Origin of the sequence: Thioclava kandeliae (assembly GCF_040297545.1) — a bacterium.
Taxonomy (GTDB): Bacteria; Pseudomonadota; Alphaproteobacteria; order Rhodobacterales; family Rhodobacteraceae; genus Thioclava; species Thioclava kandeliae.
Window position 1 is genome coordinate 228,247 of sequence record NZ_JAYWLC010000004.1, and the last position, 53,468, is coordinate 281,714.

Consider the following 53,468-nt stretch of genomic DNA (forward strand, 5'->3'; position numbering starts at 1 on the left):
GCATATAGCGACCCTGCCCGACCAAAAGAAGCCCAAAACGACAAAAGCACCCCGTTGGGGTGCTTTCTGACGAGAAGATGGTGGCGCGGTTGACGGGGCTCGAACCCGCGACCCTCGGCGTGACAGGCCGATACTCTAACCAACTGAGCTACAACCGCACAGCATCTTCCAAACTCCAATTCCGAAACAGTGGCGCGGTTGACGGGGCTCGAACCCGCGACCCTCGGCGTGACAGGCCGATACTCTAACCAACTGAGCTACAACCGCACAGCATCTTCCAAACTCCAATTCCGAAACAGTGGCGCGGTTGACGGGGCTCGAACCCGCGACCCTCGGCGTGACAGGCCGATACTCTAACCAACTGAGCTACAACCGCTCTTCATCCCCTCCGGCATCGCCCGGAGCGTGGGGTGGGTAATACGGGCCACTAACGCGCCCGTCAAGCATGGTTTCGCATTCTTTTCAAAAAAACCCAAAAACCCTGCCGCGTATTTTAGGAAACCCTTTAAAACAACGCTTCTTCAATTGGTTGGCATCAGCACAGCGGGGGCAACGGAGCGCCGTTATCAGGGGAATCATATCGCCGGAGGGGCCGTGATCCCCGTGGCTTGCCGCTCCATCCTAGCGCGTTCAGTCGGGAAGCGGGATAAACTCGTCGCGATCCGTCGGCGGGAGCTGGAATCGCCCGTGCATCCAATCGCCCGCGCGCCAGGATTCCTTGGCCGCTTCGATACGTTCCTGCGAAGAGGCCACGAAATTCCACCAGATATAGCGCGGCCCTTCTAGCGTGGCCCCGCCCAGCACCATCAGACGTGCCCCCTCGGCCCCTGCCTTGACCGAGATCCGGTCACCGGGACGGAAGATCAGCATACGTCCCGCCCCATAATGCGCCCCGCCCACATGCACCGAGCCGCGCAGCACATAGACGCCGCGATCCTCGTGATTGTCGGGCAGCGGCAGCGCGGCATGGGGTGTCAGATCGGCATCGGCGTAAAACAGCTCCGACGGCATGGCGAGCGGCGCTTTCGCCCCCCAGGCATCCCCCAGAACCAGCGTCACTTTTTTACCCTCGGCCTCCAGAACCGGCAGCGTCCCTGCCCCCGAATGGGCGAATTCCGCCGCATCATCCTCGGCATCTTTGGGCAGCGCGATCCAGGTCTGGATACCAAACATCGTATCGCCCGTCTCGCGCAGATCCTCGTCGGTGCGCTCGGAATGGGTGATGCCATAACCCGCATTCATCCAGTTCACCTCGCCCGGTTTGATCCATTGATCTGTTCCGAGGGAGTCGCGGTGATGCAGCCGTCCCTGAAGCAGATAGGTTACCGTGCCGAGGCCGATATGCGGGTGCGGGCGGATATCGACGCCCTTCTGCCCCGACAGGAACTCGACAGGCCCGATCTCGTCGAAGAAGATGAACGGCCCCACCATCTGGCGCTTGGCCGAAGGCAGCGCACGGCGCACCTCGAACGACCCCAGATCCCGCGCACGCGGCACGATTTCCATATCAACGAGATCAACGGCATCGCCAATCGGGATATCGGCATCGAGAATCGGGTTCCAGCTCATCTGGGCGCTCCATTTTGGCAATTCGGCTTGGGACGAATGTGCCGCGCAAAGGGGGTGATGAAAACAGGCAGGGGCGCGCAGGGTCTGTGCACGCCCTCGCCCGCGCGGGCCTATTGCACGCCTGCCTGCGCGGCCAGATCGCCCATCATCGCATCTGCCCGCGCTGTGAGGTCTCCCAGATCGACGCGGATCAACTTACCGTTCTCCTTATGGATCTCCCCCGCAATCATCACAAAGGACACATCCTCGGGCTCGGCCGCATGGGTCAGCAGGAAATCGGGCGAGGCGGCAGGACGTGTGTTGAGCCCCTCGGTAGAGATTGCGATCAGATCCGCCGGCCCGCCTTCCGTCAGCGTGCCCACGCCTTCGGGCGCCATGATCGAGCGTGCGCCCTGACGGGTCGCCCAGTCGAACACATCCGCATCGGGCAATGCCTGCTGCTTATGCGCATGACCATCTGCCAGATCGGCGGTCAGGCGCATGACCTCGAACATATTGATCTGCCCCGCCAGCACCGTGTTATCGACCGAGACAGCCATCTCGAGCCCCGCATCCTTCATCATCCCCGGATCAGGCACGCCGTATCCCACCTCCAGCTCGGTCCATGGCGAGATGATCAGCGGGCTACCGCCCTCGGCCAGTTTGCGCAGATCCTCTTCGGGTGCCGAGGTCATATGGACAACATGGATATCCTTCCCCAGCATCTTCTGTTCGGCCAGCGCAGCCACGTTGTGTTTCTCTGCGGCCTCGGGGGCCCCACCCATATGAAAGGTTACCGGCAACCCGAGATCACGCGCCTTGGTGATTTCCTGCGTCCAGATCTCAGGCGTCGAACGGTCCGGCCCGCGCAGCGACACACCGAGCCCGATCAGGCTATCCTCTGGCCAGTCGGACTGCGTCGTCTCCAGATCGGCGAGATCCATCAGAGCGCCCTGCCCCAAAGCCTGCGGATAGCCATAGCTGAACCGTCCGCGCACGCCGGAGGCCGCCATCGCCGCGATCTCGGCATCGGCGAATTCGGGGGCCTTCACGTTATGCGCCCAGTTATTGACATAGGTAATGCCCGAATTGACAGCCAGCGCCATTCCCAGCTCGACCGAGAGCGCCGATGCCTCGGGCGTCCATGCTCCGGAAAGCGGCTTCATCGTGCCCGCGAACCCGCCCTGATCACTGCGCTCATAGCCGCGCGCGATGGTGTTCCACATATGCCAGTGGCTATCGACAAGACCGGGAGTCAGAAGATGGCCGGACAGGTCGATCTCGGTCGCATCGGCTGCCTCTATATCTGCATCGATCCGCGCAATCTTACCGTCTTCAATGAGGATATCCAACGGCGCCGGGGGGGTCCAGCCACCCTGCATCGTGATCACCTGCGCTCCGCTCAGGAGATAGCGGCGGCCGGATGGATCATCGTCTTGCGCGAGGGCCGTCAGTGGCAGGCTCAGGGGAAGGGCCGCGCATCCCGCGACGAGAGAAAGACGTGTCATGGAAATCTCTTTCAGCTAGGAACATCGCATAGAGCTATGCCCCTAACCGCAACGGTCAGCACCTCTCACGCATCCGTGATGTATTAAACGGTGCGCCGTGCATGAAACAGGACCTGCCCGCGCGGCAATTTGCGCGGATCTTCCGTCAGCGTCCATCCTGCATCGCGGGCCATCTCATGCACGCTTGAGGCGCGCATATCATAGGGCGCACGGGTGTAATGGGTGACCACGCCATCGCGCTGCCGGTAATGGGCATCCTCGGCCACCTCATCGGGGCGCAGGAAGACGGTGAACAGGAAGAGTTCGAGATTGGGCAGGCGCTGCAGGTTGCGCAGGCACAGACCCAGCATCTCATGCGGGAGATGCGGAAAGAGCCCGAAAGCGATGGCATGGGTGATCCGCGGAGGAATTTGTGGAAATTCGAACGCTTTATCCTCGACCAGTTGCGCAGGATCGAGCCGGGAGCGGTCCGACAGTTCTCGCTCATGCCCCACCAGCATCAGCTCGCGCGAGGCATCGGTGGCCCAGTAATGCCCCGGTTCGAGATAATTGATCACCTTGCAGCCAAGCCGCAACGGCCCCGCCCCGATATCGAGCAGGTGATGATGCGGCAGGATCCCCGCATCCTCGACGATCTCCATCTGGCGCTCGCCGGTCTCTTCCCAGCGCCCGCCGACGATATCACGATGCATCCCGCGGCCGATCATCTCGTCATAGAAACCGGGGCGGGTATAGGGCGCATGCGCGTGGGACATAAAATCGGGTCTCGCATCAGGGGCGCGCGGGCGCGGGTCAGGGAAAAGCCCGCTCTGCACCCCGTGCAGGAGAAGGCCCGCGCTGACCTAATCGGGCTTTTCCCCTATCGCAAGCATTTTCGCACCCGCAACAGGGGGCCTCCGGCGATCACTCGGCAGGGACGGATTGACCGCCTGCCCGCCGCATCGCCCTGAAAGACTGCCAGCGCGCATTCAGCCAGGCCACCGGCCAGAGCGTCGCCGACATTGCCACCACCAGTATCGCGCGGTCCAGCTGGCTTAGCGCTTCGGTCGGCCCGACCGCCAGCGCAAGTAGCCATAGGCCTATGGCATGCCACGCATAAACCTGCAGGCTATGGCGCCCGAGAAAGACCAGCGGACGCCATGTGAAGAGGCGCCTGAACGCATGGGCCACCGTCCTGAGCACGGCATTGCCGTCGCTCAGACCTGCGGTCAGCAGCCATGTCATGATCCCCAGATCGGCGAGGAAATTGGCAACATAGACCGCATCGAGGATATTGCGCTCCTGCTCGGCTTTGAGACCCATGATGGTCTGGAGCAGATCACATCCCGCAAACAGCCCCGCAAGCATCAGGCAGACCATCGCGACGGGACGCCATCTGGGGTCCTTGAACATGGCCGGATCGAAGCGCCCCAGCGCCATATTGGCGCCGATGGCCAGCCCGCCGAAATAAAGTGCCTGCCATGCGAAGCGGTTGAAGAAAATCCCGAGCCTTACGCCGTCCTCGGTCAGGCCCGAGACATCCCCGAGCTTGCGCCAGAAGAACTCGACCACCCCCGTCTGCGCCCCGCCCCAGAGCGCGAAGCAGATTGCCAGTAACAGCATCGTCCTGCCCTCGCGCACCAGATAGAGAGCTGCAGGCGTGAAGAGGATGAAGACCAGATACATCGGCAGGATATCGGCATAGGTGATCCGGCCCATGAGAAAGACCCCCGCGAGGACATTCCCGAAAGGTGCCTGCGCGAAATATGTGAACATATCCGTCCGTGTGTCGGGGCCCGCGACCCACAGCGCCACAAAAGCCGCCACCAGCACCAGAAGATGGGCGATATAGATCGTTTTGACACGCTTGCGCACCAATGCCCAGAGGCCGCGCTCTCCGCTCTTCACCAGCCGTTTCATGAAGACGAGGCCGATCACCAGCCCCGAGAAAAACACGAAGCCCTGCGCATCCTCGACCCAGCCGAGGCTATGGTGCGAGATGTAATGCAGATCGGAATGGAACACCGCAGCCGAGTGCATCCAGACCATGAAAAAGAGGAAAAAGCCGCGAAAGCCGTCAATTATCTGAAATCTCATTGCAAACATCCTATCTGGAATAAGCAGCGCCACATGCCAGATTAAGAGAAGTTTACAAAAGATAAACAACGATAGGTTGCATAACGGAACCCAGCAAAAATAATGGGCATCCAAAACGCCAGAAACACGATCCGGCGAATAACTGCCCTGAAAACGGGCGGGAGAGAAATGGGAGAAGTGGCGCACCCAAGAGGATTCGAACCTCTGGCCTCTGCCTTCGGAGGGCAGTTCCAGCGTATTTGTTCACGTTAAGAACACTGTTTTCCCCGCATTTTGTTCACGTTCGGAAGCATTCATGCGCACCGTAACCGTTACGCGTAACAGATACAGCGCACCGATCGCGCACAGTAAAAGCCAGGCTGTTGCGGGAAGCGGCACAGCAGGAATCGGCTCATTGAGGTAATCTGCGACCGTATAGCCCAGATCGACAAAGGCCGCGCGCGACGTGACCGACAGATACATGCTCGATGCGATATAGCCCGTAAGCACCTCGCCCGACCCGCAGCCCCATGCCTCGTCCCAGTGCGAATTTGCGGTGCCAGAGCCGCCACCCAACTCGACCGGCACATAGCTTGCGCTCGCATCACATTCTGCACGATACGCCGCCAGCGCCGCCGCGCCCGTGTATTCGCCCGATCCTGCATCATAGAGGCCGTTTGCCGTCCAGAGCGTGCCAAACCCGAGGACATGGGCCATTTCATGCAGCGCGACCCAATAGAGCCGCCCCGATTTCGTCAGGCTCGACAGATAGGACGTGCTGAATTTCATTACTCCGTTTCGGGCATAGAGATAGTTTTCCGACCAATACCCGCCAACAGGCCCCGCCGATGCAATCACCGATGACGACAGCGAGGCCGTTTGCGCATAGATCGACACACCGGTCAACGGCACATCGTCTTGGTATCCGGTGATCACCTCGCCCCAGAAATCGGCGGCGCTTTGCATGATCGCCGACTGCTCGTCGGTATAGCCGTTGAGGTAGAGACTGATCTTGAAATCGGACGTGGTAGCGGCATGAACCGCGCACGACCAAAGGACCGCCAGAGCGGTGAAAAACAGGCGCACGTTGCAGCCTCCAAATTGTCAGGGGGAAGATAGAGATGCCCCGCCCATGACAGGCGGGGCGAGGGTGTTAGGCGACTGTAATTCCACGCGCAGCAAGACGGGATTGGCTGCGAGCGTATACCTCGGCCATTTCTGCCGAAGTCATTGCGCGGTCAAAGACCATCAGCTCGGCCATGTCGATGGCACCGCCCGTTGATGCGTTGAAGAAGACGTTACCCACCGCGATTTTCTTGTAAGGCGATGCGATACGACGCCCCGCTACAGATCGCGTTGCAGAGCCGCCAGCGGAAGATTTGAAGCCCTCCACCGTTGAAGCGTCATAGTTGCTCGACAGCGCGATGAAGAACCATTCTCCCGCCGTGTATGCCTGCTGCACATAGTAATTCGACACATAGGGCGCGCGGATAAGCCCGAGATAGCCGTTTGTCGTGTCGTTGCAGATAAGAGTCCCGCCCTCGTCACTTGTATCGCGAAGAGTGCCAAGAATACACGATTGCAGATCATCAGCGGGGATGCGGATGACCGCTGCAAGGGTCACGTCCTTCGGGTCGTCTAGGTGCGTCAGGAGACCGCTAGCCCCTGTAGTTGGCGAGGTCATATAACCTGCGCTATCTGCCCATTCTGTCGCGGAATACTGGTAAAGCTCACCGCCGGAAAGGCCAACGCGGCTCGTATTGTCCGAACCAAGTAGCCAGTGACCGACGGACTCGACTTCGGCATTGACGGCCCCAGCCACAGGCGTTCCGGTTGCCGTGACAGATACGCCGTCACCGAATGCTGTCACAGGCGTGACGCGGAACGTGTAGGCCGTATCATTGACCAGCCCTGTGACAACGCGGCTCATCCATTTGGTCGAGCTAAATGTTGTCCAAGACGACCCGCCATCGGAGCTATACTCTACGCGGTAGCTATCAATTGTAGCGCCGCCCTGATCCTCAGGATAAAGCCAATGCACCGTTGCCTGACCATCGCCGATGACCACGCCGAGGTTTCGCACGGCCCCAGACTGCGAGACCGCTGCCGCTTGAGCCTCTGCCCACTTCGCATAATAGAGGCTCCCCATCGTGCGCAGCGACTCCCCCGTGAAGTGGATGTTATCGCCCGACGTGGCGAGAGCGCCCGTTTCCGCGACCGCGAGGTAGGGTATTTGCGAGTATAGCTTGCTGATGACCGCCTTGATGCCCGCCGCTTGCTGATACGTGGAATAGCTTACGTCCGCAATTTCACCGGCCACGATTGGCGTTGTCTCGTCAGCGGCGACAATATCAGTCCGCATATTCGCGAACATGGTTTGAATCTGCGTCCGGTAGTTATCGTCTGTGGACCCCTTGTAAACGTCTTCCTCGCCTTGGTGCCAAAGGATGCCTTTAAAGATAAAATCAGGGTTATTCGTCATACAGAGGTTTGCGCGAGCGACAGCCCATTCATACCGCGTATCACCTTTACGCCAGTTGCGCGGATAAAGACCCGTGCCACCATATGCGGCTGGCACGAGCACGATTGTTACGTCAGGATTAGCGGCCTGATACTCGATACAGAATTGACGCGCGAGCGAGATTGACCCTTCAACAACGTGCTGGTGGTCTAGCGGATCAGCCGCTTGAACAAGCGCACCATCTGCCGCCCCAGCGGGGCCGCCATCACGAGCAAATTGCATCACCCCAACCGGATAGTCAGCCCCGCCGTCATCACCAGAAATGCCGACCATATTCGACTGCCCAGCGAGCAAGAAAACATGGGTTTCGCCAGCGGGCTCAGGCGTCACTTCACCGCCGCCCGTGTCACCATCCCCTGCGCCCGCATCCGCGCCGGTGCCGATCACGGCCCGCGCCGCCGCCGCGCTGATGGTGTCGCCGGAGACGGTCGCCGAAGCGGTAATGGCTGCCGTTGCATCCGACTCCGACGCCGGGGCAGTGCCCGTGTAGGTCCAAACGCCACCACCCGACGCCGCCAGCGTGGTGCTGACAGTGGTCGCGCCAACGCTCACGTTGAACGAGGATAGAGACGCGGGCGCGGTTTGGTCGCCTGTGAGCCCGGTCAGGCGCACGGTAACCGTGAACGCAGCCCCTGCTGACAGAGCGACGGGCGAGGTCGATACGAGCAGTACGGGACCACCTGCGCCCATGCCAGGGCGCGGACGAGGGCGTGGGTAGCCGTATGACGGACGGGGAATTCTAGCCATATATTTTCTCCATAGCTCCGCAGCCCAGACAATCTGGGGCGGGGTTTCACTGTTGTTGGGAGGGGTCGTTACTTAATCAGGCCAGACTGGCCCGAAACCTTGGCTTCAGCGAGATCCTGCAGGACGGCAGCCGACGGCCCGAGCTTGGCGATCGCATCGGGCACTGAGGTCTTGGCGTAGGCGACGGCGGCCTGTGTCAGCGCCGTGGTGCCAGCCGCCGCCCCGAGCCGGGATAGCGCGAGCTGAGCGCCGGTCATGAGCGCCGAATGCAGCGCCTCGCGGTGCTTGGCCTCGATCTCGACGCCGAAGCGTTTCTTAACCTCGGCGGCGATCCAACCGACCAGCGCGGTCACGGCCAGAGCCAGCAGTTGCATGATGTAGGGGGCCAGTGCGGCCATGAGTGCGTCAAGCATTGGGTTTTCCTTTCAGGAGAGCGGAGAAGAAGGCTAGCAGGCGCGGCAACCAGCCGGTGGGCGCGGCAGGGGTCTGTGTCGGTGGCGCGATGAGAGTTGGAGCATCTTCCTCCGGCTCTGTCGGTGCCTCTGGCGGCGCTGCAATCTCGGCCTCGGGCACGGAAACTTCCTCCGGCTTCATCAGAGCGAGAGCGTCGGCAGGCAACAGTGTGCGCGCAGCCTTCCAGACAACGTGCTTGTTGGCGTTGACCTTCCAGACAGTGATCGGGTCATCGGGATAGACGCCATCGCGGAATAGCTCTTGCTCCTCCGTGCGCCGGCCAATGATCGAGGCAGGCTTCGACCAGTTCATGATCGCAGCTGCGGCCCCTGCCCGATCGCCTGCGTTCAGTTTCTTCACCCAATCCGCCCGCGCGATGGCGCCGGTGTTGAAGTGGAAGCTGACGGCCGCGTCGAATTCGTGCTGCTCGACCGGCACGGTGATGGCGCGATCGACCTCGGCCTCGAACTTTGCCAGATCCTCGCGGAAGACGCGGAACACCTCGCGCAGCGCCGCGTCAAGATCCGCCGGCATGCCTGCAGGGAGGTCAGCCGGATCCATGCCGCCCGCCGCTTTGGTGTGGCCGACATAGGCGGTCAGGACGCCCACGCCGTCGAAGTATGGCCCGGGCACAATGCCCTCGTGGCCGATCAGGGCGATGATGCCCATATCGGAGGTTTTCATCTGTCGTTTCTCCATAAAAAAGCCCCGCTCTATGGCGGGGCTTAGATGAGGCTAGGTCTTGGGTAGCGTTGGATAGATATTGTTTTGAGAACAAAAAGATCGGATATATAGAACTGAATCACCTAGTTTTTAAATGAAAATGCGATACTTCATATGCTCAACGACCAGATTGCATTTGTTCAACGCTGCATCACCTCAACTCTAATAATTGGCGGCGCATTTGTTCTCACACTGAATATCTTAGGGTGGATCGGGGGTATCGAGCAATTCGTCCGCTTTCATGGTGCAGCGATGATGCCCAGCACTGCTACTTGCATCGCGCTTCTTTTTCTAGGTAGCGCAACAGCCTTATCTGTTCCGGCAAAGAACACTGTTGCGGCAATGTGCTGCTTTGCGGCTACAGCTATAGCTGCCATCAATATGAGCTTACGCACCTATACAGATATAGACCTCGATTCCCTTGTACCCAATCGCATGGCGGGAGATCGCATGTCCGAAGGAACCGTCCTGTGTATTCTAGTCGGCGCAGCTGCAATTTTCTCGCTCGCGTCCACGAAACTGCAAGCGTTTGAATTACATCTAGCTATCGTGATCGTTGGTATTCAACTGGTCATCGCCGTCTTGATTCTTTGCAGCTTTATGCCAGGTACACCAGAATGCCCTCGCATTTTCCAATCAATGTCATTCTACACGGCGGCCTGCTTCGTGATGCTGTTTGCCGCCCTTTTTGTTACATTAGTCATCCTGCCGCTTATGCGCCAAGACTAGATATAAGTTTGAGCAACTTCGAGCTCTGGAGGGCTCAAGTTGGCGTGCCAGAAACATCAGAACGCTTAAGGGGCTCGAGCAGTGCTATACAGCTTCAGGGCAAACCGAAAATCAGTCCTTGTCACTGAAGAGCGGTGATCTAACTTACCTTGTGCTTTCCGTCTTGTTCAAACTATTTCGTAGAGAGCACTAAGGCGCGGCTTGGGTGAGGAGCCGCGCCTTTTTCTTTAAAATCTTACTTACGAAAGCGAGCGATTTACTTTGAAATCCACCTAAGGTGGAGTAGCATTCGCGTGCCGCAAGCCTCACGCGGGAATGTAGAATTGCGGGCTCAATTTTCCTGGGTCCGCAATTCGATAGGCTCAGAGTTTGACATCAAACGTTTTAAGGCTACTATTCGTTTGTCCCCTAAAACGTAATACGCGGCGCAGTCTCCGATCGGCGCCGCGTATTTTTTTTGAAAGTCGGGGAGCTTTCAAAACTTCATCCTTGACTTCCTACTAACCCTAAGTCACTCGGTTGCTCGGCGCGGTTGCCAAAGCCACCACTTGACCGCGCCACTTCAATTCCCTTCCCATTTCCCAGATGCGAATAGGTTCGTCTGCACAGTCTTCTCACCGGGGCATTGGTGATAGGCCCAAAGCTCGTAGCTTTCAGGGATCGCTTTCTCCGCAGACCATTTAATCTCCCAAGGTCCCCATGGTTGAGCACGTCTATTGGGAGGCCTTGAGCCCGGAGGCCTAAGCTCTTCCTCTGGCGAGGTATCCACGACCGTGCGATAACCCTTTCCACCTATAATAACGTAGGCCGCCAGTCCGCGATATTCGCAGCGGCGCTTGATCATATCGCCCATGAGCTGCAGGCCCTCTGGCGTGACGTTCTGGGCCGTCACCGTCACCGCCACAAAGGGCGTCTGGCCGGTGAAGTCACGCCATGCCCGCGAAGACTGTGCCTGTCGGATCCAAGGCTCGGCCACGGCCAGCACCGCTATTGCGGCCAGCACGTAGATCGGCAGGCGGTTTGCGCGGATAGCGCCCTTGATGTGGTCGCTCATTTGCCGCCCCCCAGCTTTTTACGGATCATCTCCTTGATGAACTCACGGTCCTGCACGAGAGCCGTAAGCACATCGAGCACGATCAGACCGAGAGACATGATCGCCACAGCCGCCAGCACCTCGGACCCGCGCACGTAGGGCGCGACCGAAGGAGAGAGGCCCACGGTCAGGAATGCGCTAGCCGCCGTCTTGGCGAGGCGCTTCAGCAAAGGCTCGCGCTCTGCATCACGGGTGGCAACGTAAATCACCATTCCCATCAGCACGGCCCAGTATTCAATAGGTTTGGTGAACATGCGCCCCCGCCCTTAAAATAGGAAACCGCCCCAGGGGGGCGGCTCAATTTCGTCTTAGATTTTTCTCAAGCGTCCGATTTGCTCTTTCCACCTCGGCCAGCCACGACATTCGGCAATGATCAGGCTGCCAGAACACAAGTCGGTTGATGACCCGCGCCCGCCGCTCCCACACGTCATTCGGCTCAGGATTTAAGACGCCCTCGATGTAGGCGCGGGAGCTTGTTGTCTGGCAAGCGTCGCCGCCAAACGCCACGACATTGATGGCGCGGGACAGGAGAGAGAAGAGCATGAATGCAAGCTGGCTAAGCTCCGACAGCATCCGGCCACCCCGCATCCAAGTCGTAGCTTTCACCGGCGTCAATCAGCGCGATCAACTCGGCCTCGCGGTCATAGCAGGCTTGCACATGGGCGCGAACGGCTTGCGCAAATGCTATGATCTGGCTGGCGTCCAGAGTTACGAACTCGCCATCTGCCATCTTCCAGCGCAGGGAATACGAGCTATCGAGCATTGCCGACATCGCCGCGCCAGTGATCCGCGTTTGGCTCACATCATCGGTTAAGACGATTTCGCCGTTGATCGTGGTTCCGGCTGCGACCGCCACAATCCGCCGCGCTTTGACTTCGGCTTTTCGGTCTGCATCGGTTCGCGCATCAACCCACGCCTCGGCTTCGTTATCCCAGACTGCTACATGATCAGGCCGCTCAGGAAGATTATATGCGACGCCATCCTTGATGTATTTGCCGATCACATCGCCCATAACGCCGGAGACAAACGCCCCGTTGGGGGCGTCCTCCTGTGTTGTCGCCCACCGCACCGGCAGGCCGTTTTCGTCTGTTTCTATGTAGAAATCCATCTTTCACCTCATGACCGCGATAGCGTTAAGGGCCGCGTTATTGAAGGCGATGTTGATCGCCTGCACCACGACCGTCCGCGTTCCAGACGGCACCGAATTTTGCGCAATGTTGACAATCACATGGTGATCGTCTTGCGCCATCCGCGAGAAATAGTTCCAGCTCAGATAGTCGGTTTGCTCGCCGTCTACGAAAACCTTGATCGCCGCATTTGCCGAAGACGACGAGAACGAACTTGCCGGATCGGTCATAATCGCCTTGAACGTGCCGATTATGTTGAAGCTCGTCGCCATTCCCGAAAATGTCAGTCGCATGATTTCCGACCAAGTCGAAGTTGCCGCCGTGACACCAATCCCCGTTGATGCAGATTTCGTGATGGCTTGGCTCGCGACATTCAGCGTCCCCACCGAGAGCGTCCCGAGGTTCGCCGTAATCGCCGACAAGCTTGTGACGTAGATTTTATCCGCCGTCACCTGATTTGCGCCGATATGCTTGGTCTGCACCGTGCCATCAAGGATGATACTGGACGCGCTGATTTTCGCGACCGATACCGAGCCGCTAGACCCGTCCGCCGCGACCAGATCAAGGAGCGACACAGACGAGCCCGCCTGCGCCTTGATCAGATAACCAGCCGAAGCATTGCCCTCTAGATCGGTGATTGCATTGCCCTGCGTCGTAAGAAGCGCGGAGGTGCCGCCGCTGTTCGTCTGCAATTGCGTGAGAAGCGTGGCAAGCGCCGTGCCGGACAGAGCCGATATTTTCAGCCCCTTAATGTCCGTAACGTCGCCGCTCACGTCATCAATATTGCCCTGCAACTCTGTCTTCGCGGCACTGATCAGCCCCTTGGTGCCTGCCGTGTTCGTATAGGCATTCAGCGAGGAGGCTTTGATCTGGTTCGACCCGTCCAAGTATACGGCTTCCGCCGACGAAATCTGAGCGGCAGTTGCACTATCGGCTTGCGACGTTGTGTAAAACTGCGAATTGGCCCACGATTTTACCGCAGTATCCGCCGCCTTATACGCCGCCGTCAGATCGGTTTCAGCCGCCGAAACTGCCGCCTTCCCGTCTGATTTTAGCCAATAGCTATTCGTCAGCGTTGCAGCCGTTTCCGCCCGCACGGACTCGGCCTCGGTAATGTCCTCCGTCAGAACATAAGCGACGGAGTAGCTTACTCCCGCCTCCATGACGTTGTGATCGAAGAACACGAACGGCAGATAGTAGGGATAGGCCGTAGAGGTTTCCCATTCGAAAGTTACTGGCGAGGACCATGACCAGTTCGTCGTCGGAGTCAGGCTGACAACCTGAGACCCCAGCGACGTTGCCGCGAAATCTCGGTCGATGCCACGGACTTGGAACCGCAGGGCACTGGCCGAATTGTTGACCGCCTCGCCCTGATGCCTTGCCACAACTGTCGTGCGGAATTTTCTCGTCCGACCGCCGATGACGTAATTTCGCGGCGCAATATGGACGTTGGAGGTTTCAAAGGCCCCATCGACATTCGCGACCAGCCCATAATAAACCGTATTGCCGAACGTCACCGCGTCGAGCAGCCCGCCCTTGGTTGCGGGATCGCCGCTGAGACTATTCGTCCAGTGGAGCCCTTTTTCCTCGAAGCCGGAAACAGTGAGCGGGCTCGCCGCCGCCTGCGCCGTAGCAGTATCCGCCGCGCCGTATTCTGCCGCGAGTGCTTGGCGGAATTGAGACGAAGACGAGTTAGCGTCAGATTTCGCGAGGTAGGTGGCAGAAGCCTCCGACTTTGCTGCGGAAACGGCATCTTGATAGCCGGTTTCTACGCTATCGATGCGTTGACCTAGCGCCCCTTCACGGTTCAACACGATCGCATCTTGCGAGGTGATCGCCGCATTGATTTTCGTTTCGACCGGCCCGCGCCCGAGTTCCGATGCAGAAGCCGACCGCACATGAATGCGGTGAACCTCATAGGTGCAGGCGGCATCAAGAGTTGACGGCCCCCAGTTGGAAATCAGGTATAGCTTGTGACCGTTGAAGTCCTCGCGAGTAACGCCGTCAGGGCGTTTCAGGGACAGAGTGACTGTCTGCACGACGCCAACAGCGGCACTTTCAAAGGCCAGATCTTCCGTTAGAAACGCTTCCGTGCGCTTGTTGCTCCCAACGTCCTGCCACCAGTCGATGAAGAGCTTGCAGCTCGACAAGTCCCCAGAAAGAACCGTTAGATCGACCTCTACCAGATAAGCCTCGGCGCACAGGTCATAGAGCCAATAGGCGGAATCCAGAGCAATGCCCGCGCGATCGGTGGCACTACTCGTCAGGGTCCAAGTCTTGCCGAAATCATGGACCTTGTTCGGCTCACTCGTTGTGGTGCCGGTGTTTGCCGCCGTAGACCACGGCCCCCAACCTTCATCGAGATATGCGTCTTTCAACGCGCCGTTATCCGCGATCAGGGATGCCTCAAGAACGTCAACGCGGCCAGCATAGGCGGCATCAATCTCGTCCTTGGTGTAGACTTTGGAAAATGCCTGCGCGACAGACCCTTCGCCCAGCTCTTCCGGCGTCGGGATGCGAATGTCGAACCTGTGAACCTTCAGGAGCTTCGGGCTTGCGGATACGGTTTCGCTACCGATCCAGAAGCGACACGTCACCTGAGACACGTCCACAGTGCTGACGCCAGAGCGGCGGCCTAGAACCGTGAGGCGCTGCATCCGCCCCGAGGTGCCCTGAATATCCAGCTCGTCATAAGCGGTGTCGAGCTGATAGGTGCGGAAATCTATCGCAGATCCATCGTTCCAGATGAATTGAGCCATGACGCCATCGAGATCCCCGCTTTCGAGCGTGAAATCGACTTCCATCACATACGCGTCCATGTCGTCGGCACCGACCCAGTTGCCGTTAGTGGTATTCAGCGCGAGGTAACAATCCGCATTGCGGGTTTCCGTGACTTCATAGGTAGCGGTGCGGCCCGTGGGATAGACTTCATTCGCGCCCCAAGTCGGCTGCACACCGACGACGTTGAAAGTCCCATCGGACAAATTCGCGTCCAGCACGACAGACCGGATATTACCCGAAGCGCCCGCTTCAACGGTCGCAATCGCGTCGGACAGGCTTTGCGCCGCCTCGTCTTTCGCCGCCTGAATGCCCTGCTGCACACCCGCGATGTTTTCCGCGATGGTGCCGGTAAGATCGACCGTCAGCGCGTCCAGATCATCGCGCACGCCCTGCGCCGCCAATTCTGCCGCCGCTGCATCATCCTTGGCTTGCTGGATCGCCTCGCCCGCTTGCTGCACTTGCGCCATGGCTTCCGCGAGCTCCGGCGTCACATCAGCGCTCGAAAGATAGACTGCGCGCGTGGTGACACTCACCCACTCCGACCATTCAGACTTAGGCGTCAGATCGGAGAGAAGCCGCCCGCGCACCAGATAACCGGTCGCGGGCAGCACGTTGTCATAGGTCCAGATCAGTCCGTCATTGATCGGCAGCGACATATCGACGGACACACTACCCCCGTCAACTGCCAGCTGCATTTGCAGCGCGGTCAGACCAGTGATCTCGTCATCCTGCACCGATAGCTGGATGGCCGGGCGACGGTCTACGCCGTTATTGTCCTGCACAACTACAGGAATGGCTTGGAAGCTATCGATCCCTTGCGCCGCCTTGACCAAATTGACCGGGGGCGTGATGACGTAGGGAAGCTCGAAGTCCGACGACCAGTCATAATCGGACGGGTCGGCCTCGGTCAGCGAGACCTGCACATTGAGCGAGGAGGTGATCGTGATCGCCCCGCCGAGAAACAGCTTGTCCTCATAGCCGTTGCGGGCCGAAGACCACGAGACCGCATCGAGCGGCTCCAATGCCAGGGCATTGGGCGGCATCACAAAGGAAGGGCGGCGAAAGCGCCGGTAATCCTCCAACTGCGCGCGCATGAGACGCTGCACCTGATCGGCATAAGGCACACAAGGGTAGCTCACCGAAGTCGGCAGGTAGCGCCCACCATCCTCGGCCCGCAATTCGACCTGACGGGCCGACCCCTCTTCGGGATACTCCGCCGCGTCCTTCGTCGCCCACTTCTCGCCGGGTTCGGGATAGGTCGCGGTGAGCGCGTTGAACGTGTCGGTCATCGCCGGGAACGGGTTATCCGTCCGGCCCTCGGTGATCACGATGCTCTCGTCGGTGATCGACTGCGCCGCCGTGACCGGCACACTGACCAGCGGCTTGATCCGCCCACCGACTTCGGCAAAGCGCATATTGGCGCCCTGCCCGATCTGCTCGAGGATATCCGCAGGCACCATATCGACCGTGATCTCGGCAGCCGTGCGGAAGCTGGGCTCCGTCGAGCCATCGCTCAGGGTGACGGGCATGTCGCAAGCATTGGCCGCGGCGATCCATGCATCGGCAGGCAAGCGCCATGCGTCGAGGTTCTTGCCACCCCAGACCCATTCCTTGAACGGCTCGGACCCGTTCAGCCCGTGATAATAGATCCCGCGAATGATGTTATAGGCTTGAATCGCGGGGTTCTCGTCACCCGTGCCGGTCCAAGTGGTCGGATCATCCCAGCGCTCATCGCCATAACCGCCATTCGTGCTGTCATTGCGCAGGTCATAAAGGCGCAGCGCGGGCATGACGAAGGTATTGGTCGGAGGTGAGGTCATCGTCTCCGGATCATAGTAATAGCTCAGGATGGCATAGGACTTGCCCGCCCCGATCATTTCCTCGGTCCAGGGGTATTCGCTGGCATCCCCAAAGAGTTCGACCAGACGCGCATCTGCCGCCGTCTGGGTGCCGTCGATATATTTGACCAGCATGCGGTCGCGCGCGCTCGTGCCCGACCCTTCGCGGAAGTTGAGCACCGGATAGCCATAGACCGCACCCGTGCCGCCATAGCCCTCGCCGTCCTTCCACCAGCTACCGCCATTGGCGGGGCTGGCCCAGTCGATCTCGGCCTCTTCGTCATTCACCCACAGGCCCAGCGTTCCGGGCTGCGAGAGCGCCGACAACTCGACCACTTCGACAATCCGGCGCGAGCCCTTATTGGCGACATACTTGCGCTTGCCGCCCGTCGCATAGCGCCCGATCGTGAAGGTGAGCGCGGTATTGTCGCCCAGCTCGATCTCGGTCTTGGTCTCGACACCCTTGGTCGTCTGCTGGCCCGCGATCACGCTGGACAGAAGCGAGAGCCCGAGACCAACGGTGGCCTGCGTCAGCGCGGCAGCCGTCGCGGCACTCGCGCCGAATAGCCCGTAAAAAGCCGTAATCGCGCCCGTGATCGGATCGGCATGCGCAGGCGCCGCGCTGAAGGCGATCAGCGCGGTGGTGGCGAGAAGCAGTTTTTTCATGGGGTATCAGACCTTGAAGGCTCGGCTCATATGGCGATGCGCGAGGATGCCGCGCCCGCTCGGGGTCAGGATGTTGATATGGGGCTGGTCGATCAGGCCGATGGCCTGCCCCAAGGGGCCTGCCACATCGACCACGCAAAGATCGCCGACATTGGCTTTCGAGGGATGAACGTATTCCGGCAGGCGGCTGGCCACCGCATCGCCGAGACTGGCAAAGCCCAGCTCGGCCAGCAGCTCTGCCGCGCCCTCGGGGCTGTCATAGCGCCCGCGCAGATCCGCCACGATATCCTCGCCGGTCATTGCCATCACCGCCCCGCCGCCCAGCCCCACGACGCAATCATGGATGCCCCAGACATGGGCAAGCTTGGTCTGGCGGTTACTCTCCGCAAAGAGCCGCGCTTTCCAATCGTCATAGCGTTTCATGGGATTACTTCTCGTAGAACTTCAGCTCGCGGCTGGGGATGATCGAGGCATATTCCGCGAACCGGTCTCCAGAGGCGCGGCGCTTCTGGTGCTGGTCCGAGGACTTTGCCGGGTTGATCTGCTGTAGCATGGTCATGATCTCGGAGCGGATCGAGAGGGTGATAGACCCCTCGCCGCCCACAGGGGGCGTCCCGAGCGGGGCCTCATCGAGGATGCCGGCCACCATCAGGACCGGCATCGAGGCCATTCCCCCGCCCGACCGCAAGCCCAGATGCACCTCGACCGGCACACCCTTGTAGTTATGGCCACGGAAGAGAGCCTGCGAGGCATCGGCAATCTGGCTCAGCCCGATCGTAAACGCATTATCGGTCAGATCAGCAGCAAAGGTGATATCGCCGACCGCAAGGCCGCATCCGCCGATATGGGTCCGAGCGACGATCGAGCCATCCGGACGCGGCACCGAGATCGGCAGATCATAACTGCCCGTCCAGAAGGAAAAGGCCACGGTCTCGCCTGTGTCGCGATCCGTGGCCTCGATGGTGACGAACCAAACGGGGGCTATACCCTGCTCCGGCGCGGCCTGTAGGGCGGCCACAAAGCCCGCAGGAAGGTCGCGCATGGTTACCTCCGCACCGGGTTGCTTTGGATCTTCCGGATGATATCGGGCAGGTCCGCATGCATCTCAGACACTACGGACGAGATCCGCATTTGAACGCTTGTCCTGAGTGACGTCAGCTCGGCGCGCAATAAAGCTACCTCAGTCTCGAGTGCTTTAATCCGCGCCGGACACGAGGATGCCGGTAGTTCGATTATGGGGGTCGCAAGCTCCACCGTGCCATCATCTTTCACGGTAAAGCTGAGTTTCTCTTCTTTCATGGCTTCTGCCTCAATGTCAAAGTTGCGCCCTGCCCGAACGCGCCGGGCTGGTGGGTGAATGCCGAGCGATCGGCAATCATCATCTTGAGAAACGGCTTGGCCAGCTCGACCTCAACCCCGACCGTCAGGGTCATGGGTGGATATGGATAGATACTGACCGCCCCGAGGACGCCGCTTTCATTTGCCATCACATTCTCGCCGAACTCGGCAAACCAGACATTCGCGCCATAGGCCACCGACAGCCGCTGACCTCGCTTGACCACCTGCCCCGAAGCGAGCCCCGAGAGCGTTATGGCCGTGCGATCAGCGTTGAAGGCGGAAAGGGTCACGCCGCTTGCGTCGATCCCTTCATATGAGGGATCTGCAAACAGCATGACCTTGTTAGAGCCGAGCATGTTGAGCGCCGCATCAATGCTGCGGGCCTCGTCGGAAGATCGCGCCGAGAGCGGCACAACGGCAGTCCAAAGCGGGTCGGCAAGCTCTGCCGCCCAATACTGGCCTGTCCCTGCACCGCTCGTTTCTTCCTGCCGCTCGATGCGCATAGTGGCCTCGGATATCCGTAGAACATCAGAGAGCCACGAAAGTGGATAGGGATAGGTAACGGTCATCCGCGTTTCCTCGGGTTAGCGTTGATCTGCTGCACGCGGTTGGCAAGATTGCCGTCGTATTGAGACAGGCCTTGCGCCACCGTTTGTTGAGCGACACTCTTGACGTAGAGATTTCCGCTTTCATCGAAAGCGACGGTGACGCCAATATTGCTACCGCCCCCGCTCGCCGCGCTCTTGGCCATTTGCATCGACACGTCATGCGGGATGATCCGGGTGCCCTTCGGCAGATCCATAATCTCGCCCCCGCGCTCGTTGATGTGTGTTAAGCCGCCGCGCCATGACGGAGTGCCGTTGGCATTCGCGCCGATGCCAAACCCTCCGAGCACGCCGCCCGCAAAGTCGCCCAGCCCCATGCTCTTCCAAAGCCCGTTGAACGCGCTTTCGAGCAGCATGTCAGCCAGCTTCGACAGAACACCAGACAAGGCATCGCTAAGGGACTGAGCCCCTGTAACCATCCCCTTGAAGCCATCCTGCCAGGACGACTTCCAGTCATCCGTCGCTCTCTGCAACGCAGTAACTTCTTCCTTGGTTTTCTTGGCTTGCCGCGCGGCAGGCGTATCGCTACCGCCACCTCCGGAGCCCGCAAGCGGATCGGCGACCGGCATGGTGGGCGTCTGCCCTGCCTCTTCCTTCGCCGCGCGGATCGTATCCTGCAGCGCTTTCCAGCTTTGCAGAGGCGTGGTCGCAAGGGCTGCCAGAGAGTCCGCCGCGAGGCTGGCATTACCCGCCATATCACGCGCATTGTCCGCCATGCCCTGCAGCGCCGTGGCCGCGCCACCGTTGCTCAGGGTGTTCTCGTTGAAGCCCTGCGCGAAGGCATCAGCCGCCGCAGCTCCTGCGCTTTGCATCGCCCCTTTATAGGGGTTCTCGATGCCTGCGAGATCAACATCCGCAACTGGTGCGATGTTGATGCCAGGCACATAGTTCAGGCCCTCGATAAACATGTTGATCCGCGACACGACGCCGTTGATCATCGCCTCCACCGCAGTGATCAGGCTGTTCGCCGCCTCATAGGCAAAATCACCGATAGCCGCAGGCAACAGAGACCAGACAGTTACCACGGCCTGATACGCGCCGCGATAGATGCCGATGTAACGATTGGCGAACTCGACGCCTGCGGTCACGATCTCCGCAAACGTGTCCAGCATCGAAGCGCGGAAGCCTATCGCAAGCGCCGTCATCTTGGAGTTGGCCGCCTGCAAAGCCAGCACGATCCGGTCGAACACCTCGCGCCCGAGGTCACCGATCATGGACAAAGCACCGCCGAAACTTCCGGTAGCGCTGACCAGCTGCACGAACTCTCCGACAAGATAGCCCGCGCCGACGATCAGAAGACCTATCCCCGTGGCCATGATTGCCCCCTTGAGGACATCACAGGCCACAGCCAAACCGCGCACCGCGTTCGCCGCGAGGATTGAGGATAGCGTCATCCGGCCCATCATAATCTGATGTGCGGCCGCAGCTGCAGAGGCGGACATAATCGCCTGCGCCGCGGTCACACCGATCGCAATGGCAAATCGCCCCGCGAAAATCGCAGCAGCGACGACCGCAGTGCCCGTCAGCGTGCGCAACACGGTCATGATCGTGTCGGCATTCTCGCGGAAAAACGTAGCCGCCGCAGTGATCGCCGCAGCCATCGCCTGCAGCGCCGGAATCATCTGCGCCCCGATCGTGTTGCGCATGCCGGATAGCGCCAGCTGCATGTCATTCAAGGCCTGCTTACCACGACCCAGCGCAGCAAGCGTCTGCCCGTCCATGACCGCGCCGACCTCTTTCGCCCGATTGGCATATTCCTGCATGGCCGCGCCGCCGTCTTTCAGCAAGGGCGCAAGAGCAGAGGCTTCATCGGCCATGCTCTCCATGTAGAACGTCATTTCCTGCTGGTTCAGGCCCGCCTTATAGAGCGTATCGACATAAAGCTGCAGGGCATCAGGACCGGATAGCCCGCGGAACTGTTCGGCAGTCACACCGACTTTAGGGGCGATGTTATCGAAGAAATCGGACATTTCGCCGCCGCCGGTCTGCAGGAATTCCCCCACCCGGTCATTCGTATCCTTCAGGATATCGGCCAGCTTGTCCTGTTCGACCCCGACAGACTTTGCACCCGCAGCCCAGCCTTGGAATTGCTCGGGCATCGCGTTCGACAGCTGCGATAGACGCTGAACATCTGCGCCCGCATTGATCGCGCTCACCCCCATCGCAGACATGGCCGAGCCCAGAGAGGACGCCGCGCCCGCCGCAAGCTTGCCAGCCTGAGCTGCAAAGCGCGAAAGGCTCGAGCCAGCCTCTCGCACACCAGAAGAAAGCTCGGCGGAATCAAGGCCGAGATTGACGCGAAGCGCGCCGATGATCGAAGAAGCCATCTCTGTGCCTTTTGGGATTGAGGAAAAAGAGCGCGATGCGGTTAGCTGCGGACCTGCGCAGAGACTTTAGCCCTGCCGCGCCCGCCACTCGGCCATCGTCATCTTGGGCAAGCTGGCCTTGATCGCAGCCAGCTTGAAGGCCGGATCTTTGATCTGGCTCTTGTCTTTAATCAGTGCCGAGAGCTTGGGCATCTTCGTGCTGCGGGATATTCCGGCATTTAGCCAGGCGAGCATGACGCCCTCTCGCCATTCGTCTTCTTGTCGCAGCCGCACCCCGTCCATATGGATGCCATACAGGCGGAGGGTCAGCCCCCAGAACCGGTCAGGGCATAGACCTGCCCGCACATATGCCCGCAGCATGTCTTCGACGCTGGGGGGCGCTGACTGCGAGCCGGAAGCTACTTTCCCGCAGCCGCCGCGCTTGCCTCCGAGGCTTTCGGGGATGCAGCGGAAAACAACTTATCGACCACGCCCGGATCTTCCGACAGGATATCTGCGGCCACCATCTCGCCCGCGTCGGGGTGATGCCTCATCAGGCAGACCTCAACCACATCGATCAGGTTACGAAACATCTTGGACCGCTTACCACCTTCGATATCGGCCATGACCTGCAGGACGTTCTCGCCCCAGCGGTCTTCTAGGTTCGCCATCGCCAGCATATCCAAACGCAGCTTGAACGATTGGCCACCAGCAATGGCGGTCACTTCACCAAGGAAACGGCTCACGGGGTCACCTCTTCGGACAGACGGAACGTCGCCTCGCAGGTCATTTTATCGCCGACCGGCGCGGTGCGGGCATAGCCTTTGAGGAAGCCCGCGAAGGTTTCCGGCGTGCCGTCAGCGGTCAGCGTGATCTCGATCAGAACCACTTCACCGCTTGCCTTGATCTCCTGCAGCAGTAGATCGGAGGCCGAGCCGGGGATGTAGTTCATCGGGATGCTGACCTCGCCGCCATCGGTCATGCCGGAAATGAACTGCTTGCGACGCCCGGGCGATTTCATATGCGTCGTCTCGATTTCATCGATCTGCTCGTCGGGCATATCGATATCGCCGACCAGCGCAAGCTCGGTCCAGTTTGGAGTTTCGCCACGGCCAATGCGAACCGTGGAGCCGAAGCCAATCATGCCAGTTTCGTCGGCCATGACGTTACCTCATATATCTGATGTTGAAGTCCATAGAGTGCCGATAGGCCCGATCGGGCGTATCGGTTTCGCGTCCATCGCGGCTGTCGGTCAGGAAGATCCCCTGAAACCGGCCGCCTCGATGGCCATTCAGGGCGGCTTCCACCGCCCGTTGAATTTCCTTTGCCGCGCCGTATTCGACCGCATAGCAATCGACCTGCGCGGTTGCAGTCACAAAGCCATTCGCGCCGGTCATGGTAATGTCGCTCTTCCCGCTCACCATATTCAGGATCACGGCTGGCAATGCATCGCCCTGCCCCTGCGCGCCCCAGATGATGCGATCCGAAGGCACAAGCGCGGTCAGCGCCGCTGAGCCTGTCAGCAGCGTCCAAAACTCTTCTTCCATAGGTCAGCCCCTTGCCGAGATGCGCCGGATGCTCTTTTCGATCTCCGCCATGAGGATCGGCCCGAGGCGATGGATCGTGTTCTCTGCCTCTGCATCGAACGCGGGTCGCATGAAAGGATCGGGCGCCATGTGGCGCGTTCCGAACTCCACGAACTTGGCGTGGAATGCCTCTTTGGTTGGCCCCATGAACAGCTCGACAAAGGAGGTCGCGCCACTGGCCTTCGCTGCCCGCCGCGCCGCCCGCATCGCGCCAACCGCCTCGCTTTTGGTACCGCCTGCCTTCATCGTTGCAGCATAGGCCGAGCGCCCGACCTCGTTGACCACCTTCGTGCCGAGCTTGATCGACCCTTCCAGCTCACCGGTATCGACGGGCGCATTCGTCTCGGCTGCTTTGCGCATCGGCTCGGCAGCTTTTTTCAGCGCCCTGCGCAGAACCGCCTTCTGCGTCCCGCGCTTTTCGATATTCTTCAAATTGCGCTCTAGATCACGCAGGCCCTCGACGCGCAGTTTCATCGGTCCGTCCTCGCAGTTGCCGTGATCTCGATCCGGTCGCGCCGGCCGATTTCCTTGATCCCGACAATCTCCCATTCGCGCCCGTCGCAGGTCAGCATATCTTTTGCCGTGATCCCGCGCGAAAAGGTCGAACTGCGGATCTGGAAACGGGCCGAGACAGTTGAAAACACACCACCGGCAGCGGCCTTTTCACCGTCGCTCACGTCGCGCCGAGACGCCCAGACAGGCGAGCCAAGGTCGGCCCATGTTTCCTCTTGCCCGAGTGCTGTATTCATGCGCGTCACACGGCGAAATTGGACGCGTCGGTCTAGGTCTCCTGCGCTCATATCCGCCTCCATCGCATAGCGCCAATCAGCGACTCCGCCCCGATCGGCAGAGCCGCCTTAGCATCGCCGACCGCCTCGCGGTTCAGATACCAGTGCCCGACGAGCATCAGGATAGCCGCCCGCATTGCGGGGAGCTGCGCGGCAGGAAGGGCGCAATCGAACTCGACCCAGCCAGCCTGCGCCGCCGCGATCTCCCAGCCGCCCGCTGTGACTGTCAGGTCTAGCGTGTCCGTGGTCGCGTCGTCATAGGTCGCGCGCGCCTCAGTCACATCTGGCATGGGCAGGCGATGAACGCCCGCGCACGGGATGCGGACGCGCCAAGTCTGCGTCATGATAGCACGACCGAGAACCCCGCCCCATCCGTCCAGATGCGCCGCGGCTGCCGCGATCAGGCCATTGATAAGGCTGTCCTCGTCGTCATGATCCACACGGCAGTGCAGCTTGGCATCGGCCAGCGTCACCGGCTGCTCGGTCGGCGCTGCGACAAGGAAGGGGCGGAGGTCGATCATTTGGCAGCCTTCGTGCGCGTGGCCTTGGCGGCTTTATTCTCGACGGCGGGCTCGGCTTTGTTCTCGGGCGCGATCTCGGCCTTTTCTTCAACCTCGGACTTATCCTCAACCTCGGAAGCCGTAGTAGCCTGCTCTTCCGCTACGGATTCATCCTTGATCAGCTCCAGAACGCCCAACTTCACGAGATGCGCAGCGCCGGTCTCGCTCAGTTCGCGAACAGCACCCTCGCGGTAGTCCTTGTCTCCCTGATGGGCACGAATAACACGGTATTTCATCGTTTCTCTCCTATCATCTCATGAAAGAGGCCGACTGCTCGGCCCCTCAGAGAGATGACATCAGCCCGCAGCGATGGCAGTATCGCCATAGATGAAGGACTCCGGCCGATACACTGCCAGCGCGAGACGCTCCTCGCCGAGAACCGTCACCTTGTTGCGGGTGAAATCGTCATTCTGGAAGCCCGTCTCGATACGAGCCGCCCATTGGTCGAAGATTTGGGCGCCCATATCGAATGCACCGGTCAGGAACTTACCCACCGTCATCGCCGGGGTGTCGACCACGGGCAGGTTCCACAGGGACTTGGCGGTGGAGCCCTGGGGATTGGCGATCAAGTACCAACCTGCAGTATCCTTGGTCAGCTCGATATTCGTCCAGTCGATCGGGTTCAGGACCGTAGCACTCGCGGGGTACTCTGCCAGAACGGCCTGCAGCATGGCCACGCGCAGCTTGTCGATTGTCGTCGTCGGAGCCGTCGCGCCAGTGGGGGCAGCATAAGCGGTGGCCTGCGGGATGATACCGAGAAGGTTCTCGCCAGTGCCGTCGCCGAACAGAAGCTGTTGCTCTTCTTTCATGGCGAGGCCGTAGAGCAGACGGTTGTCGATGATCGAACGGATCTGGGCAACATCGGACAGAGTTTGCTTCGAGACACGGAACCAGTGCGCGATGACCTTGGTGCGGGTCGATACCTCTTCAATCGAGATATCCGACTGCTGCTTCAGCGAGCCCTCTTCCGCCATGCCGGCGTTATTCGTGAAGCCGGTTTCGCGGTCATAGTCGAGCATCGGCCCGTCAGTGCGACCGGGCATCAGCAGGTTACGGATCGTCATACGGCGCTGCGGCAGCGCCTGAATGCCCGGAATGTGGGTCGAATGGACAGCCGCACCCATGCCGCCCGCGACGCCGGTCGAGGTCGTCAGATCGGCCTTCATGGATACCGAAGCCGCGGAGCCTTGGCGCTGGTTCGCCTGGAAGTGCTTGAACTCGTCCGACTCGGTGAAACGATCACCGATGGACCGCGCCTCGGTATCACCGCCACCCATGCGATCAGCTTTCTGCTCCATCTCGTCCAGACGGGCTTTCAGGCCGTTCATGGTCATCAGGGCTTCGTCAGCCTTCTCCTTGGTCGACGCCGACAGATCGCGGCCTTTTGCCGCCTCCGACTTGGCTTCTTCCGCGAGCGCTTTCACCGCATCGATCGATTTATCGAACGCAGCTTTGGTTTCGGCTGCCAGCTCGGCCGCCGATTTAGTTTGTTCCGACATGGGAACCTCCTTTGATTGGTGATTGGGCCTCAGCCCAGCATGGCTGCCCAGAACTGGGCGGCCTCATCAGCCGCTTTGGCAGGTTCCCCCTGCCCTTTCAGGTGGACACGCGCGGCGCGTTCCGCCTGTGAATTCGAGAACCCCAAGCTCCCCTTGAGCATGTCCTCGAATTCCCGCTCGGTCAGCCGATCCCCGGCCTTCAAGCGTTCAATCAATCCGTGAGCGGCCTTGGCCGACTTCACGCTTGCAATGGTCGCATTCTCGTTTGCGCCGATCGAGACAACCGAGACCTCGCGAAGCTCCAGCTTCTCCAGCGTCCAGATACCCGTATCGGCATCAACCGAATGCTGTTTGATCCGGTAGCCGATCGAGAGGCCGTCAATGTCGCCCTCTTTCAAGAGCGCATAGGCTTCCTGCCCGCGCCGAACGCCCATGTTCAGCCGCCCTTTGACGCGCAGCCCACGAGTATCCTCGGCCATCTCCAGCCAGCGCCCGATGGGCTCTGCGGGGTCGTGCTGCCAGAACATCTTCGGCATCGTGCCTTTGGCTGCGTGCTGCGCCAAGCTGTCGGCATAAGCGCCCACCGCGATGACATCACCGTAGCTGTCCGGCTCGCCGCCGAAGGTCGAGGCATAGCCCTCGAATTCTCCGGTGCTGCTGTCGAGCGCCTTGACCGAGAGGACCGGCGCCGAGACTGTGATCGTGTCAAGCATTTCCAAGCCCTTCCGTCTGGGTGATCGGGATATTCTGCGACTGCATGCGCGGCTCGTTGCCGCCATCCACCGCCTTCATATTCTCCAGCCCGCGAACCTCGTTGATCGTCATTGCGCCGATCTGGGTCATGGTCTGGTAATAGGCCGCCCGCGTGGCGCTATCACCGCGCAGGAGCCCGTCCATATTAATGCGCGCCGTATAGCCAGCCGCCTTGTCTTCCGCGCTCAGAAGCTGCTGGCGCACTGCTTGCTCGATCCGCTTCACGCGACGGCGCAGATAGAACTTCGTGAACATCAGCATCTGCTGTTCGACGCTCGTCGGCCATGCCGTTGAAGATCCCGCATGCCCGATCAGAACAGGAGGCACCTGGAAGAACCGGCATATTTCCTCGATCGAGAATTGCCTGGTCTCCAGCATCTGGGCATCTTCTGGGCTGATGCTGATCTGCTGATACTTCATGCCACCTTCGGTGATGAAGGGGCGGCCCGCATTGATAGCTCCGCTATATTGCCGTTCAAGTCCCTCGATGACCGAAGCCCGAATGTCGGACGGCAGCGGGTTCGGGAAATCGATCTGCGCTGATGGGCGCAGCCCGTTCTTGAACGTGGCCGACGCTGCCCGCTCCGTGGCCAAGGCCGACGAAAAGGTCTGCACGCCATAGCGCAGCGTTGACATACCGCCCAGCGGATTGCCGCCAGGGCCACGAACATGGAACACGTCGCGATCGAGCTTGCGCCATGACCCGCGATCATCGGTCCATGCGTATTCGATCCGACCATTCTGCAAGCGCTTCACTGCGACGGCCTCGGGGTGGATCGGATAGAGCGAGGTGATCTGACGCTGACTATTGCGCGTGATCGACGCGTAAGCGTTACCCCACAGCTCAAGGGACAGGTGGATATGATCCCAGAAATCAACGGCAGTCTGGTCAAAGTTCGGCCCCTCATGGATCACGCCATAGAGCGGATGCCCATAGGCTGGCTCTGCAAGGTTCCCTGCCGAGCGATAGACCTCGAAGGGCAGTGAGGACATGGTGCCCGCCACCAGTTGGGTGCAGCCCCAGACTGCCGATAGGCCGAGCGTGCGGCTCGGCGTCACGACCTCGCCCGCGTCACCAATGGCGCCGCCGCCGCGTCCGTCCGTCCACTGGACCGTTGACGATTTTCGCACCAGCCCAAACTTGGACAGCGCTTTATCCATAAAACTCATGCGCTGTTCCTTAGATGCTCGTAATAGCTGGCGAGGTTAGCCGCGCCGCTGTTTGCCTCAGGGTTCCGGCTCATAACCGTCACCGCATCGAAAAGCGCCATCACGGGATCGATCTTCGCATCCCCTGCACTTTGTTTACTGGCTCGTATAGCCGTAGCTGTCGGCTCGATTTTCAGGTTGCCGACGCACCATGACATGAGGCCGCTGCCATCATGCAGCAGCGTGCCGTTGACCAGCCGCCGCTCGGCCGTCTTGATCGCGTTCATCATCGCGTAGCCCTGCGGTGCGCCGATCAGCAGGCCCGCGTCCTGCGTGACACCGATCGCGCCGAGCGCATCGACCAATTCGCCGAGGCCCGCAGGGTCAACAGAGACCGCTGCCAGCAGCCCTCGGTCAAACGTTACCTGCACGACCTCCACGATCTGCGTCAGATCCTGCAGCTTGTCATCAACTACTGTCAGGTCGCCTGCCCGCTCGAAATCGCGCAGCCTATCCGCAATCTTCTGGCGCCGGTCGAAAACGCCTTTATGCACCCACGCATGCGACCATGCGAGCCAGCGCTTTGTCTCCCGCTCGCGTCCAATGACACAAAGCCCGAACAAGTCATCTAGGCCGCCGCCATCGATCCCGATCACCACCGCCTCAGACCGGTCAAGCACCGCATCCAGCGTCAAGCCCGCCTCGACGCGCGAGGCCCAGAACTCTGCACCGGGCCAACGGTTCGCCCGCAGGTTCATCCCGATCTCGACGTTCAGGTGTTTAGCGAGGAAGACGTTGCGCGTCTCCGGCCCTTTGGCCATCTCCTTGCCCATCTCGCGCTCGAGCCACTCCATCGAGACCGAGCGCCCGAGGTTCGGGTTGGTCACATAGAAGTTCTTCGGCAGGAGATAGGCCTGCGCCTCGATCATGGCCCGAGGGTATTCATAGAGCACCGGCATGAACCGGTTATCCTTCACTTTCCCGTCGCGCACGTCCCGCGCATAATCCAGCTTGTCCTTGAACACGCCGGCAGGCGGCTCATCGCTCTGCGTCGTCAGGTAGATCACGAAACCCTCGGGCCGTGAAACCATCCCGCCCGTCGCCTCGCGTAGCATCGCGTCTGCGTTCTTCTTCTTCCCGAACACCCAAAGCTCATCGATCAGAATGCGGCCAGCCTTCTTACCCGACACCGTGTCGCTATCCGCCGCCACCACCTTGAGCGATGACCGCGTGACGCGATGCTTGATCGTGCGCGTGGCCTCCTGGATGTGCATCAGGTCGCTCAGCTCGTCATCTGCCCGCACCATTGCTGCAGCAGGGTCGAATGCATTTCGCGCGACCTCCAGTGTCGGCGCAAGGATCAACAATTCGTCTTCTTCGCGATAGCCGACGACGAGAGCCGTCAGCATGATGGCCGCAGCGATCGTGCTCTTCGTATTTTTTTTCGAAATCAGGAGCAGGAACTCGCTGATTTTCTGCGCGCCCGTCTCTGGATCATTCGCCCCAAAGATTGCTGCGACGAAATCAAAGACCCAATCGTCGGCACACTCAGCAAAGGTCGGCTTTCCCGGAAGATCCGGAACCCGCAGCGACTTGAACAGACTCAGCGCATATTCAGCCTCGCTCGGATACAGAGGGGCCAGCGGCACCAGAGACCGGCGGGCAACGATGCGTTCCTCCCAGTCTGGGCAGGCCGTTGACCAATCAAGCATCAGTTCATCCGATTACTGGGGCGTGACCGAGGTGCAAACCTGCCCGTTTGCATCACGCTCTCTGCGTTCTTCTGGCGCTGCGCCTTCTTTCCTTCAGGGGCGGCGCTCTCTCCCCACGTCTTGAAGGCCGTGGCCAGCGCCTTGACCACGTTCGCGCGGTTCGGCAGGTCGATGGCCTTGAGCATTGCGGCGCGACGGCGCGGATCATTCTCTTCGGCCTCGATCATCTCCGCCAGCTGCGTGCCGTGTGTTGTGGTAGCATCCAACTCTCCGAGAAGACGGAAGATCAGGTTTTTACCCCGTCCAACAATGTCGTCAGGGTCCAGCGTTTCCATCTCCGCCAACGTCTCGGTGCGCACCTCCATTTCAGTGCGCACTTTTTTCGCATTCACGGCCTCGCGCTCGGGCCAATCGTCCTGCTTCGCCTTCTTACGGATGGAGCTTTCAGATACCGAATACCAATCGGCCAACCTCCTGATACTCCAATCTTCTTTTTCCCAGTCGCGACGGATGCCATCCCAGTCAATCAGCTTTTTTTTATCGGTCATCCGTCCTAGTGCGCAGCGAGTGCGCACCCTCCAACTTCCCAGCAGGAAAATAATTTACGCGTGCGTCGATGGCCGGTCTCCGGCTGATCGGCCTCCTGAACTTTCGCCACCCCCCCTAAGGGGCTGATTTCACGTCAAATTCCATCGAACTCCAGAAACGCCACTGCATCAGGCCCATCCTCGGCGTTCCTCGCGCTGCTTGGCGCCGTCATGGCAGGCCTTGCACAGGCACTGCACGTTGTCCGCATCCCAGAACAGCGCCTCGACGCCTCGGTGCGGGGCGATGTGATCAGCCACCATGTCTGATGCGTTGGTGTCACGGGTCAGATAGCCGCACCGCTGGCAGGTGAAGCCGTCGCGCACCAACACCTGCCAGCGCAGACCGTTGGGCTTGGCCTTCCAGCGTGCCAGCTTATACCAGCGCCGGTATTCAGCGCGGCTGTCCTGCTCGATGCGGGCTTGCCGTGTGTCGCGTTCGGGCCGCGCTATGAGAGGGGCTATGGTGCCGAGGCGCGGACCGATCGTCTTGAGCTTGACCATCCGCACCACCCGCCGCGTTATTCGTCCTTGCGCACCGGATTGGCCGGATTGTTGCTATATCCAAGAACCGTCCCAGTGCTCCACCCGATCCGGATCTCCGGCGGCCTGCCCACCCTGCCACACGCCCTACAGCGCAGCCGGTGCAGCGCCTCCTGCGAATATGTCCAGCCAGCCCGGTCGCGATATCGCTCCGGTATGTCGTGGATGCTCACCGTGACCTCATGGCCGCAGGAGCATTCGAGGGATGTGTAGTGGCCTTCTCGCATAGTGGAACATATGAGGAACATTTAGCGATTTTGCAAAACTCATATGTCTCACAGATGCAAGAATTTGGCTAAACTCGATTTTAATCTACCATGATTATCAACAAACGTTGATTCGAGGCCTTCTATATTTGAGAGGATGTTATATGCCGCTCAACCTGCTGTCCGCACTGATGTACGCTCACAAGGCGAATGACCAAGAGCTTTATGACGCACTCCTAGATGCTGCCATTGAATGCAACCGTAAAACGGGTCGCTTTTTGGACGACGGCGAACTCAACCAATTACGGCAAACCTTGAACCAACCTATTCTTCGAGGCCGTAAAATACGCCGATAACCTCTGGCATGTTCATCCTGCGTCGATGAGCCCGCCCATCCCTACGACATCAATGCTTGGCGATTGTCGGATTATGGGCATGCCGCATCAGGGCGGGATCGGCCTTTACCGGTCGTTCGGTCCAGCAGTACCGTTCGCTTCTTGCTGATTCTATTTCGAGAAATGTTAGCTAATGGCGATCGTGGAACTTACCGAATTTGAGACCGGTAATACTATCGAGATTGAAGACCAAGAGTGGACCGTTGGGCCAATGCAACCTTACCGCACGGGCGGCACACAGCTTTCGCTCAGAAGCGTGACCGGGAAGAAGCAATGGGCGGTAAAGGTTCGAGAGAGTCAACTCGATATCATGATGATGTTCGCTTGAAACGCAAAAACGGCGCAGATCATATGAACCGCGCCGCTGTCAGGCAGTTTGAACTATGGCTTGCGATTGGTCAACTACTTTTGCGCATATCTTTGGAATGACAACTTAGAAATAGTTCATCCAGCGGTGGTCTGGATGTGATCTGTATTGCCTCTTCCCACACTTCAAACAGTCACGCTGCGTTTTCCCCTGCACGCCACCGTAAGCCCAACTATGCCCAGGGAGCATCCGACCGATAAACTTGAACATCACAGATCACCTCCTCGTTTAATACTCCCCCACAATAGCTGATGGCCGGTAACCACGCACTTAACAGAGTTTTACCAGACACTTAACAAAGGCCGTTCTTCAGATTTTCTCACCTCTCCACCACATCGCGCAGCTTGCGCATGGCCGCGACGAAGGACCGGCCCGAAACCGTCAGATCGCCCGCATCATGCAGCGTCTCGCGCCCGAACCGCACGCTGTCGATGATCAGCGCCTGCCATCGCTGAAGCTTTGCCAGCCGCGCATCCCACTCCGCAGAGCCGCGCTTGGCAGCCTCAATCTTTTGCTCCTCGGTGCGCAGGTCCACCGGCTCGCTAATCTCGGTCTCCTCGGGCTTGGCGCGGTATTCGGTGGCGCTCACGGCGGGGTGGATGCGCATTCCAAGAATGCGGCCAGCATAGGCAGAGCGGGCTCCGTCATAGGCCGCGAACAGCGCATGCAGCGCCTCGGCCTCGTTGCGGTCACCAGTCCCGAGGATCAGGGCCTCGCCCAGCTGCTCGCCGTAAATCGGCGCAGCAGCATCACCCACCAGCTTGCCGCACATCCGGCGCACGCGGGCGGCCTTCACGGTCTCTGTCGGGTCTTCGATTACGGTGTGCATCATGGGCGGGCTTTCCTCTCGTTGGCGACGCGACTCTTTGGCGAACATGGCGCGGCTGCCGTTTGCCTTCTGGCGGGTCTTCTTGCTCTTTCGCTTGGCGGCTTTGCTGCTCATTTCGCCTCTCCGTAAATGCGGGTCACTTCGGCACGGCCATCATCGGTGATCCGGTAGACCCCAAAGCGGCGCAGCCCGTCTCTCTCGGTGCGGATGCGCTCTGCCAAATCAGCAACGGCCGCATCCCTAAGCGTCACCATAGCGCTGCCATAGGGCACGCCGACGGCAGTAGCGGCATCGGGCACAGACAACTCGTCACGCCTGCCCAGCAAGCGCAGAACGCGGCCCTTGATGCTGTTCGGGTCCGCCTTCTTTGCGCCACCGGGCTTGCTGCCTGATTGCTCGAATTTGACGCGCTTCTGCTTGCCCACTACCGCCTGAATGTGCGCGGCGATCAGCGCCTCGGTCTCGTCGCCGAAGTGCCGACTGGTGCCGAATGCGCCTGCCGCCAGCTCGGCAATACTCTTGCCAGTGATTTCGGTGTGATGGGTCAAAATGAAGCTCCATTCTGGGCGTGGGCGGCCCGAAGGCGGCGAATTACGAAAGCCTCGGCCACGGCGGCCTTCGTAGCGGGGCCAGTGCGGCCCAGCGCGGGCGAGGCAACAGCATCGGCTGTTTCGCCATGGTCATCGGCCTGATTGGCCAGCCTGTGCATCTGCTCGCGGGTCATAGGCACTGCTCCGCGAATTCCCGTCCGGCATCGGTGATGTGCCACACGCGGTAAAAGTTCACGCGCCCAGCGCTGGTGACGTATCCGAGGCGGCGCAGCCGGTTCAGGTCGTTATTGGCCTTCTCCCGTGTCATCGGCCCGCGCTGGGTCACCTCGAGCGTCGTGAGCGTTCCCGCTTCCACCATCAGCCCCAGCGTCTTGTGCAACGCTCCGTAATCCCCTTGGACCTCCGGCATCCGCGCCTTGTGTCCCTGCCCCGCGATGATAGCCCGCATCCGCTCCAGCGCTGCCTCCTGCCCGTCAGCCGCATTCAACTTGCCGAGCGTCACCGTGCAGTTCCGGCCGACATGCGCCTTCCCCTGTGCCGCACTCATGCTTCACCCCCTAGCGTCTGACCTACCGTGCCCCAGTCCCCTGCCGTGCGGCCCTGCGTCCTTGGCGTCCGCGCTGCCAGCCACTCGTCGCGCTCACGATCCCCCATCCCAGACAGCTTGGCCTGTGCAGCCCGCGCCTCGATGATCAGCGTGTTCTCCGCCCGTGCCGCGTAGCAGGCCGCCCACTCGAGCCCCTCGGGGTCTGCGCTCTCCGACCAATGCTTGATCCCGCTCTCTGACCGCTCCTGCACCGCCTGATCACGGCTCGAGGCCATCGGTGACCGGCGCACTGCGTCCAGACCCTCTGCCGTGAACCCACAGGCCGCCATGATCCGCGCCGCGCTCTCCTCGCTGCACCGGCCCGCCTTGGCCCGCGCCTCGTCCTCACGGACCTCCAGCACTTCCCGCTTACGGCGCGCGGCCTCCCGCAGGTACGGCTCCATCGCGTTCTTGGCCTCCATGGCAATCTCGGCAGGAGACGGACGGCGGCGCTTGCTCTGCATCCACGCATCGAACCCACGGTGCACGGCCCACAGCGGCAGCTCACGCAATGCCAGGACGAACTCGCGGCGCAGATCCGCAGCCGTGGCCGGCGCCATGTCCGGATCATAGAAAGCGGCGAGGCAGCCGTTCGCCCGACGCAGGATCTCGGCCTCAGCCTTGTTGCGGCCCTCGGCGGATCCCGAAGAGAGGATCACGGTTCTCAGTTCCGAGACTGACAGATCCCTCGGCGAGACCGTCGGCAAGCCGGTGAATTGCGTGATCGGTGGCAAGGCGCTCATGGTGACGGTTTCCTTTCGGTTGGGTGTGGGTCTTGTCTGGGAAAATGCCGGTCCAGCCGTTCATGATGCTGGCCTCGAAGACGGAGACGGGGTCGGGATGGCTGATCAGCTTTTTGACCATGATCCGGGCTGCGTTCGCCGTCAGTTTGGACTTGCCTCGGCGATGCTCGATGAAGGCCTTGGCGGTGCCCTCGGGAACGACCTCGCAGAGGATGCTCAAAACCTCTTCCTGCGCCCGCGCGTTCTTCTCTGATGGTTCTATGATGGTTCTTGATGGTTTGGGTGCAGCTCCTGCGGGGGGTAACGCAGTCATATGCACCCCCCCCGCGCACGAGCTGCGGGGTGCATCTGCTGCGGGGGGTGCATGTGGTGCAGGGGTCATATCGTGAACATCATCCGGTGCGACGCTGACGAAATAGACGTTCGAGCCCCCCGGACCGACGCCGAAATTGATGGTGATATTACCCATCTCGCACAGCTGGCGAATGTTGCTCTGAACCGCCCGAATGGACAGCCCGGTGCGCGCCGCAATGCGCCCGATCGAGGGGTAGCAGCGACCCGCATCATCGGCATGGTCTGCCAGCGCCAGCATGATGAGGCGATGGGTCGGGCCGAGGCTCGCGCTGTCGAAAACCGAGGTCATGATCTTGACGCTCATTGCGTGGCCTCCCCACTCATAACGCGGCCCAGCGCCTGCTCGCGAATGCTGGCAGGGATGCTGTCAGTCCAGACGCCGATCGGCTCGATATGGATCACCGTCTTCGCGGCGCGGCCCCACACCTTGCGCTTGGCGACAGACGCGACCTGACAGTCGTCTGCCCATGCGATGTGGTTCAGCGCGTCCTTGATCTGCTTCTCGAGGTTGTCGAGGTCAGGCTTCTGCGTATGAGGCCCGAATAGATGGGCTGCGGCCTTCTTCTTTGACCAGCTCATCGGGATCTCGAACACCGCGACGAATTCCAGATGCACCGGCCCCGCGATAGGCGCCGCGAAGAACGGGCGCGCGATGACGCCCAGCGCCTCGGCGTGCGCACGGCTCTCGGCGTCCTTGTAGCGCTGCTTGCCATTCCCCATAGCCCTACGCCACGGGAACGGCTTGCCCGGCATTTCAAACGACACCCGCTCCATCAGATCGCCCCCATGCGGCGCAGCTCGTCCGGATCACAGGAGGGAGCCTTGGCCAGCTTCAGGTGAAATTCCAGATACGCCTTCACCTGCTCCGGCGAGTGGTTGCCCTTCATCCGCTCGGCTTTGGCCACCACGACCCGCCAGTAGCGCTGCTCGGCGGCGCTCGGCGTCGCCTCGGTGGTCTCGGCAGGCCCAGATACGCTGTCGGCGCTGCTCATCGGTGAGGCTGGCGCGGTCCCCTGGCCAGCCATAGCCGAACGGACCAAGCCGATCGCAGGACGGGTGAAAGCATTGAGGTTGGCGAGCCATGTCATTCCACCACCTCGCGGAACTTCCGGCAGCTATCCATGTGGCCGGCCATCTCGGTGAAGGTCACCTCGCGCCACTTGCCCGTTTGGGTCTGCTCTGCCCAGAACTCGATAGGAGCCGATGGCTTGCGCACTTTCTCACCGGTAACGAAATTATGGTGACCAAGCCTGTCTCGCCCATCGAGCTTTCGGCCCAAATTGATCACAGCGCGGAGAAGTGACTCCTCACTGTTCGCGCGGGCAGCGGCCAATGCATTCAGGTTGTCGCTGATCTCCTCGACCCCCAGCCACTTGCGGAGATATGCGCGGATCATCGGCTACCCCCGATCGCGCGCAGGCGCCCGTCACTGACCTTGGCCTTCACCGCTGCCTCGAGCTTATCAAGCGCGGCGCGGGCCTCGGCGATCTCGACCAATGCGTCAGAGGTCGCCTCATCGTCCCCGTCATCGCAGGTGATGGCGGCGCTGATGGCCTCCCCGCACTCCTTCGAACAGACAGCCGATTGGGCAAGTATGTTCACTGCCTGGCGGATCGTCTTGCCCTTCATGCCTTCGCTGATCTCTGCGATCAGGTAATCCGTAAGCGCGGTCGAGCCGGTGGCCGACTGGAAGGCCATCATGTCGGCAATCGTCCACTCGGCCGAGCCGTGGATCTTGCGCGAGAGGAGCGACAGGTGCGCGCCGCGCCCGCCATATGCCTCGATCGCTGCAACGGCGGCCTCCTGCGTCCCGATCTGGGCCCGCATGTTCCGCATAATCTTATGGATAGTCTCAAGCGTTGCGTTCATAGGTGTTTCACTCTGTGATTGGTTTTCATTTCCATGAGAGCGCCGCTTGACCGATATTGAGATCATGGAAAGCAGAGCATCATCACGAGGAGAGCAGCGCGGGTCAGGTCTTGGCCCGCATCTTTCTGGGTTTCTGGGCCTTGATCCCGCGCATGCCGAACAGGCCGACTGGAAGCTTGACCTCAGCATCGCTCGCAAGCAGTTGGCAGGTCAGGAACCAAGACGAGGGGAATTTTCCGCGAGTAACGGAGTTGGTCACAGAAGAAACACTGACCCCAAGCGCGGCGGCCATTTTCTTGCGTCCAATACGGTCGGCGAAGTCATGAGTGGTTTGCATGAAAACAGGATTACACCAATGGTGTATATTTGCAATAGCACAAATGGCAGTTTGCCAAATAATCCACCATTGGTGGATTATGTCCTCATGAAAACAGAGCACGAACCCAAAACTAAAGCTAAGCCTGCCAGGAAAGAGTTCCCAGAGATCGGGGAGCGCTTGCGTGCTGTCAGGGAAGCCATGTCGAACCTCAACCAGAAAGACTGGGCGTCAAAGAATGGCTTTAGCATCTCGCAATACAGCAATTGGGAGAACGGCTTGCGCAGAATATCCGTGGATGAGGCGCAGCGCCTGTGCGATCTCTATGGCTTAACCTTGGACTTCATATACCGAGGCAGAAGAGATGGATTGCCCGAAAGCCTCAGGAATTCGCTCTGAGGAACCCGGCCCATGTGGGCAACCACATGATCAAGGGGAACATCAAGCTCACTGGAAATCTCGATCATTCGATCGAGGCGCTTATCAACTTCTTTCATCAACCTCACCAAAACGTGGCAATTAGAACATAACGTGAACAATCCAATCTGTGAAGCGCATTATTTAACTATCGCATGGATATGCGGCGCTCACTAACGAGGGAACTCGAGACCAATACAAAATTCGATGGATCAAAAAATCCATGATGATGCTTATCAACATTCAATGCGATTTATACGTCAACTATCGAACTAAGTATCTGGCAATCCTTGTATGTCCAAATTGGACAGGTCTATTCAGAATTGGTGATTTCAGCATTCACCTTTTCGGAATGACGGCATTTCACCATTGGTGTAATTTTTTATTGACGTTACACCATTGGTGAATTACGGTTTCTTCATCAGCAGCGACACACGAGCCTGCTCCCCGCTAGATGGAGATGATCATGGAAAACGTGCAATCGCACTTCCGCAATGCCACACCCGTCACGATGACTGCCGCTATCACTGCACCTGTGAAGATCACCGGTGACAGCGAGCGCGACCTGTCCGCTGAATATGCCGAGGCGATGGGCGAACACCCGCGGCTGGTGAGCTGCGATGGCATCTTCGACCATGCCGACGTTTTCGATGATGCTGGCTCCTCCGTATCCACCCGCCTGATCGGGCTTCGGATCATGGATGAGACCGGGAAGACCAGCTATCTCTGCGGCAATCGCATGTTCCGGACCTTCTCGCGCGAACAGATCCTTGCGATCGAGGATCTGCAAGACGCCGCTCTTGCCCAGGATCCGAGCAATGGCCCCCACACCTTCGAGAGCTTCTCCGAGGACTGATTTCCCGCCCCTTGCGTGTCCTCCCCCGTTTTTCGGCGCGCAAGGCAACTGGGGCCAGCACCAATAGCCAACGACCGCTGGCCCCTTCTTTATTCAATCGCCCCTGCCTGCCGCTACTCACGGATCTGTGGCAGGGGCCGAGATGGAGCAATCCCATGAACATGGACACGCACTACGTCTCAGCCAGCGCGCTGAAAGATATCGGTGCATATTCTGGCCCGAAAGCCACCATCCTGCGCCTGACCTTTGCCGATGGCGACCGGCTCGACACGATCTGCGACACCAAACGCGCCGAGGTTCTGCAGGAAGTCGATGCAGCCATGATGAAGGGCGCGCCCGAGAAGTTCCTGTTTCTCGATGCATTCGCGGTCTGGCACGTCGATCAGTCACCGGATAGCGCCGCGAGCCTGATGGCGGCATTCAACAAGATGCTGACGGCGGGCGCGCAAGCCAGCATGACCGCCTTCTCGGAGCGCGTCTGATGGCCGGTTCTGTCAACAAGGTGATCATCGTCGGAAATCTCGGCCGTGAGCCAGAGGTGCGCACATTCTCGAATGGTGGCAAGGTCTGCAATCTGCGGATTGCCACCTCCGAGAGCTGGCGCGATCGCAACACGGGCGACCGTAAAGAGCGCACTGAATGGCATTCGGTCGCGATCTTCAGTGAAGGTCTGGCCAAGATCGCTGAGCAGTATCTGCGCAAAGGCTCGAAGGTCTATATCGAGGGCCAGCTCGAGACCCGCAAATGGCAGGACCAGTCCGGGCAAGATCGCTATACCACCGAAGTGGTTCTGCGGCCCTATCGCGGAGAGATCACGCTTCTCGATCCTCGGCGCGATGACGGCAATGGGCCGCGCGACGGCGGCAGCCAGCAGGGCGGCGGATACAGCGGACCCTCGGGGTATTCCGATGAACGCAACCAGCGCCCCGATTTCGATGACGAGATCCCCTTCTGATGGCTATGGGCAACGATCTCACCGAGACCGCGCGCGAGGCGCTGCAGGGGATCCTTGGCGACAAACGTCGCCTACCCACTGACGAGGAGCGTGACAAGGCCCTCCTGATCCTCAAGGCGCAAGGGCGTGATGCCCGCCTGTCGGTGAAGGCAATCGCTGAGGCAATCCGGCTCCACTTCGCGCAGGAGGCTCCCAATGGGCTTTCAAGCTGGTGACTTTTCGGGGCGCGGGCCACTCGGCCAGAAGGACCAGAGCCTTCCGAAGCGGTTCAGTGCCGCCGAGCGCGCCTATTTCGCATGGCTCCACGAGCTGCCCTGCTGCGTGTCTGGCCGGATCGACATTGATATCGCCCACACCGGGCGGTTGAGCGAGGGCAAAGGCATCGGGCGAAAGGCGGCTCTGAATACCTGCCTGCCGCTGTCGAAGCCTCTGCACCGTTACGAGGAAGCGAACCGCGAGGGCTTCTGGCTGAATGTCGGGGTCGACCCACTGCCGAACGCCCAGCGCCTCTGGGATATCTACCAGAGCGGCGGAAACCTCGAAGACGCCGATCGCGTGATCCGCTCCATGCAGGCCCGGGCCGATCGCCACTTCATGAAACAGATCCTGCGCGCCCAGCGCTGATCCAACGCACACGGCAGATGATCGATGACGATCTGATTGCCGACTGGTTTTGAGCTGAATGGAGGCCGATCACATGGAAAACGACGAGCACTACCAGATCAGGCTGGAGGAAGCGCTTTTCGGCAATGCCTCACCTCATAGCCCGCGCAGCTTGGAGCAGATCGCCATTCAAGCGGAGGCGCTGCGAGATGCTCACGATACCATGCTGAGCGCCATCCAATCCGCTGACGATTTTGCTCTGCCACCCCTAACCCCATCCCCGCGATGACCGCGCGGATCGCCGAGGGCATTGGCCGGATTCCTCCGCCCTCGGCGCGTCATTCCCGCAAGCCCATCAGCTTGCCCAGCCCCACATGCAAGGAGAAACACATGCCAAACGACGCCGCCTATCAGGTCACAGCCGACGAGCTGCGACAGTTCATCGAGCAGCACGAGAGCCTCGAAGCCGAGAAGAAGGATCTCGTCAAACAGCAGGCCGATATCATGTCCGAGGCCAAGGCCCGCGGCTACGACACGAAGGTGATCAAGGAAATCATCGCCATCCGCAAGCAGGACAAGAACAAGCTCGCCGAGAAAGAGGCCATCCTCGATATCTACAAGCAAGCGCTGGGGATGGAATGAGGATGGCAAGTATTGATCTTCACGCTCTTGCCAACTCAGCGCCATTCGGCGCCGCCAGAGAGGCGCTTATCAAAGCAGGCCATTGGGATGAACGCGCTGGCGCACCGGATGAACGAAAATTCAGAGTGACCGTCGAATACAGGGTCACCGAAACCACGGCGCTCACTGTAATGGCCAGAAGCGCAGAGGAGGCCGAAGAGCTCGCAACCGAGGAGGTGGAGGATGACTGGGACGCCGACGTAATCAGCGCCGAAGCAATCGAGGACAAAGAGCAGGATGCCTGACCTTCCGGTGACCTGCCCCACGCGGGCAGGCATCCCGAAGGACAGGAGAACACCATGACCATCGCACTTATCGCAGGCGCGGCCATCGCTGCCGCCCTTGCCATCGCAGCCGCAGGAGGGCTGGGAGAATGAAAAACGAAACCTACTGCATTGGCCTCTGTGGCTGCGAGCCTGACCCTGTGCCGCCCCGCCGCGCCCCTTCCGGCTGGTGGATCATCCCCGCCCTGTGTGGCGTCCTGATCGGGGGCGCGTTGGCCGCTTGGGTGTGGCTGTGATGGCTCATAGCTTACGACGGCAGATCGCAGACGAAGCACGCGCGGCCAGCCGAATGAAGCCAAAGCCCATGAAGTCGAACGACAAAGAGGCCACGGCCTGCGACTGGTGCGGATACACAGTCAAAAACCCCTGCAAGACAGCGAAAGAGCGCAAGGATTGCGACCTGTCATAACCCCCAAGCGCGGGCCACCGGCCCCGCTCAGAACAGCAGAGATAAGGAGGCCGATGTGGAACTAACGGAACGACAAAAACTAGAGGCGCTAAGCCTGCGATTTTATCAGGGCCTAGAATGGAAGCCTGAGGCCGGTCATTTTTACACCACGTCTCGCGCTGACCTTGAGGTCTACAAGATCGTCAATATCGAGGATGGTAAGGTTTTCACCATGTTCACCGATGGGAAAAGTGACGCGATATCAGAGTGGGACGAAGCGGGTTTTCTGACTGATGGCTTTGGGCCAAGGCGCGTTTGGGTCCCCCTATTTGTGATCACCCCCACCACACAGGACACCACCCAATGACCCAGACACCCACAGACGACGATATGAAGCGATGCGACAGCTGCGGAAAGACGCGCAATAGCCGCGCCATGTCCTGCATCAACCCTTCATCAGGCACAAGCCTATGGATGTGCGCCGACTGCCACAGCGTAGAGACCGAGCTGATGCAGATCGAGATCCGCCTAATGGAGAAATCAGGCAACTTGATTTGGGCCGACAAGACGCGCCGGATTTGCGCTGAGCGTGACGATCTGCGCGATAAGTTCCAAAAATATGCCGCCCTGAACCATCACCTCATGGCACAAGCCCTTGCCCACGCCGACGTCAATGCACCGGTCCTAAACCGCGACATGACTAGCGGCGACCTTGGCAAAGCAGAGGAGGCCGTTCTTGCGACGTTGGATCCGCTTCTCTCCTGCATCGCTCAATTCGCGGCTGCGCTGCGCTCCAAGGGCTATTCGATCGAGTTCGCCTGTGATGACGGCGAAAGCCGGCAGGCATCCGTCGGTATCGATCTGCTCTGCCTGGGCGGGGAGAAAAGCGAATGACCCAGACACCCAAACCCAATGGCGTCGAAAGCATCGCCGCCGAGCGCAAGCGTCAGATCAAGGCGGAAGGCTGGACGCTCGAGCATGACGACAGCCACACGCTCGGGGAATTGGCACTCGCCGCTGCGATCTATGCGATCCCATATGATGCTGAGATCGCCGGAGAGCGCCTGATTAAACAGGATGATCATATCGGCCTCGATATGGCGCTTGAAATCGCATGCGGCTGGAAGGTCAAGCCGAATACCGACAAACGGCGGCGCTTGGAAATTGCAGGGGCGCTGATCGCCGCCGAGATCGACAGGCTGGACCGCATTGAATCGAGGAGGAGCAAATGACCCAGACACCCACAGACGCAACAACAACAATACAGAAACGCGTGGCCCGTGCGCTTGATGTTGCAGGATGGCATGAGGCTGGCGACTATATGCGTAACGGATGGATGCGCGGCATCGTGCAGGAGGAGATCGAGCGCCTGACCGCAGAGCGTGACGCCGCCATCGATGAGGCCGTGGCGGGGGCGTATGAGGCGGCTATTTCTGACGTGATGATGTTTGGTGATCTGTTTAGCCAGCGCGGCGATATTCAGAATGAAGCGATCACCAACGACATCCGCGCTCTCACCCCAGCCGACGCCACCGCAGCCCTTGCCGCCCGTGACGAACGGGTGAGACAAGGCGCGTGGGCCGAGGCCATGGCCCATCTAGACAAGCCGCTGGATGACGTCCCATCCCGCCGCATGGCTGATGCCGCCACCTTCGCAGCCGAGGCGTATGAGCGGGCTGGTCGTGGTGATGAAGGCACCTATGCACTGCGACGCGCGTTCATCACCGCTATGGCGGATTTCATGCACCCCGATCTCGACTATCTTCGGGCGGACCCCGAGGCAGCTGCAGCCAACCGCAAAGGTGACGCATGACCCCCGCCGATATCGAGCGCATTCTGGACGAGGCATTCCGCGTCGTCCTCGCCCGCCACCAGCATGAGAAGAAGGAGGAATAAATGGGGAAATTCGAGCTGATCACGCTCAAGGATGCCGCCGAAGAGCTGGGCGTCCCTGTGCGCAGCCTCACCACTGCAGCCGAAGAGCACGGCTTTATCGTTTACATGGGACGCGCTAAGCGCCTCGAGAAAGACAGCCTTGGAGAACTGATCAAAAAATGCCGCGCCCAGCCAAAGGCCCCCGCCTCCACAAATTCGCCCACCGGCCATTCTGGTATATCCGAGACACAGGCGAACCCGATCGGTCAACGGGCTGCACAAGCCGCGAAGATGCTGAGAAAGCGCTCGCAGCCTACATCGCCACAAAAGGGCGCACAGGTCACGCCGCTGAGCCGTCGAACATAACGGTCGATGAGATTTTGACGGTCTACGCTACCGAATACGCGGCCACAGTCGCGGACCCAGATCGTATCAGTTACGCTATCGAGGCGTTGGCACCTTTCTGGGGTGCCCTCAAGGCGTCCGCGGTGAAGGGAGAAACCTGCCGTCGATATGCAAAGACCCGCCGCACGACCAAGGGGTGCGCCGAGGGTGAGAGCCGCCCCGTCAGCCCGTCCACGATCCGTCGCGAATTGGGGACGCTGCAGGCGGCGCTGAATTACTGCCATCAGGAAGGAATCCTCCTGTCAGCACCCGTCGTCACCCTGCCCGATCCGCCCGCGCCGCGGGAGCGGTATCTGACGCGCGCCGAGGCTGCACGCCTCGTCTGGGCGGCCTATCGCGGGCACAAGGCAAAGCACATCGCCCGCTTCATCCTGATCGGGCTCTATACCGGCACCCGTAAGACCGCGATCCTGCGCATGGGCTTTACGCAAAGCCTAGACGGTGGCTGGTTCGACCTCGAGCGCGGCATCATGTATCGGATCGCCGAGGGCGAGCGGCAGACGAAGAAGCGGCGGACGCCCGCGCCAATCCCCCGCAAGCTGGCCGCGCACCTGCGCCGATGGCAGGCGGGCGGATCACGATGGGCAGTCGAATATGAAGGTGGGCGCGTCGGCGATATCAAGAAGGGATTCGCCAAGGCCGTGATAGTCGCGGGCCTTGAGGGCGTCACGCCGCACACGCTCAAGCACACGGCAATCACCTGGGCGCTGCAGGCCGGTGCGAGCAAGTGGCATGTCGCCGGATATTTCGCGACCAGCGTCGAGACCATCGAGAAGGTTTATGGTCACCACGCGCCCGACTATATGTCCAGCGCCCGCGATGCGATGGACAACTGGAGGGGCTGAGAATCGGTCCCAAATGGCTGTCAAGCGCGGCAATCCGTTACGCGTAACAGATACTCGCCCGATTGATTTCGGGCCGATTCGCGATAAGTCATTGTGAAGATTGGCGCACCCATCAGGATTCGAACCTGAGGCCTCTGCCTTCGGAGGGCAGCGCTCTATCCAGCTGAGCTATGGGTGCCTAGCGCCTCCTATACCGGAGGCATAAAAGCTGCGCAACGGGCAAACCGACTGCCCGTCGCAATTATTCGCCTTCAACCAAGCAGATCGTGGCACAGCTCCAGCGCCGAGACCAGCGCATCGGCCTCGGCCCGCGTGTTATACATCGCAAAAGATGCCCGCGCGGTGGCGGTCACCCCCAGATGCTGCATCAAGGGCATCGCGCAATGGCTGCCCGCCCGCACGGCCACGCCACGCTTGTCGAGAATCGTCGACATATCATGGGGATGGGCAGGACCATTGAGCGTCATCGAGAAGATCGCCCCACCCTCGGGCGGAAGGCCCTGCAGGTTGAGCCAATTCAGCCCCTGCAATTTCTCGGCCGTATAGGCGCGCAGGTCCTGCTCATGGGCCTCGATATTCGCCATGCCGATCGACATCATATATTCGAGCGCCACGCCCAGACCATATTGCTGCACGATGCCCGGCGTGCCCGCCTCGAACTTCATCGGCGCGCTATGGTAGGTGACGGTGTCGCGGGTCACGGTGTCGATCATATCGCCACCGCCAAGGAAAGGCCGCATCTCGGCCTGACGCTCCTTGGAGATCCAGATCGCCCCCGACCCCGAAGGCCCGTAGAGCTTATGGCCCGTGATCGCGTAGAAATCGCAGCCGATAGCCGACACATCGACCGGCATATGCACCGCGGCCTGCGAGCCATCGACCAGCACCGGCACGCCCTTCTCGCGTGCACCCTTGGAGATTGCGGCCACATCCACCAGCGTGCCCAGCACATTGGACATATGGGTGACCGCGACGAGTTTGGTTTTCGGGCCGATCGCCTCGAGCACCTTCTCGGCGGGCAGCGAGCCATCGGGCTCGGGCTCGACCCATTTCAGCACGACGCCCTGACGCTCGCGCAGGAAGTGCCACGGCACGATATTGGCATGGTGCTCCAGCACCGAGAGCACGATCTCGTCACCCGCCTGCAGGCGCGGCGCGGCCCAAGCGTAGGAGACGAGATTGATCCCCTCGGTCGAGCCGGTGGTAAAGATGATCTCGTGCTCGTCCGGCGCATTCAGGAAGCGCGCGATGATGCCCCGCACGCCTTCGTATTTCTCGGTCGAGATATTGGAGAGCGTATGCAGCCCGCGATGGACGTTGGAATAGTCTTCCTCATACATCCGCGTCATCGCGTCGATCACCACACGCGGCTTTTGCGCCGAGGCGCCATTGTCCAGATAGACGAGCGGCTTGCCGTTTACCTGACGCGACAGGATCGGAAAATCGGCGCGGATCGTTTCGACATCGAACATTTTGGCCCCCAGAGCGCGGGAAGGAAAGAATTGAGGCGGGCCCGAAAGGCCCGCCGGAACGGTCAGGTCAGGCCGAAGGTGACGGCATTACGCCAAGGATCATCAGGATCAGGCCGGCGGCAAAGGCCGAGGCGAAGAAGGTGATGATGGTGCCGATGGCCACCACGGCCAGATTGCGGAACCCGTGCAGGGCCGCCGCGAAATTGACCACCAGATAGAACATCAGGAACAGCAGGAGGATCGTTGTCACCCCGAGCGTCGCCGGCGCAACCACAACCAGCACCAGCTGCACGATCTGCAGGATAACCATGACAAATTCGGCCCAGCTCATCAGGAGGAGCGCGTCACGGAAATTGCCCACGCCATTGCCCAGTCGTCCGACAAAGGTCATCGCCGCCGCCGCATAGACGAGGATGATCGCTTGCAGCACGATCAGCGGGATCGGGTTGAAGTTCAGCTCCTCGGTATCGGGGATCATGGCCGAGGCGATCACCTGCCCCGCAAGCCCCAGACAGGCCGAGAGCACCACTACCACAGCAAGTCCCAGCCAGCGCGCCTGCGTCGGCGGGTTCCACTCGATCAGCGCGCGGGCCACGGCCTGCGGCTGGGTCAGCGTGTTCAGGATGGCGGATTTAAGGTTGAACTGTTCCAAGATTAGCTCCGCTTTGCGCCCGTCTCGAAAAAGGCTGCGCGCAATCCCGAGATCCAGAAGATAAGAAAGGCGATGAAGGTCAGCGCACTGATCACATTCGCCTGATGACCCATGCCAATAAAGCCAGTGACCAGCCCGCGCAAGAGAAGGAGCGGTGCCGAGGCAAGAAGTGCCCAGAAGAGGGCGATCCTCGAGCCATAGCCCGTGCCCTGCCCGCCCAGGAGTTTTGCCACGCCCTGTGCGACAAGCGCCACCAGATAGAGGATGGGCGCCGCCAGCAGCAGCCCCAACGCCTGCCCCAGCATCAGCGCCGGAAGCGGCACTTGCGGGTTATGGAAGGCAAAGCGCGACAGTCCGGGCCATTGCGCGATAAACACGAGGATCAGCGCCGAAAGCAGGAAGGTCAGCGCACGCGGTTCGGAGGCCGCATGAGACAGATGATCGCGCACCACCTGACGGGGTGCGCGATAGGTTCTCAGGATATCCGTAAGCGCAGACATCGATCAGGAGGCGTGGCGTGCCAGCCAGCCCTCGAGACGCGACAATACATCGTCGCGCAGTGCCTCATCCTCGATCTCCTCGACAGCATCGGCCATGAAGCTCAGCACCAGCAGGTTCACGGCAGTGCCCTTCGGAACCCCGCGCGAGCGCAGGTAGAAGAGCGCCGTCTCGTCGATCGCGCCGGTGGTCGAGCCATGCGAGCAGGCCACGTCATCGGCATAGATCTCGAGTTCCGGCTTGGCGAGGAACTGGCTGTCGCCGTCCAGAAGCAGCGACTGGCTGATCTGGTAGCCATCGGTCTTCTGCGCGCCTTCCTTCACCAAGATCTTGCCCTGGAAAATGCCTTGCGCGCCGTTTTTCAGCACTTTCTTGAACACCTGACGGCTTTCGCCGTTCAGCGCGCCATGGGTGATGAAGACGGTGTCATCATGATGGAACGGCCCCTTTTGACCATCCCCCACAGCCGCACCGGCGACATGCGCCATCGCGTTATCACCCACGATATCGATCACGCATTCATTGCGCGTCAGCTGACCGTTGGAGGTCATGGTGAAGGACTTGAAGAGCGCCTCCTCCCCCACACGGGTGAAGATATGCGTGTTGGCCAGACGCTCCTGCGAGCGGCCCTGCACACGGATATGGTGGAATTTCGCCCCCTTGGCCACATCGACCTCGGTCACGATATTGAAGCGCGCCGCCGCTGCTCCGCTTTCGAGAAGCGTGATCTCGGCACCTTCCTCGAGTTTCACCACATGATGCAGGATCGCATCCGAGGTGGTGTCCTCGTGGAGATAGTCGATATGCACGGGCTTGGCGGCCTGACCGGTTACCTTGATCAGAAGACCATCCGTTGCCGCCGCCGTATTCAGCGCGGCATAGGGGCGGTCAACGGGTTTCTGGCCGTCGGCTTCCAGCTTGCCATAAAGCGATTGCGCCCAATGGATGTCTGCGGCATCGGCCTCTGCCAGACGCGAGATCTCGACGCCCGTATTGACCAGATCATCCGACAGGTCCTCGCTGAAGACGCCATCGACAAAGACCAGACGCACGCGTTCGAACGTGTCGAAATTCGCGCGCTCGTCCTTGGGGTTGAAGATCGCGGCCTCGGGCGCCTCGGGCGCGTTCAGCGCGGTCGGATTGGTCCAGCGCCAGTATTCGTCACGGCGCCCCGGAAGGCCCATGGCCTTCAGACGTGCCAAAGCATCGGCACGGGCAGTCGCCGTAAACCCGCCTTTGGGCAGGTCCATCGCGGCCAGACGGGCGTCCAGAGCATCCGCTTTGAGCGCCAGATTGCGTTCTTTTGCGGTCGCCATTACGCCATCACCTCCGAGATCCCGTGCTCTTTCAGCAGGTCGGAATAGCCGTTCTTCTCGACTTCAAGCGCCAGCTCGGGGCCACCGGTCTTGATGATACGGCCCGCCGCCATGATATGCACGACATCGGGTTTGATATGGTCCAGCAGGCGCTGATAGTGGGTGATCACAAGGAAGGAGCGGCCTTCCGAACGCAGCGCATTCACGCCCTCAGACACCAGCTTCATCGCGTCCACGTCCAGACCCGAGTCGGTCTCGTCGAGGATGCACATCTTGGGCTCGAGCATCGCCATCTGCAGGATCTCGTTGCGCTTTTTCTCACCGCCCGAGAAACCCACATTGACCGGACGCTTGAGCATCTCGGCGTCGATCTTCAGCGATTTCGCCTTCTCGCGCACGATCTTGAGGAATTCGCCTGCGGAATATTCGGCCTCGCCGCGCGCTTTGCGCTGCGCGTTCACGGCGGTGCGCAGGAAGGTCATGTTCCCCACGCCCGGGATCTCGACCGGGTATTGGAAGGCGAGGAACAGGCCTTCGGCCGCGCGCTCTTCGGGTTCCTGCTCCAGCAGGTCGTTGCCATCCAGCGTCGCCGAGCCCTCGGTGACCGCATAGCCGTCACGGCCCGACAGCACATAGGAGAGCGTCGATTTGCCCGAACCGTTCGGACCCATGATCGCATGGACCTTGCCGGTTTCGATGGTCAGGTTCACGCCCTTGAGGATCTTCTTGCCACCCTCTTCCAGTTCCGCGTGCAGGTTCTTGATCTCTAGCATAGTCTTTTTCCTGTTCAGTCGATGGTGACTGCCGTGCCGGAGGCCGACACCATCAACATCGAATCCGCGACGACCTCGTAATCGAGATCGACGCCAACGATTGCGTTTGCGCCCATGGCCAGAGCGCGCTCTTGAAGTTCTTTGAAGGCCACCTCCCGCGCATCGGCGAGCTTGGCCTCATAGGCGCCCGAACGGCCGCCCACGATATCCGTGATCTGGGCGAAGAAATCGCGCACAACATTGGCCCCCATGATCGCCTCGCCCACGACGATGCCGTGATAGCGGGTAATCTTATGGCCCTCGATATTGGCCGTGGTGGTGACAATCATGCGCGTCCTCCCCTGATATTAGCCAACCGAGCCTTCGAGCGAGATCGCCACCAGCGATTGCGCTTCCATGGCGAATTCCATCGGCAGGGCCTGCAGCACCTCGCGGCAGAATCCGTTCACCACCAGAGCGACCGCCTCTTCCTCGTCCATGCCACGGGCGCGGCAGTAGAACAGCTGGTCGTCATCGACCTTGGAGGTGGTGGCCTCGTGCTCGACGCGGCTCGTGTTATTCTTGACCTCGATATAGGGCACGGTATGCGCCCCGCATTCGGAGCCGATCAGCAGGCTGTCACATTGCGTATAGTTGCGCGAATTGGCAGCCTTCGGGTGCATCGACACAAGACCACGATAGGTGTTCTGGGCCTTGCCAGCCGAGATGCCTTTGGACACGATACGCGAGCGCGTGTTTTTTCCGAGATGGATCATCTTGGTGCCGGTATCGGCCTGCTGGTAGTTATTGGCGATCGCGATCGAGTAGAACTCGCCCGAGGATTCCTCGCCGCGCAGGATGCAGGACGGGTATTTCCAGGTGATCGCGGAGCCGGTTTCAACCTGCGTCCACATGACCTTGGCGCGATCACCACGGCAATCGGCGCGCTTGGTCACGAAGTTATAGATACCGCCACGGCCCTCTTCGTCGCCCGGGAACCAGTTCTGCACGGTCGAATATTTGACCTCGGCATCTTCCTCGATCACGATCTCGACCACAGCCGCGTGCAGCTGGGCAGTATCGCGTTTAGGGGCGGTGCAGCCCTCGAGATAGGACACATAGGACCCTTTATCCGCGATGATCAGCGTCCGTTCGAACTGCCCCGTGTTTTCCGCGTTGATGCGGAAATAGGTCGACAGCTCCATCGGGCAGCGAACCCCCGGCGGGATATAGACGAACGATCCATCGGAGAAGACAGCCGAGTTGAGCGTAGCGTAGTAGTTATCGGTCTGCGGCACGACCGAGCCGATATATTTCTTCACCAGTTCGGGGTGTTCCTTGATCGCTTCCGAGATCGAGCAGAAGATCACGCCCGCTTCGCGCAGCTTCTCCTTGAAGGTGGTGCCCACCGACACGGAGTCGAAGACCGCATCCACGGCAACCTGACGCTTGTTCGGATCGTAGTCTTCGGCACCTTCCACACCCGCGAGGATCATTTGTTCCTTCAGCGGGATGCCGAGTTTCTCATAGGTCGCCAGCAGCTTCGGATCGACCTCGTCGAGCGATTTCGGCTTGGTTTCCATCGACTTCGGACGCGCGTAATAATACTGGTCCTGAAAATCGATTTCCGGCACGTTGAGAAGCGCCCAATCGGGTTCTTCCATCTCTTTCCAGCGCGCGAAGGCCTGAAGACGCCATTCGGTCATCCATTCGGGCTCTTCGTTCTTCTCGGAGATCAGGCGGACGATATCTTCGTTGACGCCCTTGGGGGCGTATTCCATCTCGATCTCAGTATTCCAGCCGTATTTATACGACTCCATGTTCTGGACCGCTTCAACCGTCTCGCGGTCGACGCCTTCGCGGATTTGCAACTCGTCTGCCACGTGTCATTCCCTATAGCTCTGGTCACGTCCGGCGCGACCGTTTCCCGAAGTCCGCAGGATCGTCAGCCGATCCACCGGACGTTTTATAATTATGCGCGAAGCTTCTCACCGTGCTTGCGTCGCGCTTTGGCCCAGGCCTCCACGAAGCGGTCGATTGCCTCGTGCGTGATCCCCGGCCCGAGCGAGAGGCGCATCGCACATCCCGCCAGATCCTCGCCCCATCCCATAGCGCGCAATACGCCCGAGGCCCGGACCTTACCCGACGAACAGGCCGATCCGGCAGAAACCGCAAACCCCGCAAGATCCATCCGCATCACCTGTGTCTCGCCTTTCCAAGCAGGACTGATGACCGAAAGAGTGTTGGGCAATAGCGCCGGAGCCTCTCCTGCCGCCGTGCCCGCGGGGGCTACGTCATAGCCCGGAAAATAGACATCTTCGACGGCCTCTGCCAGTGCCTTTTTTAGAATATTTCTAAATTCGGCCACTTCTTCCCAGACGCCATTGGCCAGATCCCTCATCGCGGCCTCGGATGCAGCAGAAAATCCGGCGATACCGATCAGATTTTCCGTTCCTGCGCGGCGACCCATTTCCTGACCGCCGCCTTTGAGCGCCGAAGACAGGTCGGTGCCCTGCTTCAGCACAACGGCACCTATGCCTTTCGGGCCGCCCAGCTTATGCGCCGAGATCAACCCGCAGGTAGCCCCCATCCAGTTGAAAGCCAGAGGGATCTTCCCGAAACCCTGCGTCAGATCGGTGGACCACAGCCCCTCGGGCAAGGTCTGGATCACGCCGGTTTCGGAATTGGCGATTTGCAGGCTGCTGCGTTGAGGGGTCGCAACCGTCACACGGCCATAGCCATCGACCGGAAGATCGGGGTCACACCAAGCGGTTACGGCATCATGTTCGATCGCGGCACAATGGATGTCGCGCCCCGCATGGACCAGCGCCGAGGCCTCGGTCGTGCCGGAGGTGAACACGATATCCTGCCCGTCCGCACCGATGGCCGAGGCGATCTGCGCACGGCATTTCTCCATAAGGGATTTCGCCGCGCGGCCCTCCATATGCACCGAGGATGGATTGCCCACGATGTCCATGGCCTCGATCATCGCGGCCTTCGCCTCGGCGCGAAGTGGCGTGGTTGCGTTCCAGTCGAGATAGAGCCGTTGCATCTGATCGTATCCTTCCCCTCCGAACGCCCTTCATCCGGCAGGACGCGGTCTCGCGTCGGGACATAGGCGCAGACTGCCCAAAAGACAATAACCCGAGCGATAGACTCGGGTTACGCGTTCAGTGCACAGAACCGCCAGACTGTCAGTCGTCCACCACCGAGAAGAGCGACGGCACGGCGGGGCAAGGCTTCAGGCCGTTACCGATCACATCTTGCAGCGTAGTCTGGTGCAGGAAAACGAAGACCTGCGCCGAAAGGCTTTCCCACAGGCGGTTCGACATCGATTGCGCCCGCGTGCCGGATTTGCCGCCAGAGGCACCCGCACCCACATGCATGGCCGAAACCTTCTCGTCCACCGCCTCGAAAATCTCGCTCACGCGGATCTCCGCTGCCGGCCGCGCCAGCTGGTAGCCGCCGCCCGGACCGCGCACCGATTGCACAAGCCCCGCCCGGCGCAGGCGCACGAAGATCTGCTCGAGATAGGCCAGCGAGATATCCTCGGCTTCCGAAAGCTGGGACAGAGAGACCCGACCATTGGCGCCCGACAAAGCCAGAGACGACAATGCCACCATTGCATAACGCCCTTTGGTCGATAGTTTCATGCAGCTTCCTCCAGCTTTCTTCGTGAGCCCGCAGCCGCGGACCCGTTCCTGAGACACGACCCTATCACAGGGCGCGCCGAATCGCGGCAAATTTACGCGAAGTTTGCCGGATGTCACCCGCCAATCGAGGGCAAAAACCGCAAGAACCATTGACCTTGCGCCCCGCTCCCCTTACTTCGGTTCCACCCGTAGATCCGGCATTGTGCCGGGATGGCCCTGCCTAAGGGAGATGTAGGTTGCGCGTCAAGCGCTGCCCTCTTCCCGGATAGTGCCCTTGCAAGAGCAGACGAGAACCGATGCCCGAAGTCATATTCCCCGGCCCTGAAGGTCGCCTAGAAGGCCGCTACCACCCGCAGGCCGCCCCTGACGCGCCGATTGCCATTGTCCT

At 60.3% G+C, this 53,468-nt stretch carries 70 protein-coding genes and 4 tRNA genes (1 of these 74 running past the window's edge); 19 read left to right on the top strand and 55 right to left on the bottom strand.

From position 1 onward, the window contains the following. Positions 1-81: 81 nt before the first annotated feature. The 11 genes from VSX56_RS07230 to VSX56_RS07280 all read right to left on the bottom strand — a co-directional run bounded on the left by VSX56_RS07230 (position 82) and on the right by VSX56_RS07280 (position 9,516). A tRNA-Asp gene (locus tag VSX56_RS07230) sits at positions 82-158 on the bottom strand. Between the two features lie 32 nt (positions 159-190). Continuing rightward, a tRNA-Asp gene (locus tag VSX56_RS07235) sits at positions 191-267 on the bottom strand. A 32-nt stretch (positions 268-299) separates the two neighbouring features. Continuing rightward, positions 300-376, bottom strand: a tRNA-Asp gene (locus tag VSX56_RS07240). A gap of 254 nt (positions 377-630) precedes the next feature. Beyond that, positions 631-1,569, bottom strand: a complete 939-nt coding sequence (locus VSX56_RS07245; protein WP_350935982.1) for a pirin family protein — start codon at positions 1,567-1,569, stop codon at positions 631-633. 110 nt (positions 1,570-1,679) lie between these two features. After that, positions 1,680-3,056 carry an amidohydrolase family protein gene (locus VSX56_RS07250; RefSeq protein ID WP_350935984.1) on the bottom strand — a complete coding sequence of 459 codons (1,377 nt, stop codon included), beginning with the start codon at positions 3,054-3,056 and terminating at the stop codon, positions 1,680-1,682. An 83-nt stretch (positions 3,057-3,139) separates the two neighbouring features. Beyond that, entirely contained in the window at positions 3,140-3,811 is a 672-nt protein-coding gene (locus VSX56_RS07255) for a class I SAM-dependent methyltransferase (protein ID WP_350935986.1), read from the bottom strand. A gap of 148 nt (positions 3,812-3,959) precedes the next feature. Further along, complete coding sequence (gene opgC, locus VSX56_RS07260; RefSeq protein WP_350935988.1) at positions 3,960-5,132, bottom strand: OpgC domain-containing protein; 1,173 nt, start codon at positions 5,130-5,132, stop codon at positions 3,960-3,962. A gap of 243 nt (positions 5,133-5,375) precedes the next feature. Next, the gene (locus VSX56_RS07265) at positions 5,376-6,197 is read right to left on the bottom strand and encodes a leishmanolysin-related zinc metalloendopeptidase (protein ID WP_350935990.1); all 822 of its coding nucleotides are present in this window, start codon (positions 6,195-6,197) and stop codon (positions 5,376-5,378) included. A gap of 67 nt (positions 6,198-6,264) precedes the next feature. Beyond that, complete coding sequence (locus VSX56_RS07270; RefSeq protein WP_350935992.1) at positions 6,265-8,322, bottom strand: sialate O-acetylesterase; 2,058 nt, start codon at positions 8,320-8,322, stop codon at positions 6,265-6,267. Between the two features lie 125 nt (positions 8,323-8,447). Next, positions 8,448-8,792 (bottom strand): hypothetical protein, encoded by a 345-nt coding sequence (locus VSX56_RS07275; protein WP_350935994.1) that lies wholly within the window; start codon positions 8,790-8,792, stop codon positions 8,448-8,450. Further along, positions 8,785-9,516, bottom strand: coding sequence for a lysozyme (locus tag VSX56_RS07280; protein ID WP_350935996.1), 732 nt, complete (start codon positions 9,514-9,516; stop codon positions 8,785-8,787). Before VSX56_RS07280 ends, VSX56_RS07275 begins: the two co-directional genes overlap by 8 nt. A gap of 153 nt (positions 9,517-9,669) precedes the next feature. Here VSX56_RS07280 and VSX56_RS07285 point away from each other — a divergent pair, with 153 nt between their 5' ends. Next, entirely contained in the window at positions 9,670-10,284 is a 615-nt protein-coding gene (locus VSX56_RS07285) for a hypothetical protein (protein WP_350935998.1), read from the top strand. 562 nt (positions 10,285-10,846) lie between these two features. Here VSX56_RS07285 and VSX56_RS07290 read toward each other — a convergent pair. The 24 genes from VSX56_RS07290 to VSX56_RS07405 form a co-directional block, all read right to left on the bottom strand. Then, positions 10,847-11,338: a hypothetical protein gene (locus tag VSX56_RS07290; protein WP_350936000.1), complete on the bottom strand. Its 492-nt coding sequence runs from the start codon at positions 11,336-11,338 to the stop codon at positions 10,847-10,849. Continuing rightward, complete coding sequence (locus VSX56_RS07295; RefSeq protein WP_350936003.1) at positions 11,335-11,631, bottom strand: hypothetical protein; 297 nt, start codon at positions 11,629-11,631, stop codon at positions 11,335-11,337. The genes VSX56_RS07290 and VSX56_RS07295 overlap by 4 nt, the downstream gene beginning before the upstream one ends. A gap of 43 nt (positions 11,632-11,674) precedes the next feature. After that, positions 11,675-11,950, bottom strand: a complete 276-nt coding sequence (locus tag VSX56_RS07300) for a hypothetical protein (protein ID WP_350936005.1) — start codon at positions 11,948-11,950, stop codon at positions 11,675-11,677. Then, the gene (locus VSX56_RS07305) at positions 11,934-12,485 is read right to left on the bottom strand and encodes a DUF4376 domain-containing protein (RefSeq protein WP_350936007.1); all 552 of its coding nucleotides are present in this window, start codon (positions 12,483-12,485) and stop codon (positions 11,934-11,936) included. The genes VSX56_RS07300 and VSX56_RS07305 overlap by 17 nt, the downstream gene beginning before the upstream one ends. A gap of 3 nt (positions 12,486-12,488) precedes the next feature. Beyond that, the gene (locus VSX56_RS07310; protein ID WP_350936009.1) at positions 12,489-17,789 is read right to left on the bottom strand and encodes a hypothetical protein; all 5,301 of its coding nucleotides are present in this window, start codon (positions 17,787-17,789) and stop codon (positions 12,489-12,491) included. A gap of 6 nt (positions 17,790-17,795) precedes the next feature. Continuing rightward, entirely contained in the window at positions 17,796-18,212 is a 417-nt protein-coding gene (locus VSX56_RS07315; RefSeq protein ID WP_350936012.1) for a DUF6950 family protein, read from the bottom strand. 4 nt (positions 18,213-18,216) lie between these two features. Further along, positions 18,217-18,831, bottom strand: a complete 615-nt coding sequence (locus tag VSX56_RS07320) for a hypothetical protein (RefSeq protein ID WP_350936014.1) — start codon at positions 18,829-18,831, stop codon at positions 18,217-18,219. Positions 18,832-18,833: 2 nt separating this feature from the next. Then, on the bottom strand, positions 18,834-19,088 hold the full coding sequence (locus tag VSX56_RS07325; RefSeq protein WP_350936016.1) for a hypothetical protein: 255 nt from the start codon (positions 19,086-19,088) through the stop codon (positions 18,834-18,836). Next, the gene (locus VSX56_RS07330) at positions 19,085-19,696 is read right to left on the bottom strand and encodes a hypothetical protein (RefSeq protein WP_350936019.1); all 612 of its coding nucleotides are present in this window, start codon (positions 19,694-19,696) and stop codon (positions 19,085-19,087) included. The genes VSX56_RS07325 and VSX56_RS07330 overlap by 4 nt, the downstream gene beginning before the upstream one ends. After that, complete coding sequence (locus tag VSX56_RS07335; protein WP_350936021.1) at positions 19,693-21,735, bottom strand: hypothetical protein; 2,043 nt, start codon at positions 21,733-21,735, stop codon at positions 19,693-19,695. Before VSX56_RS07335 ends, VSX56_RS07330 begins: the two co-directional genes overlap by 4 nt. 390 nt (positions 21,736-22,125) lie before the next feature. Next, positions 22,126-22,293, bottom strand: a complete 168-nt coding sequence (locus VSX56_RS07340; RefSeq protein WP_350936023.1) for a hypothetical protein — start codon at positions 22,291-22,293, stop codon at positions 22,126-22,128. A gap of 164 nt (positions 22,294-22,457) precedes the next feature. Beyond that, entirely contained in the window at positions 22,458-22,784 is a 327-nt protein-coding gene (locus tag VSX56_RS07345) for a hypothetical protein (protein ID WP_350936025.1), read from the bottom strand. Next, positions 22,781-23,200, bottom strand: a complete 420-nt coding sequence (locus VSX56_RS07350) for a phage tail tube protein (protein ID WP_350936028.1) — start codon at positions 23,198-23,200, stop codon at positions 22,781-22,783. Before VSX56_RS07350 ends, VSX56_RS07345 begins: the two co-directional genes overlap by 4 nt. 4 nt (positions 23,201-23,204) lie before the next feature. Continuing rightward, positions 23,205-23,585, bottom strand: a complete 381-nt coding sequence (locus VSX56_RS07355; RefSeq protein ID WP_350936030.1) for a DUF3168 domain-containing protein — start codon at positions 23,583-23,585, stop codon at positions 23,205-23,207. A gap of 3 nt (positions 23,586-23,588) precedes the next feature. Beyond that, on the bottom strand, positions 23,589-24,098 hold the full coding sequence (locus VSX56_RS07360; protein WP_350936032.1) for an HK97-gp10 family putative phage morphogenesis protein: 510 nt from the start codon (positions 24,096-24,098) through the stop codon (positions 23,589-23,591). Further along, entirely contained in the window at positions 24,095-24,373 is a 279-nt protein-coding gene (locus tag VSX56_RS07365) for a head-tail adaptor protein (protein ID WP_434096016.1), read from the bottom strand. Before VSX56_RS07365 ends, VSX56_RS07360 begins: the two co-directional genes overlap by 4 nt. Before the next feature lie 47 nt (positions 24,374-24,420). Beyond that, positions 24,421-24,933, bottom strand: a complete 513-nt coding sequence (locus VSX56_RS07370) for a head-tail connector protein (protein ID WP_350936037.1) — start codon at positions 24,931-24,933, stop codon at positions 24,421-24,423. Then, on the bottom strand, positions 24,930-25,208 hold the full coding sequence (locus VSX56_RS07375; protein ID WP_350936039.1) for a hypothetical protein: 279 nt from the start codon (positions 25,206-25,208) through the stop codon (positions 24,930-24,932). The genes VSX56_RS07370 and VSX56_RS07375 overlap by 4 nt, the downstream gene beginning before the upstream one ends. A gap of 60 nt (positions 25,209-25,268) precedes the next feature. Then, a complete protein-coding gene (locus tag VSX56_RS07380) occupies positions 25,269-26,471 on the bottom strand; it encodes a phage major capsid protein (RefSeq protein ID WP_350936041.1) in 1,203 nt (400 codons plus the stop codon). 29 nt (positions 26,472-26,500) lie between these two features. Next, a complete protein-coding gene (locus VSX56_RS07385; RefSeq protein WP_350936043.1) occupies positions 26,501-27,184 on the bottom strand; it encodes an HK97 family phage prohead protease in 684 nt (227 codons plus the stop codon). Next, positions 27,177-28,394 (bottom strand): phage portal protein, encoded by a 1,218-nt coding sequence (locus tag VSX56_RS07390; RefSeq protein WP_350936045.1) that lies wholly within the window; start codon positions 28,392-28,394, stop codon positions 27,177-27,179. Before VSX56_RS07390 ends, VSX56_RS07385 begins: the two co-directional genes overlap by 8 nt. Further along, positions 28,391-30,085 carry a terminase large subunit gene (locus VSX56_RS07395; protein ID WP_350936048.1) on the bottom strand — a complete coding sequence of 565 codons (1,695 nt, stop codon included), beginning with the start codon at positions 30,083-30,085 and terminating at the stop codon, positions 28,391-28,393. Before VSX56_RS07395 ends, VSX56_RS07390 begins: the two co-directional genes overlap by 4 nt. Then, entirely contained in the window at positions 30,085-30,633 is a 549-nt protein-coding gene (locus VSX56_RS07400; protein ID WP_350936050.1) for a hypothetical protein, read from the bottom strand. Before VSX56_RS07400 ends, VSX56_RS07395 begins: the two co-directional genes overlap by 1 nt. A gap of 168 nt (positions 30,634-30,801) precedes the next feature. Further along, entirely contained in the window at positions 30,802-31,173 is a 372-nt protein-coding gene (locus VSX56_RS07405; RefSeq protein WP_350936052.1) for an HNH endonuclease, read from the bottom strand. A gap of 409 nt (positions 31,174-31,582) precedes the next feature. Between VSX56_RS07405 and VSX56_RS07410 the strand changes: the two genes are divergently transcribed. Beyond that, entirely contained in the window at positions 31,583-31,774 is a 192-nt protein-coding gene (locus VSX56_RS07410) for a hypothetical protein (RefSeq protein WP_350936054.1), read from the top strand. 725 nt (positions 31,775-32,499) lie between these two features. Here VSX56_RS07410 and VSX56_RS07415 read toward each other — a convergent pair. The 10 genes from VSX56_RS07415 to VSX56_RS07460 form a co-directional block, all read right to left on the bottom strand. Beyond that, entirely contained in the window at positions 32,500-33,123 is a 624-nt protein-coding gene (locus tag VSX56_RS07415; protein WP_350936056.1) for a hypothetical protein, read from the bottom strand. Further along, positions 33,120-33,557 carry a hypothetical protein gene (locus VSX56_RS07420; protein ID WP_350936058.1) on the bottom strand — a complete coding sequence of 146 codons (438 nt, stop codon included), beginning with the start codon at positions 33,555-33,557 and terminating at the stop codon, positions 33,120-33,122. The genes VSX56_RS07415 and VSX56_RS07420 overlap by 4 nt, the downstream gene beginning before the upstream one ends. Next, entirely contained in the window at positions 33,554-33,733 is a 180-nt protein-coding gene (locus VSX56_RS07425) for a hypothetical protein (RefSeq protein WP_350936060.1), read from the bottom strand. The genes VSX56_RS07420 and VSX56_RS07425 overlap by 4 nt, the downstream gene beginning before the upstream one ends. Continuing rightward, a complete protein-coding gene (locus VSX56_RS07430; RefSeq protein WP_350936062.1) occupies positions 33,730-34,107 on the bottom strand; it encodes a hypothetical protein in 378 nt (125 codons plus the stop codon). Before VSX56_RS07430 ends, VSX56_RS07425 begins: the two co-directional genes overlap by 4 nt. Next, the gene (locus VSX56_RS07435; RefSeq protein WP_350936065.1) at positions 34,104-34,805 is read right to left on the bottom strand and encodes a hypothetical protein; all 702 of its coding nucleotides are present in this window, start codon (positions 34,803-34,805) and stop codon (positions 34,104-34,106) included. The genes VSX56_RS07430 and VSX56_RS07435 overlap by 4 nt, the downstream gene beginning before the upstream one ends. Further along, a complete protein-coding gene (locus VSX56_RS07440) occupies positions 34,762-35,547 on the bottom strand; it encodes a helix-turn-helix domain-containing protein (RefSeq protein ID WP_350936067.1) in 786 nt (261 codons plus the stop codon). Before VSX56_RS07440 ends, VSX56_RS07435 begins: the two co-directional genes overlap by 44 nt. Next, complete coding sequence (locus VSX56_RS07445; protein WP_350936069.1) at positions 35,544-36,017, bottom strand: RusA family crossover junction endodeoxyribonuclease; 474 nt, start codon at positions 36,015-36,017, stop codon at positions 35,544-35,546. The genes VSX56_RS07440 and VSX56_RS07445 overlap by 4 nt, the downstream gene beginning before the upstream one ends. Further along, complete coding sequence (locus tag VSX56_RS07450; RefSeq protein ID WP_350936071.1) at positions 36,017-36,235, bottom strand: hypothetical protein; 219 nt, start codon at positions 36,233-36,235, stop codon at positions 36,017-36,019. Before VSX56_RS07450 ends, VSX56_RS07445 begins: the two co-directional genes overlap by 1 nt. Positions 36,236-36,327: 92 nt before the next feature. Next, positions 36,328-36,639 (bottom strand): hypothetical protein, encoded by a 312-nt coding sequence (locus VSX56_RS07455; RefSeq protein WP_350936073.1) that lies wholly within the window; start codon positions 36,637-36,639, stop codon positions 36,328-36,330. Further along, positions 36,636-37,112, bottom strand: coding sequence for a hypothetical protein (locus tag VSX56_RS07460; RefSeq protein WP_350936075.1), 477 nt, complete (start codon positions 37,110-37,112; stop codon positions 36,636-36,638). The genes VSX56_RS07455 and VSX56_RS07460 overlap by 4 nt, the downstream gene beginning before the upstream one ends. Before the next feature lie 46 nt (positions 37,113-37,158). On the opposite strand from VSX56_RS07460, the gene VSX56_RS07465 reads away from it, so the two are divergent. From VSX56_RS07465 to VSX56_RS07540, 16 genes are all read left to right on the top strand, one after another. Further along, positions 37,159-37,827 carry a helix-turn-helix domain-containing protein gene (locus VSX56_RS07465; RefSeq protein WP_350936077.1) on the top strand — a complete coding sequence of 223 codons (669 nt, stop codon included), beginning with the start codon at positions 37,159-37,161 and terminating at the stop codon, positions 37,825-37,827. Positions 37,828-38,311: 484 nt separating this feature from the next. After that, complete coding sequence (locus tag VSX56_RS07470) at positions 38,312-38,701, top strand: hypothetical protein (RefSeq protein WP_350936079.1); 390 nt, start codon at positions 38,312-38,314, stop codon at positions 38,699-38,701. Between the two features lie 155 nt (positions 38,702-38,856). Next, positions 38,857-39,183 (top strand): hypothetical protein, encoded by a 327-nt coding sequence (locus VSX56_RS07475; protein WP_350936081.1) that lies wholly within the window; start codon positions 38,857-38,859, stop codon positions 39,181-39,183. Further along, positions 39,183-39,656, top strand: a complete 474-nt coding sequence (ssb, locus tag VSX56_RS07480; protein WP_350936083.1) for a single-stranded DNA-binding protein — start codon at positions 39,183-39,185, stop codon at positions 39,654-39,656. The genes VSX56_RS07475 and ssb overlap by 1 nt, the downstream gene beginning before the upstream one ends. Beyond that, complete coding sequence (locus VSX56_RS07485; protein ID WP_350936085.1) at positions 39,656-39,871, top strand: hypothetical protein; 216 nt, start codon at positions 39,656-39,658, stop codon at positions 39,869-39,871. Before ssb ends, VSX56_RS07485 begins: the two co-directional genes overlap by 1 nt. After that, on the top strand, positions 39,852-40,280 hold the full coding sequence (locus tag VSX56_RS07490; protein ID WP_350936087.1) for a hypothetical protein: 429 nt from the start codon (positions 39,852-39,854) through the stop codon (positions 40,278-40,280). The genes VSX56_RS07485 and VSX56_RS07490 overlap by 20 nt, the downstream gene beginning before the upstream one ends. A 73-nt stretch (positions 40,281-40,353) precedes the next feature. Then, the gene (locus VSX56_RS07495; protein ID WP_350936089.1) at positions 40,354-40,548 is read left to right on the top strand and encodes a hypothetical protein; all 195 of its coding nucleotides are present in this window, start codon (positions 40,354-40,356) and stop codon (positions 40,546-40,548) included. A gap of 101 nt (positions 40,549-40,649) precedes the next feature. Beyond that, on the top strand, positions 40,650-40,901 hold the full coding sequence (locus tag VSX56_RS07500; protein WP_350936091.1) for a DUF2312 domain-containing protein: 252 nt from the start codon (positions 40,650-40,652) through the stop codon (positions 40,899-40,901). A 2-nt stretch (positions 40,902-40,903) separates the two neighbouring features. Further along, a complete protein-coding gene (locus VSX56_RS07505) occupies positions 40,904-41,185 on the top strand; it encodes a hypothetical protein (RefSeq protein ID WP_350936094.1) in 282 nt (93 codons plus the stop codon). A 128-nt stretch (positions 41,186-41,313) separates the two neighbouring features. After that, positions 41,314-41,460, top strand: coding sequence for a hypothetical protein (locus VSX56_RS07510; RefSeq protein WP_350936096.1), 147 nt, complete (start codon positions 41,314-41,316; stop codon positions 41,458-41,460). 228 nt (positions 41,461-41,688) lie between these two features. After that, entirely contained in the window at positions 41,689-41,979 is a 291-nt protein-coding gene (locus VSX56_RS07515) for a hypothetical protein (protein WP_350936098.1), read from the top strand. After that, positions 41,976-42,506 (top strand): hypothetical protein, encoded by a 531-nt coding sequence (locus VSX56_RS07520; RefSeq protein WP_350936100.1) that lies wholly within the window; start codon positions 41,976-41,978, stop codon positions 42,504-42,506. The genes VSX56_RS07515 and VSX56_RS07520 overlap by 4 nt, the downstream gene beginning before the upstream one ends. Beyond that, positions 42,503-42,844: a hypothetical protein gene (locus tag VSX56_RS07525; RefSeq protein ID WP_350936102.1), complete on the top strand. Its 342-nt coding sequence runs from the start codon at positions 42,503-42,505 to the stop codon at positions 42,842-42,844. Before VSX56_RS07520 ends, VSX56_RS07525 begins: the two co-directional genes overlap by 4 nt. Further along, positions 42,841-43,425, top strand: coding sequence for a hypothetical protein (locus VSX56_RS07530; protein WP_350936104.1), 585 nt, complete (start codon positions 42,841-42,843; stop codon positions 43,423-43,425). Before VSX56_RS07525 ends, VSX56_RS07530 begins: the two co-directional genes overlap by 4 nt. Before the next feature lie 83 nt (positions 43,426-43,508). Next, complete coding sequence (locus VSX56_RS07535) at positions 43,509-43,853, top strand: hypothetical protein (RefSeq protein ID WP_350936106.1); 345 nt, start codon at positions 43,509-43,511, stop codon at positions 43,851-43,853. A gap of 14 nt (positions 43,854-43,867) precedes the next feature. After that, on the top strand, positions 43,868-44,737 hold the full coding sequence (locus tag VSX56_RS07540; RefSeq protein ID WP_350936108.1) for a tyrosine-type recombinase/integrase: 870 nt from the start codon (positions 43,868-43,870) through the stop codon (positions 44,735-44,737). Positions 44,738-44,838: 101 nt separating this feature from the next. Here VSX56_RS07540 and VSX56_RS07545 read toward each other — a convergent pair. The 10 genes from VSX56_RS07545 to iscR form a co-directional block, all read right to left on the bottom strand. Beyond that, positions 44,839-44,915 (bottom strand) — tRNA-Arg (locus VSX56_RS07545). 73 nt (positions 44,916-44,988) lie between these two features. Continuing rightward, positions 44,989-46,209: a cysteine desulfurase gene (locus VSX56_RS07550; RefSeq protein WP_350936111.1), complete on the bottom strand. Its 1,221-nt coding sequence runs from the start codon at positions 46,207-46,209 to the stop codon at positions 44,989-44,991. A 67-nt stretch (positions 46,210-46,276) separates the two neighbouring features. Next, a complete protein-coding gene (locus tag VSX56_RS07555; RefSeq protein WP_350936113.1) occupies positions 46,277-46,861 on the bottom strand; it encodes a YIP1 family protein in 585 nt (194 codons plus the stop codon). Between the two features lie 2 nt (positions 46,862-46,863). After that, positions 46,864-47,361: a YIP1 family protein gene (locus tag VSX56_RS07560; protein ID WP_350936115.1), complete on the bottom strand. Its 498-nt coding sequence runs from the start codon at positions 47,359-47,361 to the stop codon at positions 46,864-46,866. Positions 47,362-47,364: 3 nt separating this feature from the next. After that, positions 47,365-48,675, bottom strand: a complete 1,311-nt coding sequence (locus VSX56_RS07565) for a SufB/SufD family protein (RefSeq protein WP_350936117.1) — start codon at positions 48,673-48,675, stop codon at positions 47,365-47,367. Further along, positions 48,675-49,448 carry a Fe-S cluster assembly ATPase SufC gene (sufC, locus tag VSX56_RS07570; RefSeq protein ID WP_350936119.1) on the bottom strand — a complete coding sequence of 258 codons (774 nt, stop codon included), beginning with the start codon at positions 49,446-49,448 and terminating at the stop codon, positions 48,675-48,677. Before sufC ends, VSX56_RS07565 begins: the two co-directional genes overlap by 1 nt. A 14-nt stretch (positions 49,449-49,462) precedes the next feature. After that, on the bottom strand, positions 49,463-49,777 hold the full coding sequence (locus tag VSX56_RS07575) for a heavy metal-binding domain-containing protein (RefSeq protein WP_339112822.1): 315 nt from the start codon (positions 49,775-49,777) through the stop codon (positions 49,463-49,465). A gap of 18 nt (positions 49,778-49,795) precedes the next feature. Continuing rightward, entirely contained in the window at positions 49,796-51,310 is a 1,515-nt protein-coding gene (gene sufB / locus VSX56_RS07580; protein ID WP_339112823.1) for a Fe-S cluster assembly protein SufB, read from the bottom strand. Between the two features lie 89 nt (positions 51,311-51,399). Next, complete coding sequence (locus tag VSX56_RS07585) at positions 51,400-52,479, bottom strand: cysteine desulfurase family protein (protein WP_350936122.1); 1,080 nt, start codon at positions 52,477-52,479, stop codon at positions 51,400-51,402. 142 nt (positions 52,480-52,621) lie between these two features. After that, entirely contained in the window at positions 52,622-53,080 is a 459-nt protein-coding gene (gene iscR / locus VSX56_RS07590; protein ID WP_339112825.1) for a Fe-S cluster assembly transcriptional regulator IscR, read from the bottom strand. Positions 53,081-53,376: 296 nt separating this feature from the next. On the opposite strand from iscR, the gene VSX56_RS07595 reads away from it, so the two are divergent. Then, positions 53,377-53,468: the 5' portion of an alpha/beta hydrolase gene (locus tag VSX56_RS07595; protein WP_339112826.1), read on the top strand. 568 nt of this gene lie beyond the right edge of the window; 92 of the gene's 660 nt are visible here — the first part of the coding sequence; it begins with the start codon at positions 53,377-53,379; its stop codon lies beyond the right edge, outside the window.

Excerpts from the sequence above, each read along its gene's own strand:
- VSX56_RS07245 (WP_350935982.1), bottom strand. The coding sequence starts at position 1,569 with ATGAGCTGGAACCCGATTCTCGATGCCGATATCCCGATTGGCGATGCC.
- VSX56_RS07250 (WP_350935984.1), bottom strand. The coding sequence starts at position 3,056 with ATGACACGTCTTTCTCTCGTCGCGGGATGCGCGGCCCTTCCCCTGAGC.
- VSX56_RS07255 (WP_350935986.1), bottom strand. The coding sequence starts at position 3,811 with ATGTCCCACGCGCATGCGCCCTATACCCGCCCCGGTTTCTATGACGAG.
- opgC (WP_350935988.1), bottom strand. The coding sequence starts at position 5,132 with ATGAGATTTCAGATAATTGACGGCTTTCGCGGCTTTTTCCTCTTTTTC.
- VSX56_RS07270 (WP_350935992.1), bottom strand. The coding sequence starts at position 8,322 with ATGGGCGCAGGTGGTCCCGTACTGCTCGTATCGACCTCGCCCGTCGCT.
- VSX56_RS07275 (WP_350935994.1), bottom strand. The coding sequence starts at position 8,792 with ATGCTTGACGCACTCATGGCCGCACTGGCCCCCTACATCATGCAACTG.
- VSX56_RS07280 (WP_350935996.1), bottom strand. The coding sequence starts at position 9,516 with ATGAAAACCTCCGATATGGGCATCATCGCCCTGATCGGCCACGAGGGC.
- VSX56_RS07285 (WP_350935998.1), top strand. The coding sequence starts at position 9,670 with ATGCTCAACGACCAGATTGCATTTGTTCAACGCTGCATCACCTCAACT.
- VSX56_RS07290 (WP_350936000.1), bottom strand. The coding sequence starts at position 11,338 with ATGAGCGACCACATCAAGGGCGCTATCCGCGCAAACCGCCTGCCGATC.
- VSX56_RS07295 (WP_350936003.1), bottom strand. The coding sequence starts at position 11,631 with ATGTTCACCAAACCTATTGAATACTGGGCCGTGCTGATGGGAATGGTG.
- VSX56_RS07300 (WP_350936005.1), bottom strand. The coding sequence starts at position 11,950 with ATGCTGTCGGAGCTTAGCCAGCTTGCATTCATGCTCTTCTCTCTCCTG.
- VSX56_RS07305 (WP_350936007.1), bottom strand. The coding sequence starts at position 12,485 with ATGGATTTCTACATAGAAACAGACGAAAACGGCCTGCCGGTGCGGTGG.
- VSX56_RS07310 (WP_350936009.1), bottom strand. The coding sequence starts at position 17,789 with ATGAAAAAACTGCTTCTCGCCACCACCGCGCTGATCGCCTTCAGCGCG.
- VSX56_RS07315 (WP_350936012.1), bottom strand. The coding sequence starts at position 18,212 with ATGAAACGCTATGACGATTGGAAAGCGCGGCTCTTTGCGGAGAGTAAC.
- VSX56_RS07320 (WP_350936014.1), bottom strand. The coding sequence starts at position 18,831 with ATGCGCGACCTTCCTGCGGGCTTTGTGGCCGCCCTACAGGCCGCGCCG.
- VSX56_RS07325 (WP_350936016.1), bottom strand. The coding sequence starts at position 19,088 with ATGAAAGAAGAGAAACTCAGCTTTACCGTGAAAGATGATGGCACGGTG.
- VSX56_RS07330 (WP_350936019.1), bottom strand. The coding sequence starts at position 19,696 with ATGACCGTTACCTATCCCTATCCACTTTCGTGGCTCTCTGATGTTCTA.
- VSX56_RS07340 (WP_350936023.1), bottom strand. The coding sequence starts at position 22,293 with ATGCTCGCCTGGCTAAATGCCGGAATATCCCGCAGCACGAAGATGCCC.
- VSX56_RS07350 (WP_350936028.1), bottom strand. The coding sequence starts at position 23,200 with ATGGCCGACGAAACTGGCATGATTGGCTTCGGCTCCACGGTTCGCATT.
- VSX56_RS07355 (WP_350936030.1), bottom strand. The coding sequence starts at position 23,585 with ATGGAAGAAGAGTTTTGGACGCTGCTGACAGGCTCAGCGGCGCTGACC.
- VSX56_RS07360 (WP_350936032.1), bottom strand. The coding sequence starts at position 24,098 with ATGAAACTGCGCGTCGAGGGCCTGCGTGATCTAGAGCGCAATTTGAAG.
- VSX56_RS07365 (WP_434096016.1), bottom strand. The coding sequence starts at position 24,373 with ATGAATACAGCACTCGGGCAAGAGGAAACATGGGCCGACCTTGGCTCG.
- VSX56_RS07370 (WP_350936037.1), bottom strand. The coding sequence starts at position 24,933 with ATGATCGACCTCCGCCCCTTCCTTGTCGCAGCGCCGACCGAGCAGCCG.
- VSX56_RS07375 (WP_350936039.1), bottom strand. The coding sequence starts at position 25,208 with ATGAAATACCGTGTTATTCGTGCCCATCAGGGAGACAAGGACTACCGC.
- VSX56_RS07380 (WP_350936041.1), bottom strand. The coding sequence starts at position 26,471 with ATGTCGGAACAAACTAAATCGGCGGCCGAGCTGGCAGCCGAAACCAAA.
- VSX56_RS07385 (WP_350936043.1), bottom strand. The coding sequence starts at position 27,184 with ATGCTTGACACGATCACAGTCTCGGCGCCGGTCCTCTCGGTCAAGGCG.
- VSX56_RS07390 (WP_350936045.1), bottom strand. The coding sequence starts at position 28,394 with ATGAGTTTTATGGATAAAGCGCTGTCCAAGTTTGGGCTGGTGCGAAAA.
- VSX56_RS07395 (WP_350936048.1), bottom strand. The coding sequence starts at position 30,085 with ATGCTTGATTGGTCAACGGCCTGCCCAGACTGGGAGGAACGCATCGTT.
- VSX56_RS07400 (WP_350936050.1), bottom strand. The coding sequence starts at position 30,633 with ATGACCGATAAAAAAAAGCTGATTGACTGGGATGGCATCCGTCGCGAC.
- VSX56_RS07405 (WP_350936052.1), bottom strand. The coding sequence starts at position 31,173 with ATGGTCAAGCTCAAGACGATCGGTCCGCGCCTCGGCACCATAGCCCCT.
- VSX56_RS07410 (WP_350936054.1), top strand. The coding sequence starts at position 31,583 with ATGCCGCTCAACCTGCTGTCCGCACTGATGTACGCTCACAAGGCGAAT.
- VSX56_RS07415 (WP_350936056.1), bottom strand. The coding sequence starts at position 33,123 with ATGAGCAGCAAAGCCGCCAAGCGAAAGAGCAAGAAGACCCGCCAGAAG.
- VSX56_RS07425 (WP_350936060.1), bottom strand. The coding sequence starts at position 33,733 with ATGACCCGCGAGCAGATGCACAGGCTGGCCAATCAGGCCGATGACCAT.
- VSX56_RS07430 (WP_350936062.1), bottom strand. The coding sequence starts at position 34,107 with ATGAGTGCGGCACAGGGGAAGGCGCATGTCGGCCGGAACTGCACGGTG.
- VSX56_RS07440 (WP_350936067.1), bottom strand. The coding sequence starts at position 35,547 with ATGAGCGTCAAGATCATGACCTCGGTTTTCGACAGCGCGAGCCTCGGC.
- VSX56_RS07445 (WP_350936069.1), bottom strand. The coding sequence starts at position 36,017 with ATGGAGCGGGTGTCGTTTGAAATGCCGGGCAAGCCGTTCCCGTGGCGT.
- VSX56_RS07450 (WP_350936071.1), bottom strand. The coding sequence starts at position 36,235 with ATGAGCAGCGCCGACAGCGTATCTGGGCCTGCCGAGACCACCGAGGCG.
- VSX56_RS07455 (WP_350936073.1), bottom strand. The coding sequence starts at position 36,639 with ATGATCCGCGCATATCTCCGCAAGTGGCTGGGGGTCGAGGAGATCAGC.
- VSX56_RS07460 (WP_350936075.1), bottom strand. The coding sequence starts at position 37,112 with ATGAACGCAACGCTTGAGACTATCCATAAGATTATGCGGAACATGCGG.
- VSX56_RS07470 (WP_350936079.1), top strand. The coding sequence starts at position 38,312 with ATGGAAAACGTGCAATCGCACTTCCGCAATGCCACACCCGTCACGATG.
- VSX56_RS07475 (WP_350936081.1), top strand. The coding sequence starts at position 38,857 with ATGAACATGGACACGCACTACGTCTCAGCCAGCGCGCTGAAAGATATC.
- ssb (WP_350936083.1), top strand. The coding sequence starts at position 39,183 with ATGGCCGGTTCTGTCAACAAGGTGATCATCGTCGGAAATCTCGGCCGT.
- VSX56_RS07485 (WP_350936085.1), top strand. The coding sequence starts at position 39,656 with ATGGCTATGGGCAACGATCTCACCGAGACCGCGCGCGAGGCGCTGCAG.
- VSX56_RS07490 (WP_350936087.1), top strand. The coding sequence starts at position 39,852 with ATGGGCTTTCAAGCTGGTGACTTTTCGGGGCGCGGGCCACTCGGCCAG.
- VSX56_RS07495 (WP_350936089.1), top strand. The coding sequence starts at position 40,354 with ATGGAAAACGACGAGCACTACCAGATCAGGCTGGAGGAAGCGCTTTTC.
- VSX56_RS07500 (WP_350936091.1), top strand. The coding sequence starts at position 40,650 with ATGCCAAACGACGCCGCCTATCAGGTCACAGCCGACGAGCTGCGACAG.
- VSX56_RS07505 (WP_350936094.1), top strand. The coding sequence starts at position 40,904 with ATGGCAAGTATTGATCTTCACGCTCTTGCCAACTCAGCGCCATTCGGC.
- VSX56_RS07510 (WP_350936096.1), top strand. The coding sequence starts at position 41,314 with ATGAAAAACGAAACCTACTGCATTGGCCTCTGTGGCTGCGAGCCTGAC.
- VSX56_RS07520 (WP_350936100.1), top strand. The coding sequence starts at position 41,976 with ATGACCCAGACACCCACAGACGACGATATGAAGCGATGCGACAGCTGC.
- VSX56_RS07525 (WP_350936102.1), top strand. The coding sequence starts at position 42,503 with ATGACCCAGACACCCAAACCCAATGGCGTCGAAAGCATCGCCGCCGAG.
- VSX56_RS07530 (WP_350936104.1), top strand. The coding sequence starts at position 42,841 with ATGACCCAGACACCCACAGACGCAACAACAACAATACAGAAACGCGTG.
- VSX56_RS07535 (WP_350936106.1), top strand. The coding sequence starts at position 43,509 with ATGGGGAAATTCGAGCTGATCACGCTCAAGGATGCCGCCGAAGAGCTG.
- VSX56_RS07550 (WP_350936111.1), bottom strand. The coding sequence starts at position 46,209 with ATGTTCGATGTCGAAACGATCCGCGCCGATTTTCCGATCCTGTCGCGT.
- VSX56_RS07560 (WP_350936115.1), bottom strand. The coding sequence starts at position 47,361 with ATGTCTGCGCTTACGGATATCCTGAGAACCTATCGCGCACCCCGTCAG.
- VSX56_RS07565 (WP_350936117.1), bottom strand. The coding sequence starts at position 48,675 with ATGGCGACCGCAAAAGAACGCAATCTGGCGCTCAAAGCGGATGCTCTG.
- sufC (WP_350936119.1), bottom strand. The coding sequence starts at position 49,448 with ATGCTAGAGATCAAGAACCTGCACGCGGAACTGGAAGAGGGTGGCAAG.
- VSX56_RS07575 (WP_339112822.1), bottom strand. The coding sequence starts at position 49,777 with ATGATTGTCACCACCACGGCCAATATCGAGGGCCATAAGATTACCCGC.
- VSX56_RS07585 (WP_350936122.1), bottom strand. The coding sequence starts at position 52,479 with ATGCAACGGCTCTATCTCGACTGGAACGCAACCACGCCACTTCGCGCC.
- iscR (WP_339112825.1), bottom strand. The coding sequence starts at position 53,080 with ATGAAACTATCGACCAAAGGGCGTTATGCAATGGTGGCATTGTCGTCT.